The following is a 57,671-nucleotide window of genomic DNA, read 5'->3' as shown; positions in this document are numbered from 1 at the left end:
ACAATTGGGAATTCCGATGACAATAATCAAAGAAGGAACCAAGGCAGTTAGAACAGTAATTTCATAATTCAACAATCCCAAGAACCCAAAAGACCACATTACGCCAATAACCACAATGATTATCGAAATTAAAGTAGCTCTAAAACTTCTGAAAAAGAAAAAGAAAAGCAGCGAAGTTACCAATAAAGATGCACCAATAAAGATGCTGATTTCACCAATAATAGTCTGAGCGTTGAGCGTTCGGATGTAAGGCATTCCTGAAACACGAAGGTCAATTTTGGTTTCTTCTTCAAATGCTTGTAAAGCTGGAACTAATTTTTTTAGGATAAAATCTTTTCGGGCTGGAGTGTTTACAATTCTCTTATCTAAATAAACCGCAGAACGAATGGTTCCTGATTTTTTGTTAAAAAGTAAACCTTCGTAAAAAGGCAAATCATTGAAAAGTTCCTTTTTTATTTTCTCCAGATAAACTTGGTCGGAGGTTTTATCTTGATTGACAAAAGGAACCAATTCAAATTTTTCGAGCGCTTCGTTTTTTTGTAGTTTTTTTAAATCGTTTATTGAAATTACTAAATCAACGGCTTTGTCTTCTTTCAGACTATTCATTAATTTAGTCCAGGCTTTAAAAGCTTTTGGGGTGAAAAAGGTCTTGTCTTTGACACCAATAACAACTAGATTTCCTTCTTCGCCAAATTTGTTCAAAAAAGCATTGTACTCAATGTTGACGATATTGTCGTCGGGTAGCATGTTGGCTTCCGTTTGGGTAAAATGAATATTTTTCCATTGCAATGCCAATAAAACGGTTATCGCTACAATAATCGACAACATCAAAATTCTGTTTCTAAGGACTACGCGGGCAATTAATTCCCAAAATCCTAAACTAAACCACTTAATCATTCTCTACATTTAAACTGCGCAAAGGTAGGTAATCAGTGCTTTATATTATTCGTTTTAAAAGAACCTTTTTGTTAATTTAAGTGTTAATTTTTTATTTTTATTTTACAATAAAATAAATGTATGAGATGTAATTTATATATTTGGATTTTGCATCTTTGTTTGAAATTTATTGACCTCGTCACTTATGAAAAAGCACAAAAACACCATATTTTATTTAGTAATTACAGGAGGTTTTACGGCTTTGATTTATTGGATTTTATCGCTGGGAAAAGGTTTAGAAGTTCATAAAAAAACCTTACTTCCATTAGTAGAAAATGGGCATTGGAATGATTTTATCGATTCGATGTCGCTTAATCTGCATCACCCTTTAGCCATACTTTTGGCGCAAATTATCACCATAATAGTAGTCGCTCGATTTTTTGGCTGGGTTTTTAGAAAAATTGGTCAGCCATCGGTAATTGGAGAGATAATTGCAGGAATAGTTCTTGGACCTTCCTTGCTTGGCTTGTATTTTCCGGAATTTTCTTTGACTTTATTTCCAGTTGCGTCTTTAGGAAATTTGCAGTTTTTAAGCCAAATCGGGCTTATTCTTTTTATGTACGTCATTGGTATGGAACTCGATTTGAAAGTGCTACAAAATAGGGCTAAAGACGCCATTGTGATTAGTCATGCGAGTATTGTATTCCCTTTTGCATTGGGAATAGGTTTAGCTTATTTTGTTTATTTTAAATTTGCTCCAGTAGGAGTTGCTTTTTTGCCCTTTGCTCTTTTTATGGGAATTGCGATGAGCATCACCGCATTTCCTGTTTTGGCAAGAATTGTGCAAGAAAGAGGCATTCATAAAACCAAATTGGGAGCGATAGTAATTACTTGTGCTGCTGCCGATGATATTACCGCATGGTGCCTTCTTGCCGCAGTAATCGCCATTGTAAAAGCAGGAACTTTCGTGAGTTCTTTATACATTATTGGTATGGCAGTTGTTTATGTCCTTGCGATGCTTTTTGTAGTAAAACCATTTTTAAAGAAAATTGGGGAATTATACGCGACCAAAGATAGTTTGAACAAACCTGTTGTCGCCATTTTCTTTTTAATATTAATAATTTCCTCTTACGCTACCGAAATTATTGGAATTCACGCACTTTTTGGTGCTTTTATGACGGGTGTAATTATGCCTGACATCACTAAATTTAGAAATCTTTTTATAGAAAAAGTCGAAGATGTTTCGGTGATATTATTGCTTCCTTTGTTTTTTGTCTTTACAGGGTTGCGAACACAAATAGGACTGCTTAACGATCCCTATCTTTGGAAAGTTACCGGATTTATAATACTAGTTGCTGTTGTAGGCAAGTTTTTTGGAAGTGCTTTAGCGGCAAAGTTTGTGGGGCAAAGCTGGCGTGATAGCTTGACTATTGGCGCTTTGATGAACACAAGAGGCTTGATGGAATTGATAGTTTTGAATATTGGTCTAGACCTAAAAGTGCTTACTCCAGAAGTATTTACAATGATGGTTATTATGGCATTAGTCACCACCTTTATGACAGGTCCAACGTTGAATATTATAAATTATATTTTTAAGACTAAAGATGAGAATGTTTTAGAAGACGTTTTTAATGGTGAAAAATATAAAATTTTACTTTCATTTGGAAATAACGAAAAAGGGAAGTCGCTTTTGAGACTCGCTAATAGTTTAGTAAAAAAGAAGAAAGACAAATCAACAGTTACAGCTATGCATCTTACATTAAGCGACGAAGTGCATGCCTACAATTTAGAACAGTATGAAAAAGACAAATTTTTGCCATTAATTGTCGAATCCAAAATCTTGAATCAAGAAATTACGACTTTGTTTAAAGCTACAGTTGATATCGAATCTAATATTGCCGAGGTTGCTAATAATGGTGAATATGATTTGCTTTTGATTGGTCTGGGAAAATCTATTTTTGAAGGTTCATTGCTTGGAAAAGTGTTAGGATTTACCACTAGAATTATTAATCCCGACCGGTTGATTGATAAATTCACGGGAAAAGAAGGCTTGTTTGAAAATTCTCCTTTTGATGAAAGAACAAGACAGATTATTGCGAAAACTAAAACTCCGTTGGGAATTTTGATTGACAAAGATTTAAATCAAGTACATCAGGTTATTATTCCGATTTTTAGTTCAGAAGACACCTTTTTATTAGATTACGCTCAGAAATTGATTAACAACAATGAGTCCCAAATCATCATTTTAGATGTAAACGAAAGCATAAACACTAATTTTGTTCTCAAAAGTGCTTTAGATTCATTGCAAAAGACCTATCCAGAAAATGTCAATTTAATAAACAACAAAATCATTAAAAAAGATTTTTTAACAAAATTAGATCTAATGATTATAAGTGTCGAAAGCTGGAAAGTGCTTTTGGATAAATATAGTATTTGGCTAAGGAGAGTTCCTTCGGTATTGATATTAAAGCAGTAAACTATAAAAAATCCCGAAATTTCTAGCGGTTTTTTTATGGCTTTTTTGGAAGTTACACTTTCATAATTTCGGCTTCTTTATGAACAAGATGCTCGTCAATTTTTTTGATAAAATTATTGGTCAAGATTTGAACTTCTTCCTCGGCACTTTTACAAATGTCTTCTGAGGTCCCTTCTTTTTCTAGCTTCTTTATCTCGGTATTGGCCTCTTTACGGGCATTTCTAATTCCAATTTTTGCATCTTCGGCTTCTGACTTTGCTTGCTTTGCCAAATCTCGTCTTCTATCTTCGGTCAAAGGCGGAACACTGATGATGATTACATCTCCATTATTCATAGGATTGAAACCAAGATTGGCAATCATAATTGCTTTTTCAATAGTATGAAGCATGTTTTTTTCAAAAGGTTGCAATGTGATGGTTCTAGCATCGGGAACGCTAATCTTGGACACTTGGGAAAGCGGTGTTGCAGATCCATAATAATCAACAAAAACACTTCCTAGCATTGCTGGAGAAGCTTTTCCCGCACGGATATTTAAGAATGATTTTTCTAAATGTGCAATAGAACCCGCCATAGATTCTTGGGTGCTATCTAAAATAAATTCAATTTCTTCAGTCATAACTTTGTTGTTTGTGGTTTGTGATTTGTGGTTTGTAGTTAACTATAAACCACAAACCCAAAACTATAAACTTATATATTTACTTCAGTTCCTACGTTTTCTCCTTCGCAAATTTTCAATAAATTACCTTTTTTATTCATATCAAAAATTACAATAGGAAGTTTATTTTCTTGGCTTAACGTAAATGCAGTGGTGTCCATAACATTTAACCCTTTTTTTAATACATCATCAAACGAGATGTAGTTGAATTTTGTTGCTGTGGCATCTTTTTCAGGATCGGCGGTATAAACACCGTCTACGCGAGTTCCTTTAAGAATAACATCAGCGTTAATTTCTACGCCACGCAAAACGGCGGCAGTATCAGTCGTAAAGTATGGATTACCTGTACCAGCTCCAAAAATTACGATTCTTCCTTTCTCAAGATGACGATCGGCTCTTCTTTTTATATAAGGTTCTGCAATAGATTCCATTTTTAGCGCAGTCTGCAAACGCGTTTTCATTCCCTTGTCTTCTAGTGCGCCTTGCAGTGCCATTCCATTAATTACGGTGGCCAGCATTCCCATATAATCGCCTTGAACGCGATCCATACCATTGCTAGCGCCAGCAACTCCTCTAAAAATATTTCCGCCGCCTATTACAATTGCGATCTCAACTCCTTTGTCATGAACTTTTTTGATTTCTTCGGCATACTCTGCAAGTCTTGCAGGATCAATTCCATATTGTCTTTCGCCCATCAAGGCTTCACCACTTAATTTTAGAAGAATTCTTTTATATTTCATTTAATAGTTATTTAAAATTTGGTAAAATGCGGCTGCAAGATCAAATCCTAGTATTTTGAATCGTGCAAATATAGTTATAATCTGTTTTTTTAAAATTATGTTTTCTAAAAAAATAGTAGTTATTTTTAGTTCAGAAATTTGCACCTTTTGATGTTTGAGTTTCTATTGTTCTTTTTGGATGCAAAAGTACAAGTCATTTTATATCAGTAATAAAAACTCTTTAAAACCAAAAGCTAAATAGTTTTTAATTTTTAAAATTGGATTACAGATAATCCTAAACTAATATCCCCACTATTTTTTTGATCATTTATGCGAAAATCATATTGGCTAATTTCAATAAAAAACAGCGCATCGTCGTTTTGAAGCCCTAAACTTATTTTTTTATAATCTCCAGATAAACCACCTCTGCCTAAAGCAACGGCTTTTCCAATCCCTGTTTGAAGAACAATCCTTGTTTCGTCGCCTATTTTTGGACTTAATTTAAAATTAGCAAACACAGGAACAACTACCAGTTTATTAGTCCATTCCCAATTTATACCGGTGTGAATTCCTAAAGCAACCCATTTGTGATAATGTAAACCACAACCCATTTTAGCTCCTAGTCCATCCGGTAAAAACCAAGATTCTTTATCGTTTGTGTATTCATTTGTTTCGCCAGCATTTGGGTTTCCTTTAAATGCCAACGTGAAATCGTATTGAGCGTAAGTAGGTTTTGTTTTGGTTTTCTGAGCAGGATTCACAGTAGTGAAAACAGTTTGAGAGAACGTGTTTATAGCAAATAAAAACGATAACATTAAAATGAAATTATTTTTCAAAAGGTGTGGAGTTTAATGAAGCCTCAAACTTAATTACATCAATGCCATTAATCACATTATAATCGCCGATTTTTGTTCTTCGCAAAACCGTTAAATGCGAACCAGAATTCATGGCTTTTCCAAAATCATACCCTAAGGAGCGAATATAAGTTCCTTTGCTGCAAACCACTCTGAAGTCAATTTCAGGAAGCGCTATTCGGGTAATTTCAAATTCATGAATGGTCGTTTTACGGCTTTCAATTTCGATAGATTCTCCAATACGAGCATGCTCATAAAGACGGATTCCGTCTTTTTTTATAGCCGAAAAAATAGGTGGTTTTTGGTCGATTTCTCCCAAAAACTGTTTTACCGTTTCCGTAATCAAAGCTTCATCAATATGCGAAATATTGAAAGTTTGGTCTATTTCTGTTTCTAAATCGTAGGATGGTGTGGTGGCTCCAATGTAAAAAGTACCTGTATACTCTTTCACTTGACCTTGAAGTTCGGAAATTCTTTTGGTGAATTTGCCCGTGCAAACCAGTAATAATCCACTTGCCAATGGGTCTAAAGTTCCTGCATGACCAATTTTAAATTTTTTTGGAAGTCCCACTTTGTTGATTAATGCATATTTCATTTTATTGACTGCCTGAAACGAAGTCCAATGCAAAGGTTTGTCAATTAAGATGATTTGTCCGTTTAAATAATCTTCGGCAGACATTAAATTACAGTCAATGGATGAATGAAAAAGTGAATTGCCAATAAAATAATTCCAGCAGCAATGCGATAATAACCAAATACTTTGAAACCGTTTTTTGTCAAAAATCCAATAAAAGACTTAATGGCAATAAGCGCTACAATAAAAGCAACAACATTTCCAATGACCAAAAAATTGATTTGATCGTGAGATAAAACTAGTCCGTCTTTGTAATAATCGTAACATTTTTTTGCTGTTGCGCCGAGCATTGTTGGTACGGCTAGAAAAAAAGAGAATTCGGCGGCAGTGGTTCGAGATAATTTTTGTGACATTCCTCCAACAATCGAAGCACCACTTCTTGAAACTCCTGGAACCATCGCTAAACATTGAAACAAACCGATTTTAAAAGCTTGCAAATAACTGATTTCGTTCGATGTTTGCACTTCTTCTGGTTTACTGAACCAATCGTCTACTTTTAATAAAATAAGTCCACCAATCAAAAGTGAAACGGCAACCGTTAATGGACTTTCGAGTAAAGCATCAATTTTTTTACCTAAAAGTAATCCAAAAACTACTGCAGGAATAAAAGCTACCAGCAATTTGAAATAAAAATCAAAAGATTGGAAAAAGCGTTTAAAATACAAAACTACAACTGAAAGTATTGCTCCCAATTGAATGACAATCGTAAAAAGTTTGGTAAATTCATCGTGTTCAATGCCAAAATAGGAAGAGGCAAGTATCATATGACCGGTAGATGAAACGGGCAAAAATTCCGTAATTCCTTCGATTATGGCAATTATAATAGCTTGAAAAGTATTCATTTATACTTTTTTAGGATTTTTAAGAATAGCATAAATTGTGATTCCAAACCCTATTAAAACAGTAGTTGGAGCCAAACGGATTCTTCTAAAGCTGAAAACCTCTTCGTTAAATACATTTGGATCATCACTTCCTCCTCCAGACATTAAGATAAAGCCAAGTGTAATTACTGCAATACCAATAAGTAGGATTTTATAATTTATTTTTTCAAAAAGGAATTCATGAATATCTTCTTGTTTTTGGTCTAATTCTAGTTTTTGTTTTTTCATTTTGTCGTTGCGAGGCACGAAGCAATCTCACCCGCATATTTAAATTAATATAAATCGTCGGTTCTTAAATTCAAAAATCTTTGTGTGGCAAAATAAGTGCTTAACCAAGTAATCAAAACACCCATGCCAAAAACTAACAATAACACAAGGGCAACCAGTAATTGGTCGTCTAGAATTCCTAAATCTGGGAAGTTGGTTTGAAGGTAAATTAACACTCCAATAAGTGCTATAATCGCAAAACCAGCGCCAATCATTCCTAATTTGATACTTCGCATTACAAATGGTTTTCTGATAAATGCTTTTGTTGCGCCCACCATTTGCATTGTTTTAATAATAAATCGATGAGAATGTATCGACAAACGTAAGGAACTATTTATTAGTAAAACAGCGATAATGGTCAAGAATCCGCTGATTATTAAAATCCACATACTTACTTTTTGAATGTTGTCATTGACTAAATTTACCAGTTGTTTGTCATATACAATATCAGAAACCATATTATTTTTATTCAATTGCCTCTCAATTTTTGTAATACTATCTTTTTCTACATAATCCGCTTTCAGATTGATGTCATACGAATTTTGCAATGGATTGGTGCCTAGAAATGTCATAAAATCCTCGCCAATTATGTCGGTATGTTGCTTTGCGGCAGCTTCTTTGGAAACATAGACAAAAGATTTAGTGAACTTCGCGGTTTTTAAATCTCTTCCAAAAGCCTTTAAAATACTATCATTAGCATCGTTCTTGAAAAATACGGTCATCGCAATTTTTTCCCTAAAATTGTCTGCTAGTTTATGAGAATTTATAATAAAAAAGCCCAGTATTCCTAAAAGGAATAAGACCAAAAATACACTTAAAACTACTGAGAAATAAGAGGAAAGTAACCTGCGTTTTTGAAATTTATCAAATGAAGATGCCATAGTCTATTGGAATTATGGGGTAAAAATAACAAACAATTTCTTTATTTAAAGTTAATAACGCTCAAACTTTCAACTTTCGTGCAATAAATGTAAATTTGCCACTCATTTTTCGTTTGTTGTTTGTTGTTTTTGGTTTGTTGTTATTATCTTAAAAGCCAGAACCCTAAACCACAAACCCTAAACCATTAACAGAATAATGAAATACAATCCGAACGAAATCGAAGCCAAATGGCAAAACTATTGGGCCGAAAATCAAACTTTTGCAGCCGAAAACAACTCCGAAAAGCCAAAATATTATGTTTTGGATATGTTTCCTTATCCGTCTGGTGCAGGATTGCATGTAGGACATCCGCTGGGTTACATCGCGTCGGATGTGTACTCACGATACAAAAGACATCGTGGTTTTAATATTTTGCATCCAATGGGTTACGACAGTTTTGGATTACCTGCCGAACAATATGCAATACAAACGGGTCAACGTCCCGAAGACACTACTTCGGTAAATATTGACGGTGGTGTGGACAAAGAAGGAAATAAAATTGCCGGTTACCGTAAACAATTGGACAAAATTGGATTTTCATTCGATTGGAGTCGTGAAGTGCGCACTTCGAATCCGGATTATTACAAGCACACACAGTGGATTTTCATTCAATTATTCAATTCTTGGTACAATAAAAATACCGACAAAGCCGAAGATATTTCGATTTTGGTTTCCATTTTTGAAACAGATGGTAATGTCAATGTTAATGCAGTTTGCGATGATAATATTACAGTTTTTTCGTCAAGCGAATGGAACTCATTTTCGTCGGAAGACCAACAAAAAATACTATTACAATACCGTTTAACTTATTTGGCTGAAACCGAAGTCAACTGGTGTCCCGGATTAGGAACTGTTTTAGCCAATGACGAAATCGTAAACGGCGTTTCAGAACGTGGTGGATTTCCAGTGATTCGCAAGAAAATGACCCAATGGAGTATGAGAATTTCTGCTTATGCCGAACGTTTGCTTCAAGGTTTAAATGATATTGATTGGAGCGAAAGTATTAAAGAAAGTCAAAGAAACTGGATTGGAAGGAGTGTTGGGGCGATGGTGGAATTTAAAATCCTCACCCCAGCCCTCTCCAAAGGAGAGGGAGCCGATGCAGGATATATGACTGGAGATTCACAAACGGCATCGACATTATTAGGTCACGCCAAAGAAATGCGAAAGGAGCCAACACTGGAAGAAGCAATGTTGTGGGATGAAATTAGAAATAGAAAATTAAACGACAAATTCAGGAGACAGCATTTGATAGGTGTATATATTGTTGATTTTGTTTGTTTAGAAAAAAAGTTAATTATAGAAGTTGATGGTGGATATCACAATGCGACAGAACAAATTGAATCTGATGAAGAAAGAACTTTAGAATTAGAACAAAAGCATCTTTTCAAAGTTATTCGATTTACGAACGAAGAAGTTAAATTTGAAATTTGCAATGTTTTATCCAGAATAAAACAAGAATTAAGCAATAGAAAGGCGGATATAACGAATCTAGTTTCGGCTCCCTCTCCTTTGGAGAGGGCTGGGGTGAGGATTTTCACCACTCGTCCAGACACCATCTTCGGGGTTACCTTTATGACACTCGCTCCAGAACACGAATTGGTTTCACAAATTACCACTCCGGAACAAAAAGCTGCGGTAGATGCTTATATCGAAAAAACCGCAAAACGTTCTGAAAGAGAGCGTATGGCGGATGTAAAAACCATTTCGGGAGTTTTTACAGGAGCTTATGCGGAGCATCCGTTTACCAAAGAACCAATTCCAGTTTGGATTGGCGATTATGTACTTGCAGGTTATGGAACAGGTGCTGTAATGGCGGTTCCTTGCGGTGACGAAAGAGATTATGCTTTCGCCAATTTCTTCAAAGATCAAAACGGAATGCAAGAGATCAAAAATATTTTTGCCAATGTCGACATCTCTAAAGAAGCTTATGGTTCTAAAGACAATGTCGTTATTGCCAATTCAGATTTCTTAAATGGATTAAATTACAAAGAAGCGACCAAAAAAGTCATTGAAGAACTCGAAAAAATAAACCAAGGAAAAGGGAAAATCAACTACCGTTTGCGTGATGCAGTTTTCTCCCGCCAAAGATATTGGGGCGAACCCTTTCCGGTATATTATGTGAATGGCTTACCGCAAATGATTGATGCAAAATATTTGCCAATCGTATTGCCGGAAGTGGAGAAATATTTGCCAACTGAAGACGGATTGCCGCCTTTAGGAAATGCTTTGGTTTGGGCTTGGGATAGTGCTAAGTGTTCAGTGGTAAGTACTCAGTTGATTGACAATATAACAATATTTCCTCTTGAATTGAACACAATGCCAGGTTGGGCAGGAAGTTCTTGGTATTGGATGCGTTATATGGATGCGCACAATGAGAATGAATTTGCAAGCAAGGAAGCTTTGAAATATTGGGAAAGCGTAGATTTATACATTGGCGGAAGCGAACACGCTACAGGTCACTTATTGTATTCCCGTTTTTGGAACAAATTCCTGAAAGACAAAGGTTTTGCACCAACCGAAGAACCATTCAAAAAAACTGATTAATCAGGGAATGATTTTGGGAATGAGTGCGTTTGTATATCGATTAGATGGAACAAATACGTATGTTTCAAAAAATAAAATAGAAGGTCAAAAAGTACAATCAATTCACGTTCATGTTTCAATGGTAAACACTTCAGATGAACTAGATATTGAAAAATTCAAGTGTTGGAGAGAAGATTATGCAAAAGCACAATTCATAACCGAAGACAACGGAAAGTTCATGGTAGGTCGCGAAATCGAAAAAATGTCGAAATCCAAATACAATGTAGTTACTCCTGATGATATTTGTAACGAATACGGAGCCGATACTTTGCGTTTGTACGAAATGTTCTTAGGGCCATTGGAACAAGCGAAACCATGGAATACAGCAGGAATTTCGGGAGTTTTTGGTTTTCTTAAAAAATTATGGCGTTTGTATTTTGACGAAAATGGTTTAATCGTTGCTAACGACGAACCAACTAAAGACAACTTAAAATCATTACACAAAACCATCAAAAAAGTGGCGGAAGATATCGAAGGATTCTCTTTTAATACCTCGGTTTCACAGTTTATGATTTGTGTGAATGAATTGTCAGCTCAAAACTGTCATTCTCGAGCGATTTTAGAACCTTTGGCGATTTTGATTTCTTCTTATGCACCTCATATCGCTGAGGAATTATGGAACCAATTAGGAAATTCGGGCTCAATTTCGACGGTAGATTTTCCAATATTGGACGAAAAACATTTGGTTGAAAGCAGTAAGGAATATCCAGTTTCTTTCAACGGAAAAATGCGTTTCACTATCGAATTGTCTTTGGATTTATCTGTTCCTGAAATTCAGGAAATCATTATGAAAGACGAAAGAACTCTAAAACAATTGGACGGAAAAACGCCAAATAAAATAATCATTGTTCCCGGAAAAGTAATTAATTTGGTAGGATAAATAAAAACCCTATTTTTCAACCACAAATTACACAAATTTTCACAAATCAATTTGCGGAAATTTGTGTTATTTGTGGTTGTTTTTTTAATCAATAACAAGAATTAATTAGTATAATTCCGATTTGTGTAAATTAGTTCGATTGTAGTGGTCAACATATTCTACTCCAATTTGTCACCCTGAAAGGTTCTCAACATTCGAGGGCAATCTATTATAGACGCTTCCAGCGTGACAAATAACAAGAATAAATTTAGCATCAATTTAACGGATGTCAAATTGACATTTTCTAAATTTGGTTCATAATTTGATAATCTAGTTTCAAACAATTAAAAAAATAAAAATATGGGAATGGGATATATGCTTTTAGCAGGTTTAATTATGCTTGGGAGCTGGTTAGTAAGCTCAAGATTGAAAAGTAAATTTGAAGAATACTCCAAATTGCAGTTGCAAAACGGAATGTCAGGAAAAGAAATTGCCGAAAAAATGCTTGCCGATCACGGAATTCGTGATGTAAAAGTAATTTCGGTGGAAGGACAATTGACCGACCACTACAATCCTGCAGATAAAACAGTGAATTTGAGTGAGGCGGTTTACAATCAAAGAAATGCCGCTGCCGCTGCGGTTGCCGCTCACGAATGTGGTCACGCCGTGCAACACGCTACAGCTTATAGTTGGTTGACTTTGCGTTCTCAATTAGTTCCAGTAGTCAATGTAGCTTCGTCGTATATGCAATGGATTTTGCTGGCTGGAATCTTAATGATTAAAACGTTTCCATCACTATTGTTGATAGGAATTGTGATTTTTGCGGCTACAACTTTGTTTTCAATAGTTACCTTACCGGTAGAATATGATGCGAGTAATCGCGCCTTGGCTTGGTTAGAAAACAAAAGAATGTTGACACAACAAGAACAAGCTGGTGCAAAAGATGCTTTGAAATGGGCTGCGAGAACTTATGTTGTTGCCGCATTGGGTTCGATCGCTACTTTGTTGTACTACGTTTCTATTTATATGGGAGGAAGAAGGGAGTAAAGAAAATTCCAATTTTTTAAATTGCAAATTCCAACACAGAAGGGAATTCTAGTATTTTTAATTCCAAATTTCAATAACTTAGCAGTCATCGGAGTTTGGATTTTTTTTTGTTTTTGAAATTGCTTTTGATTTTTTTGGTATAAAAAAATTCCAAATAGCAACTTCATCAGTTGGAGTTTGGAATTTGTTAATTGTAATTTTTTAATATTTATTTTCCTTTATTAGCTTCTGAAATGTATTTTTCTAATGCCATTGTCATCGACGGAGTTTCCGGAGTTGGAGCAAGAATGTCAATTCTTAAGCCATTTTCTAAAGCCGCCTTTTGAGTGGTGCTTCCGAAAACTGCAATTCTAGTATTGTTTTGTTCAAAATCAGGAAAATTAGTAAATAATGATTTTATTCCAGTTGGACTAAAGAAAGCCAATACGTCATAGTAAACATCTGCTAAATCAGACAAATCGCTAACTACTGTTTTGTAAAACACAGCCTGAGTCCAATCGACTTTAAGATTGTTTAATGTTATTGGAGCATCAGCATTGAGTTGGTCTGAAGCTGGCAATAAGAATTTTTCATCTTTGTACTTTTTTATCAATGGAGATAAATCTGCAAAATCTTTTGGACCAACGTAAATTTTGCGTTTACGATACACCACATATTTTTGCAAATAAAATGCGATTGCTTCAGATTGACAAAAATATTTTAATCCTTCTGGAACTTTATAGCGCATTTCATCAGCAACTCTAAAGAAGTGATCTACAGCATTTTTACTAGTCAAAATGATAGCTGTAAAATGATTTAGATCGATTTTTTGAATTCTAATATCTTTAGCGCTAACTCCTTCAACATGTATAAAAGGTCTGAAGTCAACTTTTACTTTATGCTTATTTTGAATTTCAAAGTAAGGGGAATTTTCCACTTTAGGCTCGGGCTGTGACACCAAAATTGTTTTTACTTTCATATTTGACATTTTCTAAGCAATACCTTTCGTGAACCAAAAATACATAAAATAATAAGGCCCTATTTCGAGAGCGCAAAGATATAAAATAAAATAAAACAACTTACTAAATATTATATTTTGATGATTTTTTATCGACACTAAATAAGTTAATGCGCAAGATGCCAATACGATAAGAATAAATATGGTCATAAAATTGTTTGAAACACTGTCACAATAGAACAAAATAATATTAAAAGGCAATAAGAATATACCTATGTAAGTTCTGAAAATAACTTTCTGAAGGTTGAATTGTTCAATAACTTCTTCAATATCGAAAGCATTAGCGATAATTTTTTCAATCAAAAATTTTGACAAAACGAAGTAAACAATAAAAGTAATTATTTGAATGAACAAAAGCCAATCTGTTTTTGAAGCGTAGCCAAATTGAGAAAGTGAAATCTGAATAAAGAATGCAAATGAAATAATTTGCACCACAAATAAGGACAAAGTAAAACTACTATTAAGGTGACTTCCGTCTTTATAAATAGTAGTGTATTTATCGGAATAAATTAATTTAGCAAAATCGGCAAATCTATTTTCAAAAGCTGATTTTGTTATAGCAATGGTAGCAAAAGAAAACACAAACAAGACTGTAGCCCAATCTTTGTTCTCAATTATCCTCAAATGAAGTAAATTATCAATCATATTGCTGCAAAATTACTAATTTTTTATTTCATTATTTTCATTATAAAGTAAATATGAAATTGACATGAATCAAAAACTTAAATTCACAGTAGGAATGAAGTTATATATTCCTAAAAATTAACAAATAGTAGTAGCACATAGGAATCAAATCGTATAAAAGGTTTACTTTTGCGTTGAAATTAATCGAGATATGAATGATTGTATTGTTATAATTCCTACCTATAACGAAATTGAGAATATCGAAAGCATCATTAGAGCCGTGCTTTCTCAACATAAACCATTTCACGTCCTTGTCATTGATGACAATTCGCCGGATCATACTGCAGAAAAAGTAAGTTTGCTTCAATCTGAATTTGAGGGAAGATTGTTTTTAGAAAAAAGAATTGGAAAATTAGGTTTGGGAACAGCTTATGTGCACGGTTTTCGTTGGGCTTTGGAGCATAAATACAATTATGTTTTCGAAATGGATGCCGATTTTTCTCACAATCCAAATGATTTAGAAAAACTATATGATGCTTGCCATTTTGGAGGAGCAGATTTAGCCATTGGTTCTCGCTATGTGACTGGCGTAAATGTAGTAAACTGGCCTTTGAGTCGAGTTTTAATGTCTTATTTTGCATCTGTTTATGTTCGATTTATAACGGGAATGAAAATTCACGATGCCACTGCCGGATTTATTTGCTATAAAAGTGAGGTTTTAGTGGGAATCAATTTAGATAAAATAAAATTTGTGGGTTATGCGTTCCAAATAGAAATGAAATACAGAACTTTTTGCAAAAAATTTGAAATTGTAGAAGTCCCCATTATTTTTACTGATCGAACAAAAGGACAATCCAAAATGAGTAGCGCCATTTTTAAAGAAGCTGTTTTAGGAGTTATTGCTCTTCGCTTAAAAAAATTATTTAACACCTTATAAAAGCAGCCTTATTATGAATAAGATTTTAATCAAGAATGCTAAAATAGTAAACGAGGGAACTATTTTTGAAGGTGACGTTTTAATTGAAAATGACTTAATTGTTGAAATTGCGGAAAGTATCAGCGCAAAATCATCTGAATGTAAAATTATTGATGCTGAAGGAAATTATTTAATTCCAGGTGCAATAGACGATCAGGTGCATTTTAGAGAGCCAGGATTAACGCACAAAGCAGATATCGAATCAGAGTCTAAAGCTGCTGTTGCAGGAGGAATCACTTCGTTTATCGAGCAACCCAATACGGTTCCCAATGCGGTAACTCAAGAACTTTTAGAAGAAAAATACCAAATTGCTGCCCGAAACTCTTATGCGAATTATTCGTTTATGATGGGTGCAACCAATGACAATCTAGATGAGGTTCTAAAAACAAATCCTAGGAACGTTGCGGGTATAAAAATATTTTTAGGTTCGTCGACCGGGAATATGTTAGTAGATAATGATGAAGTTTTAGAAAAGATATTTTCGAGTACACCATTGATGATTGCAGTGCATTGTGAGGACGAAACCACCATAAAAAATAACTTAGAAAAATTCAAAGCGGAGTTTGGCGAAGACATTCCAGTGACGGCTCATCATCTCATTCGGAGCGAGGAAGCTTGCTATATTTCGTCTTCCAAAGCGATTGCTTTAGCAAAAAAAACGGGGGCAAGACTGCATGTTTTTCATCTTTCGACAGCAAAAGAAATGACTTTATTTACCAATAAAATTCCATTGGAAGATAAGAAAATTACTGCTGAAGTTTGCATTCATCATTTATGGTTTACCAATGATGATTATGCAACTAAAGGCAATTTAATCAAATGGAATCCAGCCGTAAAAACTGCAAATGACAGAATAGTGCTTTGGGAAGCCTTGAATGATGGTAGAATCGATGTCATTGCTACAGATCATGCACCGCATACTTTAGAAGAAAAAAAGCAACCTTATTTGAATGCGCCATCTGGCGGACCGCTAGTGCAACACGCTGTTGTAGCCATGTTTGAAGCCTATCATCAAGGAAAAATAAGCATTGAAAAAATTGTAGAAAAAATGTGCCACAATCCCGCCAAGATTTTCAAAATTGAAAAGCGTGGATTTATCAAAGAAGGCTATTATGCCGATTTGGTAATCGTAAATTCAGGTTTGCCTTGGAGTGTAAAAAAAGAAAATATTTTAGCAAAATGTGGATGGTCTCCTTTTGAAGGTTTTACTTTTAAATCCCGAATTACGCACACTTTTGTAAACGGACAATTAGTTTATTCTGCTTTTAAAGTGAAAGACATTAGAGCTGGAAAACGATTATTGTTTGATAGATGATTTGCATTATGAAATCGCCACTAAAAACTAGTTTGTTGCAAACAAACACCAATAAGTAAAAAGGCGATACAGTATATGACCTCTAAAAAATCTAAATTTACATATATGAAAAAAATAATTCTGTTTTTTATTGTTTTCATTTTTGTTATCAGCTGTACTAAAGAGCTGGTAAAGGAGCCAACGAGCTTAATCGAAAGAGAAAAAATGGTCGATATTATGTATGATTTGGCACTTTTGGAAGCCATGAAAGTGGAAAATCCTGCATTGATGGACTCCATTAAATACACATCGAACCAATACATTTATAAAAAATATAAAATTGATAGTGTTCAATTTGCACAAAGCAATATTTATTATGCTGCTGACTATGAGGAATATGAAAAAATGTACAATCAGATTAAAGCTCGATTAGATAACGAAAAAACTCAGGTTAATGTATTGATTAAAGCCGAAGCAAGGAAAGAAAAGTTGAAGGCAAAGATCAAGAAAAAGCAAAAAGAAAAGAAAGTAGCGGATTCTATAAAAAAATCAAAGCAAAATCTGATTTTAAAAAAGAAAACCGACTCTGTCAAAAAGACAAACCAACTCAAAGCTTCAAAATCATCAGATTTGTTGAAGAAAGAAAAAAAATAAGAATTTATAAACTTGAATTTTCTTTTATATATTGGTGGATATCCACAAAATCTAGTTGCAATGCATTTGTAATTTTTTCGTTTGAGTATAAATTTTTTGAATAAGAGGCAATAGCAGTTTCTTTATCTAGTATCCTTTTTGTTCGAAAAAAAGTGGAGAAAAACCAATCTATTCTCCATAAAACGCCAGTTACAAAAGGGGTAATATAAACAGAAGGTCTTTTAATTTTGAGGGCATCGGCCATTGAATTAAATAATTCTTGAAAGTTTATAGTATTGGCAACTAGCGCAAATCGGTCATTTTTTATTTCGCTTTTCATCAGCTGCACCATAATCTTTACTACATCGGTCACGGCGATGAATCCAGTGGTTCCTTTGGTATAAAAAGGAAATCCGTTTTCTATTTTTTTAAAAAGAATTCCGCTTCCTTGCTCCCAAATTCTGGGCCCAAGTATTACTCCAGGATTCACAATTACAGTATTTAAACCTTCTTGTTGCCCTCGCCAAATTTCCATTTCGGCGCCAAATTTAGAAATGGCATAATCACTATGTGATTTTTCTGGATTCCATTCGGTTTCTTCTGTGATAATTTTTTCATTCTCTTTCAAATCACCAAGAGCGGCTATTGAGCTTATAAAACAAAGTTTTTTTATGTTTTTAGCAAGACAAAAATTAACTATGTTGGCAGTTCCTTCAATATTGGTTTTCCGAATTACATCTTCATCTTTGGGGTCGAATGAAATAAATGCAGCACAATGATATACGTATTCTGCGTTTTCGAAAGCTGTTTCTAAAGACGGAACATCGAGGATATCAGCTTCTAGCCAATTTATTTTTTCGAATAAACTTTCTTTTTTGTAATAAGAAAAGAGGTTTTTGGTTTTTTGGATTGTTTCCAAATTTCGATAGATGGCACAAACGCTTTCTCCATTTTCAATTAAATGAAGTAGCAAATGTGAGCCAACTAATCCTGTTCCTCCCGTTACTAAAACCATTTTGCTAATTTACGAATTAGGAGTTATGATTCGTAATTTTTGTTGTACAAATTACTATCAAAATTGCCATTGCCATTGAAATTCATATCTTTGCCGAAATTGATTTTTAAGATGAAGAATTTTATTGAAGAAGTGACTTGGCGGGGAATGCTCCACGATGTTATGCCAGGCACCGAAGAACATTTGCTGGAACAAATGCGTGTGGCTTATGTGGGAATTGACCCAACTGCCGATTCATTGCACATTGGACATTTAGTTGGCGTGATGTTGTTGAGACATTTTCAATTATCAGGGCACAAACCATTAGCTTTAGTAGGTGGTGCGACAGGAATGATTGGCGATCCATCAGGAAAATCGAATGAAAGAAATTTATTGGACGAAGCTACTTTGCGACACAATCAGGAAGCCATAAAAGGACAACTATCCCGTTTTTTAGACTTTACTTCCGATGCACCAAACGCAGCAGAGTTGGTTAATAATTACGACTGGATGAAAAATTTTTCATTTCTGGATTTCATTCGTGATGTGGGTAAACACATTACCGTAAATTATATGATGGCAAAGGATTCTGTAAAGAAACGTTTGTCTTCAGAAGCTGCCGAAGGAATGTCATTCACGGAGTTTACCTATCAATTGGTTCAAGGATATGACTTTTTACATTTGTATAGAGATAAAAGTTGTACGCTACAAATGGGGGGAAGCGACCAATGGGGAAATATCACCACCGGAACCGAATTAGTGCGAAGAATCGCTAGCGGAAAAGCATATGCTTTGACTTGCCCATTGATTACAAAAGCGGATGGAACAAAATTTGGCAAATCCGAAGGCGGAAACATTTGGTTGGATTCAGCTAGAACTTCTCCATATAAATTTTACCAATATTGGTTGAATACTTCTGATGTTGACGCCGAGAAATACATCAAGATTTTTACTTTCATATCGAAAGAGGAAATACAGGATTTAACTGAAAAACATAGAGAAACTCCACACTTGCGTTTGTTGCAAAAACGTTTGGCCGAAGAAATTACGGTAATGGTGCATTCTGCAGAAGATTTGGAAAACGCGATTAAAGCTTCGGGAATTCTTTTTGGAAATGCCACCGCCGATGATTTAAAACAACTTGACGAAGCTACTTTTTTAGAGGTTTTTGACGGTGTTCCTCAAGCGGAAATTGCAAAAAATGAAATTGAAACCGGAATAAACATTATTGATGTTTTAAATGAAAAAACAGGATTTTTAAAATCAAACGGTGAAGCGAGACGTGCTTTGACTGCCAATTCTATTTCGGTAAATAGAGAAAAAGTTACTGAAGAATTCGTGCTTTCGACCAAAGATTTAATCAACAATCAATTCGTGTTATTGCAAAGCGGAAAGAAAAATTATTTTGTGATTCAGGTTAAATAACCATCAAATTACCACCGCGAATATCATCATTATCAAAACGTCCCAATACCTCAAAGGAGTTATTGGGATTTTTTTTAGTTTTCATACAAATTCCTAAAAACCAAATGATAAATAAGCAATTAAATAAATTTCTATTGTTTATATTTGTTGTTTAGGACAAATTTTTAATAGTTTATTTGTGCTAAAAAACAGTTCAATACTTTAGAATCGGAACCCTCTTAATTCGAATTTTGCTTTGAAAACAAAACAAATACAGTCTTATTTTACCTTATTTTTTCTTTTATTACGTTCTGTTTTTTCACCTTGTTTTAGCCAGTCTCAAGTTATTTTTAGTAAAATAAATCAAACTAATGGATTATCTAACGATAGAGTAAGCAGCATTGTTAAAGAGAAAAATGGTTTTGTTTGGATAGGAACTGACAATGGGCTAAATAGGTTTGATGGCAATAAAATAAAAATTTACAATAAGCAAAATAGTGCTTTAAGTTCCAATGACATTTCCGATTTATTAATAGATCGTAAACGCAAAATTTGGATTGGTACGTTCGGAGGTGGATTAAATTTCTACAATCCCTCGAACGATAGATTTGTTACCTATAAAAATAGCCCAAACGATAATACATCAATTCCGTCTAATGAATTGAATACTCTTTTTGAGGATTCTAAAGGTATAATTTGGTTGGGTACTAAAAATGGACTTTCCTCTTTTAATGAAAAAGAAAATACTTTTAAAACCTATAAATTTGATAGTAAAAATACGTTTTCAATTAGCAATAATGACGTCAGGAGTATTTATGAAGATGGAAATAAAAAGCTGTGGATAGGCACTTTTGGCGGAGGATTGAACAAATTTGATTCTGCAACAGGAAAGTTCTGCAGAATAAAGTCTTCAAGTACAATTTCACCTGATTATATTCATTCCTTATGTGGAATTAACAAGAATGAAATCTTAATTGGAACCAGTGGAAAAGGAATGCTGACTTTTGATGTGAACACGTTAAGTTTTCAAAAAAAATGGTATGGAATAGATAAAACAATCAATATAGTTCGCCGAATTAAAAGAGATCGGAATGGAATAATTTGGATAGGAACGGATGGTGTTGGACTTTTTAAAATAAAAAACATCAACAGCACAAATCCAATAGTTACTAATTATAGCAATGACTCCCAATCAGAGACTTATATTTCCAGTAATGCCATTTACGCTCTTATGGAAGACGAGGATTCCAATATTTGGTCGGGAACAGCTTGGAACGGAGTCGGCGTTTTGAGTCTTAACAAAGATTTTACCTTTATATCAAGTTCCAATAAGGGAGAATCTCCCATTTCGGTACTGTCAATCTATAAAAACAAGGATTCTTTTTTTATGGGATTGGACGGAAAAGGATTGACTGTTTTGCCCGAAAAAACTAAAGTGGCAAAGCATTATAATAGCAAAAACAAAAATACAATAGGGGACGATTATGTTCAATATATATACGAAGCTCAAAACGGTACACTTTTGATAGGAACTTTTGTAAATGGATTGATTAATTTCAATTACAAAACAGGGAGTTTTACCCAATTCAAACAAAAGATAGGCGACCCAAAATCCTTGAGTTTTAATGATGTTCGTTATATTGTGGAGGACGATAAAAATAATTTTTGGATAGCAACTTGGGGTGGTGGTCTAAATTACCTTGATATAAAAACAAAAGAATTTAAAAGTTTTAGTGAGAGAAAAGGAGATAAAAACGACATTAGTAGCGACAATGTGATATCGCTGCAAAAAGACGGACAGTCAATCTGGATGGCCACTTTTGGTGGTGGTGTTAATCTGTTGGATACGAAAACCAATCAATTTAAAGTCTATAAAAGTATAGACGGCAATCCAAATTCTATCAGCAGCGATTATTTGTATAGCATTTTAAAAGACTCCAAAGGCAATATTTGGATGGGAACTGCCGGGGAAGGAATCAATTTGTTGGACACAAAAACTCAAAAAATCAATCGTTTTGATAATTTCAAAAATATCCGGTATCAAACCGTGACAGCAATTCTAGAGGACAATAAGGGATTGATTTGGTTTAGTACAAAACAAGGAATTTTCAACTATGATTATGCCACAAAAGTTTTTAAAAGTTTTTCAAATCTTAAAGAAGACTATCATATAAATTCCGGTTTCAAAGACGAAAAAGGAATGCTGTATTTTGGTTGCTCCAAAGGGGTTATCAAATTTAATCCAGAAACCATCAAGGTCAAAAATGTAACGCCTGAAGTAAAATTCACCAGCTTTAAACTTTTCAACAAGGAAGTTCCAATTGGCGAAGACGAGATATTGAAAAATGATATTTCATTTTCAAAAAATATTACATTAAAACACGATCAGGACGTAATTACTTTTGAATTTGCTGCTATGCTGTTTCCGTCATCCTCCGGCTGTGAATACCAGATAAAAATGGATAATTTCGATAAAAATTGGAGATCAATAGGGAAAGAAGGTTCCGCTACCTATACCAATCTTTCTCCAGGACAATATGTTTTTAAAGTAAGGAGTAGAGAATTGGGCAGTGAGTGGGCGAACCAATATAGCTCATTGAATATTAAAATTCTTAAACCTTTTTGGACAGAATGGTGGGCTTTTTTAATTTATGCCCTTTTGGCAATTGCATCGTTTTATGTTTTTATAAAATATATCATTTCGTGGGAGAATATGAAAGCAGATTTGCGATTCGAGAAATTTTCGCACGAAAAAGATGTCGAACTCTACAATTTGAAACAAGATTTTTTCACTAATATTTCTCACGAAATAAGAACTCCAGTAACTCTTATTTTGAGCTCGATAAATAAACTGTTGAAAAGTGATGAACTTATTGAAAATCAGCAGCAAAATTCTTTCGGCACCATTAAAAAAAATGGAGAATATTTACTCAATTTGGTCAATGAGCTGCTAGATTATCGAAAGTTAGAACATCATCAAATCAAGCTCAAAGTTTTCAAAGGAAATTGGGTTAGCTTTTGCAAAGAAATACACTTGTCTTTTAAAGAATTTGCCTATCAAAAGGACATTACCTTTGAATTTGAATGTTCGAGTTCAAGCATCGAATTATGGTTCGACAAAAACCAAATGGAAAAAGTACTGTATAACTTATTTTCCAATGCGTTGAAATTTACCAGCGCTGGTGGCTCCATAAAACTCACCATTACAGAAACCGAAACTTCAGTACAATTAGAATTGGTCGATCATGGAATTGGAATTTCAAAAAAACATCTCTCTAAAATATTCAATCGCTTTTATCAGGCCAATGATGCCGATAGTGTCAATGGAGCAGGTTTCGGGTTAGGATTGACCATTTCGAATGAAATTATAAAGCTACATCAAGGAGAAATTAAAGTAAAAAGTAAAAAAGGTGCTGGAAGTACTTTCACAATTATTTTGAAAAAAGGAAATTCTTTTTTCAATGAGGCTGAAATTGGCGGAAGCGAGACCAATGAAGAACTCATTGAAAATTACTTCACCACTAAACAAAATAAGGTTGAGGTTCTTGCGCAAAGCACAGAAGGTCCTACAGTAAAGGAACAAACCTTACTTATTGTGGAAGACAATGTAGATATAGGCAATTATATAGCAGAACTTTTGTCGGATGAGTACGCGATTTTGCGGGCTTATAATGGTAAAGAAGGTTTGGAAATAGCGCTGGAAAAAATGCCAGATCTCATTATCAGTGATGTCATGATGCCAATTATGGACGGAATAGAACTGACCCATAATTTAAAAACAATTGTTACTACAAGCCACATTCCTGTGATTCTTTTGACAGCCAGAGCTTCTTTTATGAATAAAATGGAGGGTTTCGAAACAGGTGCCGATGATTATGTCACGAAGCCTTTCAACGAGTCGCTTCTTCGTGCCAGAATAAAAAACATTCTCAAAAACCGAAGTTTATTACACGAAAAATTTCATTCAGAAGACACGACCGATATTGGTGAATTTGTAAAAAACAAAAAAGATCAGGAATTTCTTCAAAATTTAGGGCTGTTTATTGAAAAAAATATTGATTCGGATAATCTTGCTGCCAATCTCGTAGCCAAAGAATTGGGGATGAGTCACTCCGTGCTGTATAAAAAACTGAAAACTTTAACTGGTTTGTCGCTTGTGGAATATATGCGCGATTATAGATTAAAGAAAGCCAAAGAACTTCTCAAAACAAAACAATTTACTCTAAATGAAGTTTGCTATCAAGTAGGCTATTCTGACCGAAAATATTTCAGTAAGTTATTCAAAGAACGTTTTGGCAATCCTCCCACTTTTTATATGAAGGAAAAAGAGAATCCTTCTTTTTGATTTTTAGATAATCGAATCATAATACTCTTCTTCATACTGTTTCCAAGGTTTTATGCTAATTATTCTACAATAAAAAACGATTTCGTACCCCTAAAAAAACGATTTCGTGCCCCTTTTGTTTATGACTCAAAGTATAATTTTACAATTCAATTAAAGCTTTTTTTATTTAATATCGGGATTGAAAAAAGCAAACAAACAATACTGACTAACAACTAAATCAAAATTGAATTATGAATAAACCAATCAAAAGTAACCCGTCTTAAAACCAAATTAAAATATCAAACTATTACAATCAAAACTAAATATGAATACAAAGCTAATGCGAAAAAGAAATTTTATAGTACAAAAGTTCTCTAGTTCATTGATTATTTTCTTGATACCTCTTCTGTTTTTTGGACAAAAAGTTGATGTTAAAGGAACTATCATTGATGAAGCTACTAAGACAACTCTTCCGGGCGTTACGGTAACATTAAAAAAAACTACTAATTCTGTTATTTCAGATGTAAATGGGAATTACCAAATAAAAGCAGATACAGGAGATATTATAACATTTTCATTTTTGGGATATGGAACAGTAGAAAAAAAAATTACTGGAAATATCTTGAATGTATCCCTTAAAGAAGAAACTAAAACACTTAATGAGGTAGTAGTTATTGGATACGGATCTACCAAGAAAAAAGATCTTACAGGTTCAGTAACACAAGTAAGTTCGAAGGATTTTCACAAAGCACCAGTCACTAACGTCGAAGGATTAATTGCCAATAAAGTTGCTGGTGTACAAATAACGCCTAGAAGCGGTAAACCAGGGGCTGGAAGTTCCATTATAATTCGAGGAGGTTCTTCATTAAATGCCAGTAATGATCCTTTATATGTTGTTGATGGTGTTCCTCTTGAAGGATCGAATGGTGGACCTGGAATCCTTAGCCAGTTAAATCCCAATGATATTGAAAGTTTTACAATCTTGAAAGATGCTTCTGCAGCAGCTATTTATGGGTCAAGAGCCTCTAATGGTGTTATTATTATAACCACCAAAAAAGGAAGTTTAAAAGAAACCCAAGTTGATTTTTCATCCTCAACAAGAGTGACTAGTATTATGGAGCAAGCTCCGGTATTGTCTGCGGACGACTATAGGAGTCTTGTGAATACATTAGTAACTAATGGAACCCCCGCAAAAACCCCACCTGGTACGGCGAACACAAATTGGCAAGATGAAATTTATCAAATGGCATTAGCATCAGAAAATAATTTGAGTATGAGTGGCGCTATAAAATCATTGCCATATAGAGTTTCCGTGGGTTATCTTAATCAAGATGGCGTTTTAAGAACGGGCAATTATGAAAGATTCACAGCTTTACTAAATTTAAGTCCAAAATTTTTTGACAACCATTTGAAAGTAAATTTAAATTTAAAGGGTTCGTTTGAAAAAGAACGCATTGCCAATGAAGGTGCGCTTTGGAATGCAAGAGCATTCGACCCTTCACAACCTGTTCGTGTTGAAGACCAAACTTATGGAGGGTATTTTCAGTACACACAGTTCGCCAGCAATCCGGCATTAGCCATAATTAATCCGGTCAGTATGTTAGAGCAAGTAAAAAGCAGAAACGAAATTGTTAGAAGCGTAGGGAATTTACAATTGGATTATTCGATGCATTTTTTACCAGACTTACACCTTAATGTTAATGCAGGTTACGATATTTCAAAAGGAAAATACTTGAGCTCAGCATCTGCGAGCTATTTTCCTGCAAACCTCTCAGAAGGCTATATTTATTATGCCGATCCTTCTAACGAAGTGCAGAATACCTTGTTCGAGTCTTATTTATTTTACAGTAAAGAAATTGCTGCTATAAAAAGTAGATTTGATATTACCGCGGGTTATTCTTATAATGATTTTTTGACAACCAACTATTTTTATCCAACTTTTAGTCCTGATGGTATTAAACAACCCAATAGTGATCCTGTTTTTCTGTTCGACAAGCCAAGTCATTCTATCATTTCTTTTTATGGCAGACTTAATTATGTATTTAACGAAAAATATTTGCTGACTGCCACTTTACGTCAGGATGGATCTTCCCGATTTTCAGAAGAAAACAGATGGGGTTTGTTTCCGTCTGCTGCTTTAGCTTGGAAAATAAAAGAGGAAAGTTTTCTTAAAAACAGCAAAACTTTTTCCGATTTGAAATTGCGATTGGGTTATGGTGTCACTGGGCAACAGGACGGTATTGCTAATTATTATTATAGACCAAGTTATTTTTCTGGGAATACAGACGAGCAGTACACTTTTGGGAACACGAGTTATTTAACCGTTAATCCAGGTGCGTATAATCTAAATCTTAAATGGGAAGAGACTGCCTCTTCGAATATTGGACTGGATTTTGGATTTTTAAAAAACAGAATTACAGCAAGCGTAGATGTTTATCTGAAAGAAACCAAAGATTTGTTAAATATTACAAGGGTTCCTTTAGGCTTTAATCAAGGTAGTGAATTACTGCTCAACATTGGTAAAATGGAAAATAGAGGAGTGGAATTTGCCCTGAAAGCAATTCCCGTACAAACCGACAATATGACTTGGGATGTAAATTTTAATTTCACCTATAACGAAAATAAAATTACGCACTTGAACGATGTTTCCGATGAAGGAATTGGACTCTTCAGCAATGCCATTTTAGTCAATACCGTAGGTTATCCGCGAAACACCTTTTATTTATATCATCAAGTTTATGGTGCAAACGGTATGCCGATCGAGGGACAAATGCTTGACGTAAATAGTGATGGATTGCTAAATGCTAGTGATAGATATATTTCGGATAAATCGACAGCTCCACGATACCTGATGGGGTTCAGTTCCAATTTTCAATACAAAAAATGGAATGTAAGTACGGCATTTCACGCTAATTTAGACCATTATTTGTTTTTCCATCCTTATGATAATACCATTTCTATTACTGAATGGCAGACTTCACAAAACCTTAGCACTTTGTATTACGACACACTTTTTAGTCATAATGATCCGGCACAAGGATACAGTGATTTCTATTTACAAAATGCTTCTTTCCTAAAAATGGATAATATCAGCATTGGTTATGATTTTGGTAAAGTATTGGCGAATTCTAAAGTGGGACTAAACGTTAATTGTTCGGTGCAGAATGTTTTTATCATCACCAACTATCAGGGTCTTGATCCTGAAGCTAATTTCGGTTCAGAAAATGCTTATCCGGTGCCCCGCATTTTTTCAATGGGATTAAACCTTAATTTTTAACTAAAAAACTAAAAAAATATGACAACTTCGAAAAAATTTAATAGTATTTGGTTTCTTTTAGGAACGTTACTTTTAGTAGTTACTTTTAGTCTGCATTCTTGTACTGATGATTTGGAGAAACTTCCTTTAAATGCGGATACAGATAATGTTCATTTTACTAGTGTTGATGCGTATAAGCAAAGTTTGGCTGGCGCTTATTCTAGAATGGCTTATAGTACTTTTTTGAGATTCTATTGGAGTATGCAAGAATATTCTACAGATATGGCGGTAAGCACTTGGAATGATGGCGGAGATGGTATTTATCACGAATTAGCTTGGAGTGCTGATTCACCGGCAATTGCAAATGTTTATACTTCGACACTTACGATGATAACATTGTGTAACGATTTTATCAATCAATCATCAGATGAGCTTCTTGCCAAGAGAGGATTCGCCGGAGCTGATGTGGCTCAAATAAAACAATTTCAGGCCGAAGCTCGATATTTAAGAGCGTATTGCTTTTGGATTTTGATGGATTGTTACGGAAATCCTCCATTCCCAACCGAAAAAACCTTGGCAAAATCGTATCCTAAGCAAATTCAGCGTGCCGATTTGTTTAAATATATTGAATCCGAGCTAAAAGCAATAGACCCTTTATTAGCCGATCCTAAAACGAATGAATTAGGAAGACCAGATAAAGCCGCCGCTTGGGCATTGATGTCCCGAATGTATTTGAATGCCAAAGTATATACTGGAGAAGAGCGTTATACCGATGCTATAACGTATTGCAATAAAATAATTAATTCAGCATATACATTAGAATCTAATTATGCTTGGTTAATGCTAGGTGATAATTATTTGAATACAAATGAATTTATTTTTACTATAAAATACGATAATACCAATAAAACTTGGAGCAGCACAAATTTTCTCGCTTTAGGTCCAGCAGGAGTTCCGGCCTCGATAAATGGGATGTCAGGAAGTTGGAGTGCCTTTAGATTTACACAACAAATCCCTGCGCTGTTTCCGTCAGTAACTCCCACTATTGATAAACGTGCTATGTTTTATACTACAGGACAAACTTTAGAGGTTAATAAAGTGACTACAAGTACAGATGGTTATTCTGCTTATAAATATAGAAACGTAAAGCGTGATGGAACACCGATTACCCAAAACAATACTTTTGGTAACCTATCCGATATTGATTTTCCGGTATTTCGTCTAGCTGAAATTTATTTGACCTATGCTGAATCCGTGCTGCGCGGCGGAACAGGTGGCAGTGATGCTACTGCCCTCAATTACATCAATAAAATACGAGGTCGTGCTTACACCAATGATCCTTCAAGCACCAGTGGCAATATTTCGGCTGCTGCGCTTACATTGGATTTTATTTTAGACGAAAGAGCCAGAGAATTGTATTGGGAAACCCATCGCAGAACCGATTTGGTTCGCTATAATAAACTAACAACAGCCACTTATCTATGGGCTTGGAAAGGTGGAGTGAAAGCAGGAACAGCAGTGGATGCCAAATACAACTTATTCCCGATTCCAACATCCGATTTATTAGTAAATCCTAATTTAAAACAAATAGATGGTTTCTAAAATAATTGAAAACCAAAATATAAAATATGTAGTTATGAAAAAGTTTTTTAAAATAGTATTCGCCATCTTGCTGATTGTGGCATCCGCTTATTCTTGCACCGATGATAGCTTGAAAGCAGTGGCAGAAACACCTGCTGAAGGCAAATTTTTATTAACCAATAGCGCAAGTGAAATTGTACTAGATAAAATGGATGCGAATGTAAATATTGCCGTTAAATTTAGCTGGGATAATACATCTTGGTACGGAATCGACACGCCATTGACTTACACTTTGCAAATGGACAAAAGCGATGGTGAATTTGTAAGTCCTCAGGAAATTGCTATAGCATCGGGTAATACTATATCCTTGACTCACGCCGACTTGAATGCTAAGGCTTTTGCATTAGAACTGGCTCCAGCTGTGGCCTCAAAAATAAAAGTTCGACTAAAAGCCAACCTGAAATATGGAGCTTTGCCTATTTATTCGAACGTAAGCACATTGACAATAACTCCTTACAACACGCTTATTCTTAAATATCCAATGCCTGCAGAACTCTATCTTCAAGGAGATGCTGTCCCATCCAATTGGGGAACTCCAGTAACCGACATACAAAAAATGACTCAGATAGATGACCATCGTTTTGGACTTATTGTAACCTTAACAGGAGGGAAAAATTTTGCTGTCATTAGTGCTGCTTCAACCTGGTCAGATCCAGCTTATGTAACAATGGAGGCCAATGCTAATCCTCAAAGTAACGGCACTTTTGAACCTAGAGGTTCGGCAACGAGCTGGGGTGGTAATCCTATAAAATCTCCTGCTGTTTCGGGAGTTTACCAAGTTATTCTTGACTTTACCACAGGTACTTATTCCATAACTCCTACAGTTTTAATGCCTTCGCCAGCTGAACTATACATTATTGGTGATGCTACTACCAATGGATGGAATGCTCCGGGTAATGCTCAAAAATTTACCAAAGTAGACAACAATACTTTCACGCTCACAACAACACTTAAAGCGGGTAAATTTGCTTTCCTCAATGCCAATGCTACTTGGTCAACCCCAGCTTATCTTGGAAGAACAGACGCTGAACCATCATTGGCTGGTAATCTAACTTTAAATCAAGCGCCTAATTGGGCAGGAAGTAGTATAACTGCTCCTAATCCTGGAAATTATACGATAACGGTCAATTTTAAATCAGGAACTTATGTTTTAAAACCTTAAAACCTTTTTATTCTTAATTTATATCCAAAGAGATTTAATAGACACAAAATCATCAATAGATGTTTGCATTTGAAAGAGAACAGAAACTCCGTTTAGGCTACTAAAATAATTAATTTAACACATATATAAAATGTTTGCAAAATACCGATTAATACAAATCATAGGGCTTCTCACTGTAGTTGCACAATTTGGTTGTTCTATGGAAAACCCTATTCCAACACCAACTACCTATATACCCAAACCCAGTGATGTGTTTTATAAAGGAACTTATATGGCTTATGTAGCCCCTCAGGAAACCTATGGCAACGTAGTATTCAAAGAAAATGGCGTGCCAAAAGATGCCTTTAAAAGCATAGCAGATCATGGTGGAAACATTGTTCGGCTACGAATTGATAATCCTCCCTATAAAAGTAGCTACACTAAAGGTTATGCAGATGTTGACTTTGGCTCCCCCGAAAAAGTAAAAACACAAATGCAAAGAGCCAAAAATGCGGGTCTAAAAACTTTGTTAACTTTTGGTTATCAATCTATGGCTTTAGAGGACAGCCAAAGATTAAACAGTTATGTTGCTCCATTAGCGTGGCAGGGTTTTGCAACTGATGTTGAAAAGTTAAAAGAAGCAGTTTATGTGCACACCACTACCGTATTAGAAGATTATATCAAAGCTGGTTTAGTTCCAGAAATTGTTGCTATTGGTAATGAAACTAACCAAAGATTTTTAGAACCAAATATGAAAGAAAGTGATTTGCCTGCTTATAGCGTTGTTCGTACAGTAAAATTGTTGAACGCAGGAACTAAAGCGGTTAGAGATTTAAATAAAAAATATGGATTAAATATCAAAATTGCCTGCCATATTTTTGATGCGGCCAGTCTAAAATTTTGGTTAAAATCTCACGTCAGCAATGGATTGGACTTTGATATTATGGCACTTTCTCATTATCACGCTTGGCATTCTTTAGGAGATTTCAAGAGTTGGACTGAAGTAGTTGGATTCGTAAAAACTACATACCAAAAGGATTTTCTAATTATGGAAACCGCACAATTATTCAGAACCGGTGGCAATGATGCACACGTTGATATTCTCGGTGTTGAAAATATACCTGCTGGTTACAATAATCCACCAACTACAAATACGCAAAAAAAATACATGAAGGATTTTGGGCAAGAATTATATGATGCAGGTGGCATAGGCATAATTTATTGGGGAGGTGAATGGGTTGGGTCAAAAACATTGATTTTTCCAGATCAATATGGAGCTGGTTCATCGTGGGAAAATAAAGCCTTTTGGGATTTTAATTACAACCTGCACGACGGAGTTAATTGGATGAATGAAATTATTCAAAAATAGACATTTTAGAGATTCTAAAAAAAATGATAAGCAGGAATACGTTCCTTTATTCCTGCTTATTAAATCAATAAACTAGAACAATTACAAACCTTTAACAATTAAAAACAAACAATCATGAAAAAACAATTACTCTTTTTACTACTATGTGCTTCTATTTCATTTAATGTAATAGCACAATCTGTTACAATTACATCAGTCATCTCCAATCCTGTAGCAGTAGGAACTGTTCTCAAAGTAGATTACAAATACACAGTTGCAGCAGACAGTTATATTTTTTGCGGGATAAATTTACAAAATGACTGGACTTACATTTCTTATGTTGCTGGCCAAGGGTTGGATTTAGCTGTAGCAGGTACTGATGTTACGGGTTCTTTTAATATCACAATACCAAGTGGCACGACGCCAACTGCTAATTTAACTGGACTTCAAAATTATAAAATAGCCATTGAGTTGAAATCGCTGCCTTCTTATACCTGGATAGCAGGCGATTATCCAGCAACACAATTAAACTTTACAGCGGCCGCAGCAGTCACTCCATCCATTACTGCTACTACAATCCCCACTAGTACACAAGTAGGAATGAATTTAGCTGTTAATTATAAATATACAGTAGCAGCAGCTGGAAAAGTTTCTGTAGCTGTTACTAAAAACGGAGGTGTTAATGCTTGGGATTATATTAGCACAGTGGGTTATGTAGAATTAGATCCAGCAGTTGCAGGGACTAATGTAACAGGAACGTTTACTGTTGCAATTCCAGCAGAAACAACTCCAACTTCGTCTTTGACAGGGAATCAAAATTATAGAGTAACTCTTGAATTAAAGGATGCCGGCGGAAATTGGTTGGCAGGCGATTATTCAACAGTAGGTTATAATTTTACAGCGGCTCCGTTGGGTATTGACAAAAAAAATTTAATTAAAGGATTGTCAGTATATCCAAATCCAGTTTCCGATGTTTTAAAAATTGCCAATGCCGATAGTTTAGATAGTGCTTCATTCAGTATTGTTGATATTTTAGGTAAAACTATTGTCAAACCCAAAACTTTGAATAATGATGCAATCGATGTTTCTAATTTAAGTTCAGGTTTTTATATTTTGTCTGTGAGTTCAGAAGGTGAAGCCAAACAATTTAAATTTCAAAAAAAATGAATTTCATGAAGCCTTATAAAAAATAATTAATAATTTTAGGAACTGAACTTTTTTTAATACAAAATGTATACACAAGTTTTACTCCGTTTTATAACTAAACATGAAGAAATCTAAAGTGCAATTTCAATTAGTTTTGATCACAATAATTACACTACTAATTAATTCCTGCAGTGGTGCGCAACCAACTGAGTCAACACCTGAACCACTTCCCGGACCTACAACTTTTGTTTTTTCAAAAGGAGCTGACGTCGGTTGGCTGCCTCAGATGGAAGCAACAGGATATAAATTTTATGATGCAGATGGCACGCCAAAAGACTGTTTGCAATTACTAAAAGACAGGGGAATGAATACAATTCGGCTTCGGGTTTGGGTAAATCCATCCAACGATAAAGCGAGTGGTCATTGCAGTCCATCCGAAACTGTCGTGATGGCGGTTCGCGCTCAAAAAATGGGAATGCGCATTATGATTGACTTTCATTATAGTGATACTTGGGCCGATCCCGGAAAACAAGCCAAACCTGCTGCTTGGGCAAACCACACTTTTGTCGAGTTGCAAAACGACGTTTACAAACACACTTTTGAAGTTTTAACAGCATTGAAATCTGCTGGAGTAACTCCCGAATGGGTTCAGGTTGGCAACGAAATTCCAGGAGGAATGTTGTGGCCTGAAGGCAAATCTTCTAATTTCAGTCAATTGGCACAATTATTAAATAAAGGGTACGAAGCCGCAAAAGCAGTAAATTCAAACATAAAAGTAATCGTGCATGTTGACGAAGGAAATAATAATACCAAGTTCAGATGGTTTTTTGATAATGCCAAAGCCAATAATGTAAAATATGACATCATTGGACTTTCTTATTATCCGTATTGGATAAAAAGCGATTACACGGCTACGATTCTTGATTTGGAAAACAATCTAAAAGATATGGTTTCTAGATATGGAAAAGAAGTTATGGTTGTGGAAGTTGGGGGCGATTACACCTTGGTTCAAAACACCAAAGATATGTTGGTTGCCGTTATAAAAGCAGTAAAAGCAGTGCCAAATAATAAGGGTCTTGGTGTCATTTATTGGGAACCAGAAGGCGAAAAAAGCTGGAGTGGTTATCAATTAAATGCTTGGCAAGCCGGCGGGAAACCTTCACTTGCTCTTGATGCTTTTAAAAATTAATTACAACTATAATGAAATTCATTTTAAGAAATATACTTTTTATAATGCTAATTTTTTCTATTGGAAAAGCATTAGCACAAACCAGAACAAAAATTAATTTTGTTTCAGATTGGGAATTTAAAAGAGAAGAACTAAATTCCAATTGGGAGAAAATTACAATTCCACATATCGCGAAAATTGAACCTTTGGTGGTCAATAACCAGTTTCAAGGAACCTGTTGGTATCAAAAAAAGTTTTCTGTTTGCAATTCTAAAAACAAGAAAGTCTTCTTATATTTTGAAGGTGTGATGCAAGAAGCCGATGTGTGGATCAACGACCAAAAGGTGACCAATCACAAAGGCGGATATTTACCTTTTACAGTTGATGTGACTCCTTTTTTGAAATCGAAAGGCAACACAATTAAAGTCAAAGTCAACAACGAAGACAATCCGGAATTTCTTCCCGGAAAGCCATTGAAGGATTTGGATTTTAATTACTATGGCGGCATTTACAGAAATGTATATCTCATTACTACCGATAAATTATACATTACCAATCCTATTCAGGCTAATAAAAAAGCCAGTGGCGGAATTTATGTAAATTTTGACAACATCAACAAAAGCAAAGTTTCAGGAACATTTCAGGTGCATTTAAAAAATGAATACACTTTCGAAAAGAAAGCAAACTTGAAATTTATTTTATCTGACAATGAAGGCAAAAAACTCGAATTTAATTCGGAAGCGATTACTTTTAATGCCAATTCAGATAAAGCCTTTACGCAAAAAATTGTAGTCGATAATCCAAAATTATGGTCAATTTCAAAACCTAATTTATACAATTTAGAAGTCCAAGTTATTACTGATAATACTGTTATTGATACTTATTCAGAAAAAATTGGAATCCGAAAATCTGAAATCAAAGAAGACGGCTATTATCTCAACGACGAGAAATTATATATTACTGGAACCAACCAACATCAGGAATATCCCTATTTGGGTTATGCTATTTCGGACGAAGCACAATATCGCGATGCGGTAAAAATTAAAAATGCCGGTTTTGATTTTGTGCGAATGTCACATTATCCGCACGCCGAAGCTTTCTTAAATGCTTGCGACGAATTGGGAATTTTGGTAATGAACAGCTTAACGGGTTGGCAGTTTTTTGGTAATGAGACTTTCCAGAAAAATGCCCTTCAAGACATTCGCGAAATGGCCAAAAGAGATCGAAATCATCCGAGTATTATTTTTTGGGAAGCTTCTCTAAACGAAACGCAAATGAGTGAAAGTTTTATGAAAGAAGCATCAAAAAACTTAAAAGAGGAAATACCATTTGCAAATAATTATACCGCTTGTTGGATTGACAACGAAAATTATGATATTTTTATTCCGGCTCGTCAACACGGCAAAGAACCTGATTATTGGAATAAGTATAATAAAGGGAAGAGAAAAATTTTCATTGCTGAATACGGCGATTGGGAATATTATGCACAAAATGCCGGATTCAATCAAAAGGAATTCTCTAATTTAAAGGAAGACGAAAGGACCTCTCGACAATTGCGTGGTTTTGGCGAAAAACGCTTATTACAGCAAGCTTATAATTTTCAGGAAGCAGCCAATTCGAACAGAAAAGGAGCCCAGACTATTGGAGAAGCCAATTGGGTAATGTTTGATTACAATCGCGGCTACAGCACAGATTTGGAGAGTTCAGGAATAAGTGATATTTTTAGAATTCCGAAGTTCGCTTACTCTTTTTACCAAAGTCAGCGTGATGCCAGTGTTGTTTTGGATAAAAAATTGACCTCAGGACAAATGGTGACTATTGCAAATAATTGGACGGAAACATCTCCTCTAAATGTGACCGTTTATAGCAACTGCTCTGAGGTTGCTTTGTATTTGAATGATATTTTGGTTGCCAAACAAAAACCATTAATCAATGAAAACAGTGATCAATTAAAACATCCTCCGTTTATTTTCAAGATGGGTAAATTTGTCCCGGGAATATTGCGAGCTGAGGGTTTTATCAACGACGCAAAAGTGGTTTCTAACGTTGTCAAAACTCCCGAAAAACCAACTAAAATTGAGTTGACTTATGACATTTCATCAAAACCAATCAATCCTGATTTTCCAGATATGGTTTTTGTTTATGCTAAAATTACGGATGCCAACGGAACAATAATCCCGGCTGCAACAAACGAAATTATTTTTTCTATAGCCGAAGGAAATGCCGAGTTAATTGGAGAAAATCCAGTAAAAGCCGAAGCGGGAATTGCGACTATTGTTCTTAAGACGAATCATTTCAAAAAATTGATAGTGATAAAAGCATCAGATAAAAATTTGCAAAACGGAACTTTAGAAATTAAACCGTCACTTAAAAATTAACCAAATGAAAATCATATTTATTGTAGCCATAACTTTGTTTAGTTTAACGTCCTGTTCATTACAAAAAGAAATCCCTAATAATCCCTCTGTAGACACTAATAGTCTATATCCTTCGCCAAGTATAGTGATTCCAAATCATTCAGAATGGACAAAAAAACATTATATAGAAAGAATTGCCGAATTTAAAGCCAATCCGCTTCAATTTGGGGATATTGTTTTTATAGGAAACAGTATTACAGAACAAGGCCGAAATTGGGGACAAAGATTCAATAATTCTACAGTAAAAAATAGAGGAATTGCAGGCGATGTAACCGCCGGAGTGATAAACAGATTAGCTGAAATTTATTATTTCAAACCAAAAAAGGTATTTATAAAAATCGGAATCAATGATTTATTTCGTGACGAGTTAACACCTGAATACGTGGCCAGCAATATTAAATCTATTGTAGACAAAATTCATTTGGAATCTCCAAAAACCAAAATATATGTCCAAACGATTTTGCCTACTTCCAAAGACACGCCTTTGAAACAAAAAATTCAAAAAACAAATGCAATCATAATGAGCGATATTCAAAGTAAATATTGTCAAATTATCGACCTTCATAGTTTATTTGCAGATGCAAATGATTTAATGATAAGTAGCTATTCTTTTGATGGAGTCCATTTAACAGAAGAAGGATATATTCTTTGGCAGAATTATGTCAAAGATTATGTCAATAAGTAATATGTTATTTTTGAACTACTAATGATATTTATTAAATATGACACGATTTTTACAGAGTATAATAATTCCTTATCTTTTACTTTTTTGTGTCTTGTTTATTAGTTGTAAAGGGACTAAGGATAAAATTAGTAGTAAAGCTATTACTGAAAAGCGAGATAGTTTGCAATTAATTCAAAGCCGTTCTTTAGAACAAGAAAAATTAAGTAATGAATATCGTTTGGATCGAGGAAAAAACGGAAGTAAAGTCGTAGCTTTCACATTTGATGATGGACCAACCAATTTGTCCAACGAAATTTTAGATGTTTTAAATAAAAATAATGTTAAAGCCACTTTTTTTTGGCTTGGAATCAATCTCGCAGCTAATAAGGAAATTATTATAAAAGCGAAGAAATCCGGACATCAAATTGCCAATCATAGTTGGGATCATACAAACGGTTATGAGCTAGACGAAAATTTGGTATGGGAACAGCAAGTTTTAAAAACTATTGCAGAATTAAAAACTGTTGCAGGGATTCAATCTAACTATTACAGACCTCCTTTTGGAGCGATTACTCAAAAACAAATTGATTTTCTTGGAAATAAAGGAATTACGACGGTACTTTGGTCTATTACAACGATGGACTGGGACATCACACAAAACGATGGCGATAGTATGCTAAATACGTTTACAGCCAAACTTCATCCTGGTGCAATTGTTTTGATGCATGATAAAGATTTCGGAAAATCAGATGAGAAGTTAGTTGCCTTAGAAAACATGATACTTTACGCCAAATCACAAGGATATACGTTTGTAACGATTGAGAAGATGAAATAGTTTATTGTTAGGTATATTTATTCTTTGTGAACTTTACTTCGTCTGTTCGCTGCGCTTGGCTACGTCTTCTTCGTGTCTTCGGGGTTAAACAACCATCAAATTACACCCGCGAATATCGGAATTATCAAAACGTCCCAAAACTTCAAAGGAATTATTTGGATTTTTTTTGCCCAAATCTTGAGTAGCAATAAAGGAACACGAATTAATGTTAGCCAAATCGATCACATTAATTCCACCCGTTTTTCCGTCTGAAACATAAGTCAATGCATCTTCCGTTTCGCGAATGAGAATTTGCATCCACGATGGACATTCAAATACGCCATTCCCTAATGAGTACGCTTGCGACAATAACTCTGTCATTCCATATTCAGAATGAATAGCCGTAACGCCAAAACCTTCGCAAAGTTGTTCGTGCAATTCTTCACGAATCATTTCTTTGCGCTTGCCTTTCATTCCGCCAGTCTCCATAATAAGGGTGTTGTGCAATTGAAAAAGATATTTCTCGATTAAATCCAACAATGCATAAGTAACGCCAATCAAAATCACGTTTTGACCAGAAGTATCTAATCGGAGCAATTTTTCGATGAGTTCTTCGTGGTTGTAAAGATAAAAGCCACTTTCGGGATTTTTGGTCATTTGTATTAAATCTTCGACCATATAAATTAGCGAAGAACCTTCTCGTTCTAAATAGGAGGGAAGCAAAGCCAAAATCACATAATCCTCAATATTTCCATAAAACTGAGAGAATCCTTTTCGGTAACTTTCTTCGTATAAAGAAACATTGGTAACGAAGTGTTTGCTAGTTACAGGAGATAATTTTTCATCCGATTCACCCCCTTTGGGGGCAAGGGGGCTGGTTGTTCCACTACTGCTAAAGGTTTCTTGAATAGGGTTTTCATTAGAAATAACTTTATGACTTTTGAAAAATTGGATAGGTAAAAACGGAATTTGATCTAATGATTTTACTTTTTGAACATCAGTTTTCAAAAATTCGCAAAATTCGCGATACACTAAGTTGTTTTCGTATTGAAAACGAAATGTTTTGAGCGCAATTTTTTCAAATTGCTTTCGACTTGAAATCGCAAATATGTCAGGAGTTGGAATCAAAGTATGGGTTTCAGTGGGCAAAGATATAGCTTGCTTTCAGGGTTTCAAAACCTACTGAGCTAAAAATAAAAAAACTCCAACTTTGAATTGGAGTTTTTTAAAATGAAATTTAATTAATTAATTTTTGATAATTTTTCTGCTAGTTTTAGCATAATCATTTTGAATAGTTACTAAATAAATACCTTTTGCTAGTGACTGAGTACTAATTGCTTCATTACTGTTTACTCTATTTGAACTAAATAATTTTCCGTCAACTGAATAAATATTTACTGTGGCTCTTGACGGCATTTGAATTCTTAAAACATCAGAAACAACAGTTGCCATTTTTATTTGATTATCGAAATCTTTGGCATCAACACGTAAAGTAGATTTGTCAAAAAACATAATATCGTCAAAATATATAACACCACCTGATGCAGTAGCTGTTTCAGCGTATATTCTAAGTCCTGGTCTTGCAACAGTTGAAGTTGGATTTGGAACTGCTTCGGCAGTGAAAAATTGCCAAGAAGGAGAATCTACAGAATACTCAGTTCCTTGTAATGGATTTCCACCCGTATCTGTACCAGTAGTTCCCGCAGCAGTTCTAAATTGATTCCAATATCTAAATCTTGCAGAAGTACTGTTATCTAAATACCAACCAGAAAAAACATAAGTCACACCAGCTGTTACTGGTGTATCTGTTGTTGGACTAATTGTTTTGTTGCTAGTTGCTGGCGATGTCAAGCCAATAGAACTTGCGCCACTGCGATAAACTGTAGTACTTTGTGCAACAGTTGATCCTGTTGTGAACCAAGAATCGGGAAGTCCTGCGGTCCAAGTCTCAAAACCAGCATTTGTAATCAAATTAGTTTGAGCATTTGCAGTTAGTGCAATTGCAAGGAAAAATAGTAAAGTGTAAAATTTTTTCATAACTTTTTTTTTAAATTAGTTAGGCAAATATAATAAAATATATAGCTAAAATAAAAAAACAGTGTAAAAAAATCATTAAATCAAGGAAAACTTTGAGATTTATCTATTTTATGATAAGTTTTCTTGTAGCTGTAGCTTGCTGCTCGTCTATTTTAATAATATAAACGCCTGGGGATAAATTAGAAATGTTAAGTTCCTTTGCAGTAATTGTAGTTTGTAATACTTTTTTCCCAAGAACATCAAAAATTAGGATACTTTTATCTAAATCATTTTTCGATGTAATGTAAACCTTGCCATTACTAACGGGGTTTGGATACAAGTTTAATCCTTCGATAACCGTAGTTTCTTGAGTTTTGGATTGTGGTTTTCCTTCTTGAGCAGAAACACTCGTTGTAAAGAAAAATCCCAATAGTATTATAATATAAAAGTAATTTTTGTTCATTAGTTCGATTTGGAGTTGTAAATGTATAAAAAACTTTTCAAAATCCATACCATAAACATTATTTTTATGTTAATTTTGATTGGTTACATTATAATTTGTAAATAAAGAACTTATTTATCTGTCATTTTAAATCATTTCAAAAGTTTTTTAACAAAATTAAGACGATAAATTTTGTTGCTATTTAAAATCTGATATGGTGTTTTCAGTATTCGATTATTTCATACTAATGTTAAAAACAAATTTTTTTAGTTTCCTTTGGTGGAAATTTAACTCAATATAATAGTTGTACTTGCGGGAATTTATGATTGTCGTTTTGCGTGTATTGTATTACCAAATTGTTAACTTATTTAAAACGTTTTATAACATACAAGGGTTTTGTTTTATATTTACCTTTATAAATCCCTAAGCACTACTTTTTACCTATGAAAAAACGAAATACCAAAATTTTATTAGTTGACGACGAACCGGATATTTTAGAAATCGTTGGGTATAATCTTGCTCAAGAAGGATATCAAATTTTCACCGCTTCTAACGGAAAAGAGGCTGTAGTAAAAGCTAAAAAAGAATTGCCTGACCTAATCATTATGGATGTAATGATGCCAGAAATGGATGGGATGGAAGCTTGTGAAATAATGCGAAAAATTCCTGAATTAAATAATGTGATTATTGCTTTTTTAACTGCCAGAAGTGAAGATTACAGTCAAGTCGCTGGTTTTGATGCTGGAGCCGACGATTATATAACGAAACCTATCAAGCCGAAAGTATTGGTAAGCAAAGTTAAGGCATTGTTAAGAAGGCTCAAAGAACAAGAAAAAAATAGCGAAACCCTTAATGTGGGTGGTATTGAAATCAATCGCGAAGAATATCAAATTATAAAAGACGGTCTTGTACTTGCATTACCTCGAAAAGAATTCGAATTATTTTATTTATTGGCATCAAAACCCGGAAAAGTTTTCAAAAGAGATGAAATTTTAGATAAGGTTTGGGGTAACGAAGTAGTAGTAGGAGGAAGAACAATAGATGTTCACATCAGAAAACTTCGAGAAAAAATTGGAGATGATTTCTTTAAAACTATAAAAGGTGTTGGCTATAAATTTGAAGTGTAATTTTTTGTTAAATTTGCGCAACACTTCAAATTAAAAAAAATGAAAATTAGTTTTCAAAAAACCTATAAGTTTGCTCTAGTCTCAGCATTATACATAAGTGTTTTTGCTTCATTTTTTGCAATGTTTTTGGTAAAAGCAATGTTTAAATACCCGTTTAAAAGTTTGCTTTCGTTTAGTGCAATATTCTTTTTAATCGTCTTTATCTTTTCATTTGTAGCCACACAATACAGAGTGGAAAGATTTATTTACCGCAGGGTAAAGAAAATCTATGACGACATTTCTTTATTAGAATCTAGTACTTTTTTAGACCAACCCATAACAACCGATATTGAGGCTTTGACTAGAGAAGTTAAAAAGTTTGCCTCCGACAAAAAGTTGGAAATCGAAATGCTAAAAGTTCGAGAAAAATACCGGAGGGAATTTTTAGGTAATGTTTCTCACGAACTCAAAACCCCCCTATTTACTGTCCAAGGTTATATTTCGACACTTCTAGACGGTGCAATGGATGATAAAATTATTCGGAAAAAATATTTGAAACGTGCCGAAAAAGGTGTAGAACGATTGATCTACATTGTCGAAGACTTAGATATGATTACCAAGCTCGAAGTAGGGGATTTGAATCTCGAATTTTCTGAATTTAATATTGTGGAGTTGATTCAAAATGTTTTCGATTTATTAGAAATGAAAGCCGATAAGAAAAAAATTACTTTGGCATTCGAAAATCATCAACTCAAATCCACTATAGTCAAAGGAGATAAAGACAAATTACAACAGCTTGTAGAGAATTTGATTGTCAATTCTATAAAATATGGCAAAGAAGGAGGCTTGACAGAGGTTAGCATCATTAATTTAACCAAGAAAAAAGTCTTAGTTCGAATTACCGATAATGGCGAAGGAATAGAAAGTCAAAACCTTCCCAGAATTTTCGAACGTTTCTACCGCGTTGATAAAAGTGGAGCGCGCAGTGAAGGTGGCTCCGGATTGGGACTCGCCATTGTAAAGCATATTGTAGAGGCTCACAAAGAAAAAATATATGTAGAAAGTGAATATGGCATTGGTTCAGAATTTTCTTTTACTTTGACCAAGGCTAATTGGAATAACACAAAGGATTAATTGATCATTATTTCATTTTTTTTAATACTACTAAACACAACTTTTGAGTCATTTTTCCAAGTAATGACTAGAATTACTTCGGCTATGGTTACCTTCTTCACTACTTATAGCAGTTTTAAAAGATTCCTACGGAAGGACAAAGTTGCTCAAACTGCCAGCTCCAATCTAAAATCTGCAATCTGCAATCTAAAATTTAATGCGCTTCCAGCCAATTTTTCCCCATTCCAATTTCAACATCCAACGGAACATCCATTATAAACGCATTTTCCATTTCGTGTTTACTCATCGGTTGGATTTCGAATAAAAAATAATTCAATTTGCAATACTGTTTTTCGATATTTCAATACTTTCTGTCCAAAGTGTATAAGGATCAAAATCTATGATTTCGTCTTTTCCCCAAACGACGGTATCGTATTTTACAAAAACTTGATTGAAAAACGATGTGTCCTTCAAAGGTTGAAATACTGGAAAATTAAGATAAGGCATAACAGAAAATTCCTTCCAGACTTTGTTTTCAAATTCTAGCTCTAGTTTATAACCAGGTTTTGGTATGGCAGTTATGATTTTTGGAAACATATCAATCATCTTAAAGGTTCAATTTTTGAATTTTGTCATTTCGACGAAGGAGAAATCACATCTGTTGCTCTAGTTTGTTACTCAACGAACACCTCGTTAAGCGATTTCTTCTTCGTAGAAATAATAAATTAAATCCAGAATGCTAAAAATCGAATATTATTCAAAGCAATGATTCAAGAATTCAAATTTAGAATTAAAGTTGCGAATAAGATCTAGCTTTTTTTCTCTTCTCCATTTTTTTAATTCTTTTTCTCTAGCAACAGCTTCTTCAACCCAAACAAATTTTTCATAATAAACTAAAAATTCTAGGTTATATTTTGAAGCAAAAGTTTTGTTTTTAGTTTCTAAATTTTCTTTATGTTGTTTTAGTCTTAATTTTAAATTATTAGTCATTCCAATGTAAAATGTAGATCTATACTTATTGGTAATGATGTAAACGTAATAGGAATGAAAACCTACTTGTGGATTAAATTCATTCATCTTCAAAATTTCAATTTAATTATAAAACAACTTTGTCATTTCGACCTTTTGTGAGAAATCAGATCATTTACTCAAGTTTGTTGCTCAAATTAGTATTCTCGTTATGTGATTTCTCCTTCGTCGAAATGACAAAATATGATAAAAACTTCTGCTTTCTACTTAACTTTCCTAATGTGCTTCCAGCCAATTTTTCCCCATTCCAATTTCAACTTCCAACGGAACATCCATTATAAAAGCATTTTCCATTTCGTGTTTAATCATCGGTTGGATTTTTTCTAGTTCGGAGTTGTGAACATCAAACACCAACTCATCGTGAACCTGCAACAACATTTTCGATTTCCATCCCGAGCCGTCGGGATTCGTTGAAGTTAGTTTCTTATGGATATTTATCATCGCAATCTTGATAATATCGGCGGCTGAACCTTGAATTGGTGCATTTACGGCATTTCGTTCCGCTCCACTTTTGACCATCATATTGGCAGAATTTATATCTTTCAAATACCGTCTTCTTCCTAAAACGGTTTGCACATAACCATTTTCTCTCGCAAAATCTACCTGATTCGACATATAGGATTTTAGTTTTGGATAAGTCGCATAATAGGCATCAATCAACTCGGCGCTTTCTTTTCTAGAAAGAGAAGTTTGATTAGAAAGTCCAAAAGCAGAAACACCGTAAATAATTCCGAAATTCACGGTTTTGGCATTGCTACGTTGCTCTTTTGTGACTTCTTCCAATGGCACGTTGAATACTTTTGCAGCCGTACTTCTGTGAATGTCTTCGTTATTTTGAAATGCGGCAATCATATTCTCTTCGCCGGATAAAGCGGCGATGATTCGCAATTCTATTTGGGAATAATCCGCAGAAACCAAGGTGTAATTTTCATCACGAGCAATAAATGCTTTACGGATTAATCTTCCTCTTTCGGTACGAATCGGGATGTTTTGCAAATTGGGATTATTGGAACTCAAACGTCCCGTTGCAGCAACAGTTTGCATATAATCGGTGTGAACGCGACCAGTTTTTTTATCCACTTGGTTCGGCAATGCATCAATATAAGTGCTTTGCAATTTTACCATTTGGCGCCATTCGAGAATGTCTTTTACGATTGGATTGTCTTTTTCAAGATAACTTAAAATCTCTTCGCCAGTCGCATATTGGCCAGTTTTGGTTTTCTTTTGTTTCGCTCCGCCAATTTTTAATTTATCAAATAAGATGTCGCCGAGTTGTTTTGGCGAAGCCAAATTGAATTTCTCCCCAGCCGTTTCGTAAATTTTTTGTTCCAAAGCGTTGCTTTCTTTTGCCATTTCAACCGACATTGATTTCAGAAATGGAACATCGAGATTAATACCTTCCAATTCCATTGCTGCCAAAACTGGGATTAATGGAATTTCTATTTCGTCAAACAATTTTTTGGTTTCGGCTTTATCGAGAATCGGACTGAAATTTTGTTTCAATTGAAAAGTAATATCAGCATCTTCGGCAGCGTATTCTTTGATTTCTTCCAAGGCTACGTCTCGCATCGATTTTTGATTTTTGCCTTTTTTACCAATTAAATCTTCTATGGATTTTGGTGAATATTTCAAATAGGTTTCACTTAAAACATCCATATTATGACGCATATCTGGATTGATCAAATAATGCGCAATCATCGTATCGAACAATTTTCCATTGATTTGAACGCCATAATGTGACAAGATTTTCAAATCGTATTTAATGTTTTGACCAATTTTTTCGATACTTTCACTTTCGAAAAAAGGTTTAAATTTATCCGCTAAAACTTGTGCATCGTCTTGATTTTCTGGAAACGGAACGTAAAATGCTTTTCCTTTTTCAAAGGAGAATGACATTCCAACGAGTTCGGCATTCAAGGCGTCAATTCCTGTAGTTTCGGTGTCAAAACAAACCGAAGTTTGATTCATCAAGTTTTGCATCAGCAATTTCACGGCAAAATCTCCTTGAATACTTTGGTAAAAATGCTCGGTGTTATCTAAAGTTGCATAATGGGAACTCGATTGTATTTCACCACTTTCTTCATCCGAAAAACCAAATAAATCAAACTGATCTTCATTGGATTTTTTCGTTGGAGCTTTTTTAACTATTTTTTCATTGTCATTGCTATTGTCATTGCCATTGGAATTTCCGTTGGTATCAATTTCGTCGTATTCTTTTCCAGTTCCAAAATATTTGTCAAACTGCGCTTTCATCTGGCGAAATTCCAATTCCTGAAATAATTCGTCTGTTTTTTCAACGTCAGGTTTTGATAATTCGTAGTCGCTTTCGTTAAATTGAACGGGACAATCTAAAAGTATTGTGGCTAATTTTTTAGACAAAATTCCTTTGTCTTTATTGGTTTCAATTTTGTCTTTTAGCGCCCCTTTCAGCTTGTCAGTATTGGCTAAAAGGTTTTCCATTGTACCGAATTCTTTCAAAAGTTTCTTAGCGGTTACTTCCCCAACGCCTGGAAGTCCTGGAATATTATCGGCCGCATCGCCCATCATACCCAGAAAATCAATCACTTGCTCTGGTCGTTCAATTTCAAATCGTTGCAAGACTTCGGGAATTCCCCAAATTTCAATGTCATTACCCATTCGCGCTGGTTTGTACATAAAAATATTTTCGGAAACCAATTGAGCAAAATCCTTGTCCGGAGTAACCATAAAAACTTGAAAGTTCTCTTTTTCGGCTTGTTTGGCTAAAGTACCTATCAAATCATCGGCTTCAAAACCAGCGACTTCAATAATAGGAATGTGCATTGCCTTCAATAATTCTTGAATATAAGGAACGGCAATTTTTATGGCTTCGGGAGTTTCGTCGCGATGCGCTTTGTATTCTTGGTACATTTCATAGCGGTAATCGCTTCCGCCTTTGTCGAAAGCCACTGCTAAATGATCTGGTTTTTCACGTTTGATCACATCCATCAAGGCATTCATAAAGCCCATAATTGCCGAAGTATCCATTCCTTTCGAATTGATTCTAGGGTTTTTTATAAAAGCAAAATAACCTCGAAAGATTAAAGCGTAAGCATCGAGCAGGAAAAGACGTTTTTGAGACATAAAAATATATTTTGAGGGTAAAAGTAACGAAAGTTTGAAACTTTTTGAGATGTTTTTCTACTAAGGTTTTAGTTAAATTTGAATTAATAAAAGTAATAAAACTATCGAGTTATTTACTTTTGTAAAAAAACAGATAATGATGCTTCGCTTAATACTATTTATAATAGTTGTTTTAATTATTGAATTTTATTCTTTTCAGGTTGTTAAAACATTGACTAATGTCAAATGGGTTTTACTATCTTATATCATATGTTCAGTTGCGGTAATTGTATTTATTGCCTATCAATTCCTTGTTTTTGATCGGAGTGTGGGTCAAACCAGAATGACTATGTTGACTTTAGCATTGCTATTAATTACTTTTTTACCAAAAATACTTTTGACTATTGTTTTGCTTTTTGAAGATATTTATAGACTTTTATCGGGTTCTGTTACTCATATTATAAGTGAGACTAAAAACAGTTCGTTTTTGCCTGAAAGAAGAAAATTTGTGAGTCAGATGGCATTAGCATTTGCAGCAATTCCTTTTGGCTCCTTAATTTACGGAATGACTTTTGGCAAATACAATTACAAAGTAATCAAACAGACTGTATTTTTTCCTGATTTACCAGATGAATTCGATGGTTTTACTATTACTCAAATTTCTGATGTGCACAGCGGAAGCTTTGACAATCCAGAAAAAATCAATTATGCAATAGACTTAATCAACGAGCAAAATTCGGATATGATATTGTTTACAGGCGATATTGTGAACACTGATGCAAAGGAAATGCATCCTTGGATAGATACTTTCAAAAGAATCCAAGATCACAAGTATGGAAAATATGCTGTTTTAGGGAATCACGATTATGGAGAATATGTGTCTTGGCCATCGGAAGCTGCTAAAGAAATAAATTTTCAAGCCATTAAGGATTTATATGGACAAATTGGTTTTCAGTTAATGTTAAATGAGCATACTTATATTGAAAGAGGAACGGATAAAATAGCCTTGATTGGGGTCGAGAACTGGGGAAGACATTTTAAAAAAGCAGGTGATTTGCTTAAAGCATCAGATGGATTATCTGAGAAAGATTTCAAAATAGTGATGAGTCATGATCCAAGTCACTGGGATGCGGAAATCAATACTCATCCAAAGGGCTTTCATTTAACATTTTCGGGTCATACGCATGGTTTACAATTTGGAATTGAAATACCCGGATTTTTCAAGTGGAGTCCAGCACAATATGTTTATGATCAATGGGCAGGTTTGTATGAAAAAGCGGGAAAATATATTTATGTAAATCGGGGTTTTGGATTCCATGCTTATCCAGGACGAGTGGGAATTATGCCAGAAATTACCGTTATTCAACTAAAAAAAGCTAAGAATGTGGCATAATTCGTTTAAAATGCTACATTTGTGAAATAATATCTCTTTTCAATAGATTTAGAAAATTAAATTCATTGGTTTTATGTCAAAATTTGGAGAACTTATAAGCACTCAGATTCCTGTGCTAATTGACTTTTACACAGATTGGAATGAATCATCTGTATCGATGCATCCAGTAATTAGGGATGTTGCGGCGGCTTTAGGCGATAAAGCAAAAGTAATTAAAATTGATGTGGATAAAAATCAAGAACTAGCTGAAGCATTGCGCATCAAGGGACTTCCTACGTTGATGATTTATAAAGGAGGTCAAATGATTTGGAGACAATCAGGAGAATTGGATGCTAATTCGATAATCAATCTTGTTCAAGAACATCTTTAGGAAAGCTTTTCAAAAACAAATCCTTTTTCTTTAAAATAATTCAGTGCTTTTGGTAAAGTATATTCCAAATGCGGAAATGCTTTTACACTGTCGTGAAAAACGATTATGCTTCCTGATGTGACATTTTTTGTTGCGTTTTCTAAACATTTTTCTGCCGAAATTTTGGCGTCATAATCTGCGCTCAATACATCCCACATAATTATTTTGTAACCTATTTGGCGCAGCTTTTTAGCTTGTGAGGATTTGATTTTTCCGTAAGGAGGACGAAAAATTTTAGATTTTAGATTGCAGATTTTAGATTTTGGATTTGAAATCAAAGATTCAAACAATTTAACATTATCTAAATATTCTTTAGTCGGAGTTTTCCAGCCATTCAAATGATTGAAAGTGTGATTCCCTAAAGAATGTCCTTTATCTATTAGTTTTTCGACGATTTCAGGATGCTTTTTAATATTGTCGCCAATGCAAAAAAAAGTGGCTTTGGCATTGTGTTTTTCTAACTCTTGTAAAACCCATTCGGTGATTTCAGGTGTTGGACCATCATCAAAAGTGAGGTAGATTTTGTTTCCACTATTAGGAATATCCCAAATATAATTGGAGAATATTTTTTTTATAAAACGGTTTGTTTTTATCCAATAAAACATGCAGATATCTGTAAAATACTTTAACGAGGAACTATTCTACCTCATTAAAATTTTTAGTAGGGAAAAATATAAAATATCAGCACTAGTCTACACAAAACAAAATTTATGTAAACAAAATACGATAATAAAAACAACAAAAAAAATTAATTGTTGTGTGAAAAAATTAGAATTAGTGTCGGCAACAAATATATTGTTTTAAAATAAAAAAATCCGCTTTTCAGCGGATTTTCAAATATTTTTAAACAGTTAAAACACCATTTTCTGTACCAGCAAATTCATTCCAAACAAAAGAATCTGCTTCGCTATCGTTAACATACGCACCATCTACTAAATACTTAAATTCATAAGATGCATCTTTTGCTAAATCAAAAACGCCTTTAAAAGTTCCGTTTTTTAATTTTGATAACTCACCTTCAGCTGGATTCCAATTGTTAAAATCTCCTATAACGGCTGCTGTATTTGCTTCTTTTGCTTCAACCGAAAATGTTACTTTACAAACCGGTTTAGTTTTTATTATTTGTTTTTTGATTGACATAACTATTTCATTTTTAGAATTATGGGGCAAATATATAGTAGATATTTGAGTTTTCAATGTTTAAGGTGAAGTTTTATGAGTATGGCAATAATTTTCACAAAAATAATATACATTCTTAATTTTAAGCGAAATTATTTTTCAAATCCAAAATCATAAAACGTTTTCTCTTTTAATATTCTTCATTGAAAAATAATGAAATTGCAAAATTATTTTTATCTTTATAATCTAAATCTTGCATTGTGGAAAAGGAACAGCACGAACAATACGAATACGCTAGAAAAAGGTTAAAGCAAAAGAAAGGACTTTATTTTCATTTTGTCTTATTAATTTTGGGAAGTATATTTATGTTTCTGGCCAATCATTTTGCAATTTTTGGACTAACTGTAAATTGGGCTATTTGGGTAATTACATTTTGGTTTTTCCTTTTTGTTTTACATTTTATAAAAGTGTATATTACAGATCGGTTTATGAACAAAAATTGGGAACGAGATCAAATAGATAGGCTAGTTGCTAAACAAGAGCAAAAAATTGCACAATTGCAAAATCAAATAGAAGAAGGTTCTTCTAAAAACCCTCAATAAAAAATGATTATTTTAATTGCGGCTGTTGCCGAAAATAATGCTCTTGGCAAAAACAATGATCTGCTTTGGCATTTGCCCAACGATTTTAGACGATTTAAAGAAATTACTTCGGGACATTATATAATTATGGGAAGAAAAACTTTCGAAAGTTTCCCTAAACCGCTGCCAAATCGAACTCACGTTATTATTACACGACAAAAAGATTATGTTCGTGAGGGATGCATTGTAGTTCAAGATTTAGAAGAAGCCATTGATATTTGTCCAAAAAACGAAGATGTATTTGTGATTGGTGGTGGTGAAATTTACTCACAATCCATTCATTTAGCCGACCAGCTCGATATTACAAAAGTGCATCATTCATTTGAAGCGGATGTTTATTTTCCGGAAATTGACCCTAAAATCTGGCAATTAACTGCGGAAATATTTAATTCGACAGACGAAAAACACCTTTATAATTATACTTTTCAAACTTTCGTCAGAAAAAAATAGTGTCTCTCGAACTCTTAAGTTTTTCGGAACGAAGAGATGAAGTAATTTACGGTTTACCATTTGTTTTCCAAAAATCTAGTTTACCTTTGCTTCAAATTTTAGAAAATGTCAAAAAACGTAACACCTTACAAAGATTCTACTTTAAGTAAAAAGGAGCAAGTTGCCTCCATGTTTGATACTATTTCAGGCAATTATGACAATCTTAATCGGGTTATTTCTTTCGGAATAGATATAAAATGGCGCAAAAAAGTTTTGAAAATGGTCGCTAACACTGATCCAAAAACTATTTTGGATATTGCAACAGGAACGGGAGATTTGGCTATTTTGATGGCTCAAACTAAAGCCGAACAAATTATAGGATTAGACATTTCGGCTGGAATGTTGGAAGTTGGGAAGCAAAAAATTCTGGAAAGAAACTTGTCCCAAAGAATAGAAATGGTATTGGCTGATTCTGAGAATATGCCATTTGAAGCTCATTATTTTGATGCTATCACGGTGGCTTTTGGCGTTAGGAATTTTGAAAACTTAGAAAAAGGTTTGGCTGAAATTTTAAGAGTTTTGAAACCAAATGGAATTTTTGTGATCCTCGAAACTTCAATTCCCGAAAAAACACCTTACAAACAAGGTTATACTTTTTACAGTAAAAATATACTTCCAATTATTGGAAAACTATTTTCAAAAGACGATGCTGCTTATGGATATTTGTCTGAATCTGCAGCGGCTTTTCCTTATGGAGAAGCTTTGAACAATATTTTGAAAAAAATTGGGTTTATAGATGTAGTTGCTTTGCCACAAACATTTGGCGTAGCTACAATTTATTCGGCTTCCAAAAAATAATATGAGAAAAATAGTAGTTATAATTTTATTAGTCATTTCTACAAGCGGTATTGCGCAGAAAGCGAACAATCTATTTGGTAAAGATCCGATAATAAATCTAGAAAATTTTCAACAACAAAAATTGTATTTTGGCTTCTATTTGGGGTTCAATTCGTACGATTTCAAAATAGATTATAAAAAAGTAGGCGAAGATATTGAAGTAAAAAAAAGTACGGGTTTCAATGTTGGTCTAGTCGCTGATTTGAGGCTACACGAATACGTCAGTTTGCGGTTTGAACCCGGTTTGTATTATACCAAACGAGATTTGCAATATCCTAACAGTTATTTTATAGAAACCCCTACGAATTCAGATAAGTTAAGAGAAGTTAATAGTACTTATATTCATTTTCCGCTGTTGCTAAAGTTTTCTTCATTAAGAACAGGAAATGTCAGACCTTATTTATTGGGAGGTGTTTCTGCAACCTTAAACCTTTCTAGTAATGCCAAATCCATAGACGATAATTATGAAGACCGTTTTAGGGTAAAAGCTTGGACAACCAATTATGAACTGGGTTTTGGAATTGATATTTTTTCAGAATATTTTATTTTTTCTCCATCAATTAGAGGTGTTTTTGGTCTGAGCAACGAATTAATCCCTGACAATAATGCGGATAGTCCTTGGACAAGTAATATTGAATCTATAAAATCGCGAGCAGTTTTTATTAATTTTACTTTTCACTAAAAAACAGTGGTCAGTGGTCAGAAATTTAGTATTCAGCTGTTAAAACGAAATACAAAATCATCCACGGCGAAATTCGCTTAAAACAATAGCAGTAGCAGTAGCCACATTCAAACTTTCGGTTTTTTGTAGTGTTCCAAATCGAGGAATGCTGAGTCGGTTTTTAATTAATTTTTCTATTTCAAGCGAAATTCCATTGGCTTCATTGCCCATAATGATGATTCCTTCTTGTGGTAAATCACTTTTATAAATGGTATCTCCATCCATAAAAGTGCCAAAAACAGGTAAATTGGTTTGGCTGATAAAAGTTTCCAAATCAATGTAATTCACATTAATCCTTGCCAATGAACCCATCGTTGCTTGAACCACTTTTGGATTATAAATATCAACAGTTTCTTTAGAACAAATAATTTGATGAACGCCAAACCAATCACACAATCTCAAAATAGTCCCTAAATTGCCGGGATCACGAATAGAATCGAGTGCAAGAATTAATCCAGATTCGGGTATTTTTTTTTCATCAGGGATTTTGAACACTGCCAAACACGTATTTGGAGTTGCTAATGCGCTGATTTTTTTTAATTCTTGTTCGTTTACAAATACTTTTTTTTCATTCAATACTTGGTCAAAATCATTTTGGCTGGTATATAAATTAACCAATTCGAAATTCGATTCCAGTAATTCTTGAATCCCCTTTATACCTTCGGCAAAAAACAATTGATGGGCAAACCTCTGTTTTTTTTGGTGCAAACTTGTAATTAGCTTGATTTGGTTTTTACTAAGCATAAAATAATGTACTTTTGAATTAAATATCTCTCAGCACTTGAAAAAGATTAATACAAAAATAGCAACATTTATTGTAATTGGAATAATTATCTCGGCTTGTGATGCCGAGAAACGAGTTCCGAACGGCAAGCAACGTCTGACTAAAAATGAAATTTTAGTAAATGGCAAAGTCTCAAAAAGCGAAGATATTAGCAATCAATTGTATCAAAAACCCAACTCCACGTTGTTGAGTTATAATTTACGGTTGCATTTATTTAATCTGGCGACTCCAAATCCCGATTCTGTATTTCAAGCTAAGTTCACGAATCATCCCGGTAAATACGAACGAATGTCAAAATTTTTATCGGCAAAACAAGTCGATCGTTTGGGGCAATCTTTTTGGTATCAGGGAATCGATAATTTCTTAAAAGAGACAGGCGAACCTCCTGTTATTGTTGATACAGTAAGAAGTGTCAAATCTATTTCAAAAATAGAATACTATTATTTCAATAAAGGTTTTTTTAATGTAAAAGCAAACTATAAATTGGATAGCATCAGTGCCAAAAAAGCCAAAATAAAATACACGATTACCACGAATACTCCTTTTTTTATAGACACAGTAACAACTAAAATCCAAACTCCTGCGCTTGATTCCTTATATAAAACAAGGATAGCTAATTCTTTGATAAAATCGGGTAAACAATACAATACGCAAGATTTTGAAGACGAAAAAGAACGAATTACCACACATTTCAGGAATGAGGGTGTGTATAATTTTCAACCTAATTATGTGACTTACAATTTAGATACTCTGAACAAGAATAAAAAAGTAAATGTTGATCTTATTATCAACGATTATTCTTATCAAGAAAAGGACAGCACAAAAACGGAGCCTTTCAAAATATTTAAAATAAGTGATGTAAACATTTACACGGATTATTCGGCTACCAATACTAACAGTGTTTTTTCGGACAGTACAACGTATCACGATGTCAATTTATACAGTCATTCCAAGCTAAAATACAAACCAAAAGCGATAACCGATGCAGTTTTTATAACTAAAGGAAGTCTATTTGCTGATTTCAGAACCGTTTTAACTACAAGATACTTGAACAATCTGAAAATTTTCAACTATCCAACCATATTGTATGAAATTGATAAAAGGGACACAACAGCACAATCTTTAATTGCAAAAGTGTATTTATCGCCTCGAAAAAAATACAGTTTAGGTGCTACATTTGATGTTACGCATTCGAATATTCAAGACATAGGTATTGGTGGAAGCATTTCAGAAACAATAAGGAACGTGTTTAACGGTGCCGAAACATTAGAACTTTCGGCCAGAGGAAATATTGGTTCATCCAAAGATTTGGCTAATCCTGACAGCAATTTTTTCAATGTATCTGAATACGGAATGGATTTGAAATTGAACATTCCTCGAATTTGGTTTCCATTTCGAACCGAAAAAATAATTCCTAAAAGTATGATTCCCTCGACGCTAGTTTCTACAGGTTTATCTAATCAAAAAAACATTGGTCTTGACAAACAAAATGTGACCGCAATACTAGCTTATAATTGGAATCCAAAAAGGAATAATACCGCTCGATTTGATATTTTCAACGTCCAATACGTTCGAAATCTAAATCCTGAAAATTATTTTAACGTCTATGAGTCTTCTTATAATGAGTTAAATAACTTAGCCAAAATTTATAATTCAAATATTAATTACGTCGATCCAGACACGAGTAATTTGATTATAGAAAGCGGAACCAAAGGTTTTACAAATGATGTTCTGAATGGTAAAACACTTGTTCCAGCGTCGGAATATGCTACAATAAGCAGTATAGAAGAACGAAGAATGCGACTTACCGAAAACGACTTTATTCTATCAACTAGCTACTCTTTTTCAAAAACGACCAAAACAAATCTAAAAGACAATTCGTTTTATCAATTTAGAACTAAATTAGAATCGGCTGGTTCAATCTTGTCGTTGATTTCAAATGCAGCAAATTTAGCCAAAAACCAAAACGGTTATTATGAAGTTTTCAACTTAGAATATTCAGAATATGTGAAAACAGAATTCGATTATGTAAAATATTGGGATTTATCCAAAGAAAAAGTTTTGGCATTTCGGAGCTTTTTTGGAATTGCTATTCCATACGGTAATTCAAATTACATTCCGTTTTCAAGAAGTTATTTTGCTGGCGGTTCAAATGACAATAGAGCTTGGGAACCCTATCGTTTAGGACCAGGAAGTACAGGAGCTGTGAATGATTACAACGAAGCGAATATGAAAATTGCGTTGAGTGCAGAGTTCCGATTTAAAATAGCAGGAAGTGTAAAAGGAGCTCTTTTTGCCGATGCAGGCAACATTTGGAATGTACTTGATAATGTCGAAAAAGAAACCGCCACATTTGATACTCTAGCAGATTTAAAAGAAATCGCATTAGGTACTGGTTTTGGTCTTCGTTACGACTTAGATTTTTTCGTAGTACGATTCGATTTAGGATTTAAAACCTTCAATCCTGCTAATGAAATGGGGAAACGATGGTTTTACGATTATGATTTTGCACATTCTGTGTTTAATTTTGGAATAAATTATCCTTTCTAATGCTAATTAATTCTTATTTTTGCAAACTATAACACAACTGTTAATAACAATCTAAACAATTTACAATGGCACACAATATTAAACCCGGCGTTGCGACAGGCGATCAAGTACAAGAAATTTTCAACTATGCAAAAGAAAAAGGATTTGCACTTCCTGCTGTAAACGTGATAGGTTCAAGCACAATTAACGGAGTTTTAGAAACTGCTGCAAAACTAAAAGCACCAGTTATTATTCAATTCTCAAATGGTGGAGCACAGTTTAATGCTGGAAAAGGACTTTCAAATGCAGGAGAAAAGGCAGCAATTGCAGGAGGAATAGCTGGAGCAAAACACATTCACACTTTAGCGGAAGCTTATGGAGCAACTGTAATTTTACATACAGACCATTGCGCAAAAAAATTATTGCCTTGGATTGATGGATTGTTAGATGCATCTGAAGCAAATTTTGCAGCGACAGGAAAGCCATTGTTCTCCTCCCACATGATTGATTTATCGGAAGAGCCTATTGAAGAAAATATCGAAATATGTAAAAAATATTTGGAAAGAATGAGCAAAATGGGAATGACATTAGAAATCGAACTTGGAATCACTGGTGGTGAAGAAGATGGCGTTGACAACTCTGATGTTGATAGTTCAAAATTATACACTCAACCTTCGGAAGTATCATATGCTTACGAAGAATTATTAAAAGTAAGCCCACGTTTTACCATCGCAGCTTCTTTTGGAAACGTTCACGGAGTTTACAAACCAGGAAACGTAAAATTGACTCCAAAAATCTTGAAAAACTCACAAGATTATGTTCAAAATAAATTCAATACCGGTCACAATCCAGTTGATTTCGTTTTCCACGGAGGTTCAGGTTCTACATTAGAAGAAATCAGAGAAGGAATTAGCTACGGTGTTGTAAAAATGAATATTGATACTGACTTGCAATTCGCATTTGCGGAAGGTATTCGCGACTTTATGGTAGACAACATAGATTACCTAAAAACTCAAATTGGAAATCCAACTGGTTCTGATGCTCCAAACAAAAAATATTACGACCCAAGAAAATGGTTGCGTGAAGGTGAAGTTACTTTCAATGCAAGACTAGAACAAGCATTTGCTGACTTGAATAACGTGAATACTTTATAAAGTACGAAGTACGATATACGAAGTACGAAGTGAATTAAACATTAATTAAGAATTTAGAAAAGGATTTTACTTCCAACTTCTAACTTCTAACTTCCAACTTAATTATGGCTTGGTTTAAAAGAACAGAAAAAGGAATTACTACGGCTACTGAAGACAAAATGGATGTTCCAAAAGGTCTTTGGTACAAATCACCTACAGGAAAAGTAATTGATGCCGATGAATTAGCTCGCAATTTATATGTTAGTCCAGAAGATGGTTTTCATGTTAGAATTGGAAGCAAAGAATATTTCGAAATATTGTTTGATAACAATGAATTCGTAGAATTAGATGCAAAAATGACCTCTAAAGATACGTTGCATTTTGTTGATACCAAAAAGTATTCCGATCGTTTGAAAGACACTATTGCCAAGACCAAATTGAATGATGCGGTTCGCACAGGAGTGGGAAAATCAAAAGGAAAAGATTTAGTAGTTTGCTGTATGGATTTTGCTTTCATTGGTGGCTCGATTGGTGGAGTTGTAGGCGAAAAAATTGCTCGTGGAATAGATTATTCTATCAAAAATAGCATTCCTTTTGTAATGATTTCAAAATCAGGTGGAGCTAGGATGATGGAAGCGGCTTATTCGTTGATGCAATTAGCCAAAACCTCTGCGAAACTAGCGCAATTGGCCGAAGCAAAAATTCCCTATATTTCTTTGTGTACGGATCCAACAACGGGAGGAACAACTGCTTCTTATGCTATGCTTGGTGACATCAACATTTCTGAACCTGGAGCTTTGATAGGCTTTGCTGGTCCTAGAGTTGTAAAAGATACGACAGGAAAAGATTTGCCAGAAGGCTTTCAAACGGCTGAATTTGTTTTAGAACACGGATTTTTGGACTTTATAACACCAAGAAAAGAATTGAAAGATTCGATTAATTTGTATATCGACTTAATTCAGAATATTGAGGTTAGATAGTTTTTTACAAACATAAATACCAAAAAACACAAAGTGATCGCTTTGTGTTTTTTTTTATCTTTATTTTAAATTTTGGAAGATGAAAAAAGTAGTTAGTCATTCCTTAAAAATGAATTAACAATTTGATTGTTAATAACTTGTGATTAAATTCAGTTGAAAACAGTACTTTTAAATCGCCAAAAAGTGTATATTTCGGTATAAAAAAGTGGCAATATGTTAGGCAAAATAAAACC

At 34.2% G+C, this 57,671-nt stretch carries 49 protein-coding genes and 1 pseudogene (1 of these 50 running past the window's edge); 29 read left to right on the top strand and 21 right to left on the bottom strand.

Going from position 1 to position 57,671, the window contains the following annotated elements:
• Positions 1 to 897, bottom strand: partial view of an MMPL family transporter gene (locus RMO83_RS14205; RefSeq protein ID WP_310560360.1) — the beginning only. Its footprint begins 1,521 nt before the window's first position; the window shows 897 of its 2,418 coding nt (coding positions 1-897); the start codon lies at positions 895 to 897; its stop codon lies beyond the left edge, outside the window.
• 184 nt (positions 898 to 1,081) lie between these two features.
• Here RMO83_RS14205 and RMO83_RS14200 point away from each other — a divergent pair, with 184 nt between their 5' ends.
• Positions 1,082 to 3,352: a cation:proton antiporter gene (locus RMO83_RS14200; RefSeq protein ID WP_310560359.1), complete on the top strand. Its 2,271-nt coding sequence runs from the start codon at positions 1,082 to 1,084 to the stop codon at positions 3,350 to 3,352.
• A 52-nt stretch (positions 3,353 to 3,404) separates the two neighbouring features.
• Here the strand turns inward: RMO83_RS14200 and frr are convergent, their stop codons facing one another.
• From frr to RMO83_RS14165, 7 genes are all read right to left on the bottom strand, one after another.
• A complete protein-coding gene (gene frr, locus RMO83_RS14195) occupies positions 3,405 to 3,968 on the bottom strand; it encodes a ribosome recycling factor (RefSeq protein ID WP_310560358.1) in 564 nt (187 codons plus the stop codon).
• A gap of 71 nt (positions 3,969 to 4,039) precedes the next feature.
• Positions 4,040 to 4,747 (bottom strand): UMP kinase, encoded by a 708-nt coding sequence (pyrH, locus tag RMO83_RS14190; RefSeq protein ID WP_310560357.1) that lies wholly within the window; start codon positions 4,745 to 4,747, stop codon positions 4,040 to 4,042.
• A 251-nt stretch (positions 4,748 to 4,998) separates the two neighbouring features.
• The gene (locus RMO83_RS14185) at positions 4,999 to 5,562 is read right to left on the bottom strand and encodes a hypothetical protein (protein ID WP_310560356.1); all 564 of its coding nucleotides are present in this window, start codon (positions 5,560 to 5,562) and stop codon (positions 4,999 to 5,001) included.
• On the bottom strand, positions 5,552 to 6,259 hold the full coding sequence (gene truB, locus RMO83_RS14180; protein ID WP_310560355.1) for a tRNA pseudouridine(55) synthase TruB: 708 nt from the start codon (positions 6,257 to 6,259) through the stop codon (positions 5,552 to 5,554). The genes RMO83_RS14185 and truB overlap by 11 nt, the downstream gene beginning before the upstream one ends.
• Positions 6,259 to 7,056 carry an undecaprenyl-diphosphate phosphatase gene (locus RMO83_RS14175; RefSeq protein ID WP_310560354.1) on the bottom strand — a complete coding sequence of 266 codons (798 nt, stop codon included), beginning with the start codon at positions 7,054 to 7,056 and terminating at the stop codon, positions 6,259 to 6,261. The genes truB and RMO83_RS14175 overlap by 1 nt, the downstream gene beginning before the upstream one ends.
• Positions 7,057 to 7,323: a DUF3098 domain-containing protein gene (locus tag RMO83_RS14170; RefSeq protein WP_310560353.1), complete on the bottom strand. Its 267-nt coding sequence runs from the start codon at positions 7,321 to 7,323 to the stop codon at positions 7,057 to 7,059.
• 44 nt (positions 7,324 to 7,367) lie between these two features.
• A complete protein-coding gene (locus RMO83_RS14165) occupies positions 7,368 to 8,243 on the bottom strand; it encodes a permease-like cell division protein FtsX (protein WP_310560352.1) in 876 nt (291 codons plus the stop codon).
• 196 nt (positions 8,244 to 8,439) lie between these two features.
• On the opposite strand from RMO83_RS14165, the gene RMO83_RS14160 reads away from it, so the two are divergent.
• From RMO83_RS14160 to RMO83_RS14150, 3 genes are all read left to right on the top strand, one after another.
• Positions 8,440 to 10,830, top strand: coding sequence for a DUF559 domain-containing protein (locus RMO83_RS14160; RefSeq protein WP_310560351.1), 2,391 nt, complete (start codon positions 8,440 to 8,442; stop codon positions 10,828 to 10,830).
• Between the two features lie 7 nt (positions 10,831 to 10,837).
• Positions 10,838 to 11,749: a class I tRNA ligase family protein gene (locus tag RMO83_RS14155; RefSeq protein WP_310560350.1), complete on the top strand. Its 912-nt coding sequence runs from the start codon at positions 10,838 to 10,840 to the stop codon at positions 11,747 to 11,749.
• Between the two features lie 339 nt (positions 11,750 to 12,088).
• A complete protein-coding gene (locus RMO83_RS14150; RefSeq protein ID WP_310560349.1) occupies positions 12,089 to 12,775 on the top strand; it encodes a zinc metallopeptidase in 687 nt (228 codons plus the stop codon).
• 208 nt (positions 12,776 to 12,983) lie between these two features.
• Here the strand turns inward: RMO83_RS14150 and RMO83_RS14145 are convergent, their stop codons facing one another.
• Together RMO83_RS14145 and RMO83_RS14140 are read right to left on the bottom strand one after the other, a co-directional pair.
• Positions 12,984 to 13,733 (bottom strand): uroporphyrinogen-III synthase, encoded by a 750-nt coding sequence (locus tag RMO83_RS14145; protein WP_310560348.1) that lies wholly within the window; start codon positions 13,731 to 13,733, stop codon positions 12,984 to 12,986.
• A 12-nt stretch (positions 13,734 to 13,745) separates the two neighbouring features.
• A complete protein-coding gene (locus RMO83_RS14140; protein ID WP_310560347.1) occupies positions 13,746 to 14,417 on the bottom strand; it encodes a DUF4271 domain-containing protein in 672 nt (223 codons plus the stop codon).
• Positions 14,418 to 14,607: 190 nt separating this feature from the next.
• Here RMO83_RS14140 and RMO83_RS14135 point away from each other — a divergent pair, with 190 nt between their 5' ends.
• The 3 genes from RMO83_RS14135 (at position 14,608) to RMO83_RS14125 (ending at position 17,320) form a co-directional block, all read left to right on the top strand.
• A complete protein-coding gene (locus RMO83_RS14135; protein WP_310560346.1) occupies positions 14,608 to 15,333 on the top strand; it encodes a polyprenol monophosphomannose synthase in 726 nt (241 codons plus the stop codon).
• A 13-nt stretch (positions 15,334 to 15,346) separates the two neighbouring features.
• Positions 15,347 to 16,687, top strand: coding sequence for a dihydroorotase (locus tag RMO83_RS14130; RefSeq protein WP_310560345.1), 1,341 nt, complete (start codon positions 15,347 to 15,349; stop codon positions 16,685 to 16,687).
• A gap of 105 nt (positions 16,688 to 16,792) precedes the next feature.
• Positions 16,793 to 17,320 (top strand): DUF4296 domain-containing protein, encoded by a 528-nt coding sequence (locus RMO83_RS14125; protein WP_310560344.1) that lies wholly within the window; start codon positions 16,793 to 16,795, stop codon positions 17,318 to 17,320.
• A gap of 4 nt (positions 17,321 to 17,324) precedes the next feature.
• Here the strand turns inward: RMO83_RS14125 and RMO83_RS14120 are convergent, their stop codons facing one another.
• Complete coding sequence (locus RMO83_RS14120; RefSeq protein WP_310560343.1) at positions 17,325 to 18,314, bottom strand: NAD-dependent epimerase/dehydratase family protein; 990 nt, start codon at positions 18,312 to 18,314, stop codon at positions 17,325 to 17,327.
• A gap of 111 nt (positions 18,315 to 18,425) precedes the next feature.
• On the opposite strand from RMO83_RS14120, the gene tyrS reads away from it, so the two are divergent.
• From tyrS to RMO83_RS14065, 11 genes are all read left to right on the top strand, one after another.
• The gene (gene tyrS / locus RMO83_RS14115; protein WP_310560342.1) at positions 18,426 to 19,718 is read left to right on the top strand and encodes a tyrosine--tRNA ligase; all 1,293 of its coding nucleotides are present in this window, start codon (positions 18,426 to 18,428) and stop codon (positions 19,716 to 19,718) included.
• Positions 19,719 to 19,953: 235 nt separating this feature from the next.
• Positions 19,954 to 24,042, top strand: a complete 4,089-nt coding sequence (locus RMO83_RS14110; RefSeq protein WP_310560341.1) for a two-component regulator propeller domain-containing protein — start codon at positions 19,954 to 19,956, stop codon at positions 24,040 to 24,042.
• A gap of 304 nt (positions 24,043 to 24,346) precedes the next feature.
• A complete protein-coding gene (locus tag RMO83_RS14105) occupies positions 24,347 to 27,298 on the top strand; it encodes a TonB-dependent receptor (RefSeq protein WP_310560340.1) in 2,952 nt (983 codons plus the stop codon).
• An 18-nt stretch (positions 27,299 to 27,316) separates the two neighbouring features.
• Positions 27,317 to 28,879, top strand: a complete 1,563-nt coding sequence (locus RMO83_RS14100) for a RagB/SusD family nutrient uptake outer membrane protein (protein ID WP_310560339.1) — start codon at positions 27,317 to 27,319, stop codon at positions 28,877 to 28,879.
• A 34-nt stretch (positions 28,880 to 28,913) separates the two neighbouring features.
• Positions 28,914 to 30,080, top strand: a complete 1,167-nt coding sequence (locus RMO83_RS14095; RefSeq protein ID WP_310560338.1) for a SusE domain-containing protein — start codon at positions 28,914 to 28,916, stop codon at positions 30,078 to 30,080.
• Between the two features lie 130 nt (positions 30,081 to 30,210).
• Entirely contained in the window at positions 30,211 to 31,428 is a 1,218-nt protein-coding gene (locus tag RMO83_RS14090) for a glycosyl hydrolase 53 family protein (protein WP_310560337.1), read from the top strand.
• 114 nt (positions 31,429 to 31,542) lie between these two features.
• Positions 31,543 to 32,574: a T9SS type A sorting domain-containing protein gene (locus RMO83_RS14085; RefSeq protein ID WP_310560336.1), complete on the top strand. Its 1,032-nt coding sequence runs from the start codon at positions 31,543 to 31,545 to the stop codon at positions 32,572 to 32,574.
• 100 nt (positions 32,575 to 32,674) lie between these two features.
• A complete protein-coding gene (locus RMO83_RS14080; RefSeq protein WP_310560335.1) occupies positions 32,675 to 33,742 on the top strand; it encodes a glycosyl hydrolase 53 family protein in 1,068 nt (355 codons plus the stop codon).
• Between the two features lie 11 nt (positions 33,743 to 33,753).
• Positions 33,754 to 36,099, top strand: a complete 2,346-nt coding sequence (locus RMO83_RS14075; protein WP_310560334.1) for a glycoside hydrolase family 2 TIM barrel-domain containing protein — start codon at positions 33,754 to 33,756, stop codon at positions 36,097 to 36,099.
• 4 nt (positions 36,100 to 36,103) lie between these two features.
• Positions 36,104 to 36,823: a GDSL-type esterase/lipase family protein gene (locus tag RMO83_RS14070; RefSeq protein ID WP_310560333.1), complete on the top strand. Its 720-nt coding sequence runs from the start codon at positions 36,104 to 36,106 to the stop codon at positions 36,821 to 36,823.
• A gap of 37 nt (positions 36,824 to 36,860) precedes the next feature.
• On the top strand, positions 36,861 to 37,637 hold the full coding sequence (locus tag RMO83_RS14065; protein ID WP_310560332.1) for a polysaccharide deacetylase family protein: 777 nt from the start codon (positions 36,861 to 36,863) through the stop codon (positions 37,635 to 37,637).
• An 84-nt stretch (positions 37,638 to 37,721) separates the two neighbouring features.
• Here RMO83_RS14065 and RMO83_RS14060 read toward each other — a convergent pair whose 3' ends face one another.
• From RMO83_RS14060 to RMO83_RS14050, 3 genes are all read right to left on the bottom strand, one after another.
• Positions 37,722 to 38,744, bottom strand: a complete 1,023-nt coding sequence (locus tag RMO83_RS14060) for an acyl transferase (protein ID WP_310560331.1) — start codon at positions 38,742 to 38,744, stop codon at positions 37,722 to 37,724.
• 117 nt (positions 38,745 to 38,861) lie between these two features.
• Positions 38,862 to 39,653, bottom strand: coding sequence for a T9SS type A sorting domain-containing protein (locus RMO83_RS14055; RefSeq protein ID WP_310560330.1), 792 nt, complete (start codon positions 39,651 to 39,653; stop codon positions 38,862 to 38,864).
• Between the two features lie 103 nt (positions 39,654 to 39,756).
• The gene (locus RMO83_RS14050; RefSeq protein ID WP_310560329.1) at positions 39,757 to 40,095 is read right to left on the bottom strand and encodes a T9SS type A sorting domain-containing protein; all 339 of its coding nucleotides are present in this window, start codon (positions 40,093 to 40,095) and stop codon (positions 39,757 to 39,759) included.
• 422 nt (positions 40,096 to 40,517) lie between these two features.
• On the opposite strand from RMO83_RS14050, the gene RMO83_RS14045 reads away from it, so the two are divergent.
• Positions 40,518 to 41,201 (top strand): response regulator transcription factor, encoded by a 684-nt coding sequence (locus RMO83_RS14045; protein WP_310560328.1) that lies wholly within the window; start codon positions 40,518 to 40,520, stop codon positions 41,199 to 41,201.
• A gap of 39 nt (positions 41,202 to 41,240) precedes the next feature.
• Positions 41,241 to 42,314: an ATP-binding protein gene (locus tag RMO83_RS14040; protein WP_310560327.1), complete on the top strand. Its 1,074-nt coding sequence runs from the start codon at positions 41,241 to 41,243 to the stop codon at positions 42,312 to 42,314.
• Positions 42,315 to 42,507: 193 nt separating this feature from the next.
• Here the strand turns inward: RMO83_RS14040 and RMO83_RS17020 are convergent.
• The 4 genes and pseudogenes from RMO83_RS17020 to polA form a co-directional block, all read right to left on the bottom strand.
• Positions 42,508 to 42,618: pseudogene (locus RMO83_RS17020) on the bottom strand (DNA-directed DNA polymerase, family A domain protein); the annotation flags it as partial.
• An 8-nt stretch (positions 42,619 to 42,626) separates the two neighbouring features.
• The gene (locus RMO83_RS14035; RefSeq protein ID WP_310560326.1) at positions 42,627 to 42,899 is read right to left on the bottom strand and encodes a DUF2442 domain-containing protein; all 273 of its coding nucleotides are present in this window, start codon (positions 42,897 to 42,899) and stop codon (positions 42,627 to 42,629) included.
• A 147-nt stretch (positions 42,900 to 43,046) separates the two neighbouring features.
• Positions 43,047 to 43,370 (bottom strand): GIY-YIG nuclease family protein, encoded by a 324-nt coding sequence (locus tag RMO83_RS14030; RefSeq protein WP_310560325.1) that lies wholly within the window; start codon positions 43,368 to 43,370, stop codon positions 43,047 to 43,049.
• Positions 43,371 to 43,538: 168 nt separating this feature from the next.
• Positions 43,539 to 46,424 carry a DNA polymerase I gene (polA, locus tag RMO83_RS14025; RefSeq protein ID WP_310560324.1) on the bottom strand — a complete coding sequence of 962 codons (2,886 nt, stop codon included), beginning with the start codon at positions 46,422 to 46,424 and terminating at the stop codon, positions 43,539 to 43,541.
• A 136-nt stretch (positions 46,425 to 46,560) separates the two neighbouring features.
• On the opposite strand from polA, the gene RMO83_RS14020 reads away from it, so the two are divergent.
• Complete coding sequence (locus RMO83_RS14020; protein ID WP_310560323.1) at positions 46,561 to 47,796, top strand: metallophosphoesterase; 1,236 nt, start codon at positions 46,561 to 46,563, stop codon at positions 47,794 to 47,796.
• Positions 47,797 to 47,869: 73 nt separating this feature from the next.
• Positions 47,870 to 48,166, top strand: coding sequence for a thioredoxin family protein (locus RMO83_RS14015; protein WP_310560322.1), 297 nt, complete (start codon positions 47,870 to 47,872; stop codon positions 48,164 to 48,166).
• Here RMO83_RS14015 and RMO83_RS14010 read toward each other — a convergent pair.
• Positions 48,163 to 48,810, bottom strand: a complete 648-nt coding sequence (locus RMO83_RS14010) for a polysaccharide deacetylase family protein (RefSeq protein WP_310560321.1) — start codon at positions 48,808 to 48,810, stop codon at positions 48,163 to 48,165. The genes RMO83_RS14015 and RMO83_RS14010 overlap by 4 nt on opposite strands.
• Before the next feature lie 238 nt (positions 48,811 to 49,048).
• Positions 49,049 to 49,345 (bottom strand): isoamylase early set domain-containing protein, encoded by a 297-nt coding sequence (locus RMO83_RS14005; RefSeq protein WP_310560374.1) that lies wholly within the window; start codon positions 49,343 to 49,345, stop codon positions 49,049 to 49,051.
• 239 nt (positions 49,346 to 49,584) lie between these two features.
• On the opposite strand from RMO83_RS14005, the gene RMO83_RS14000 reads away from it, so the two are divergent.
• The 4 genes from RMO83_RS14000 (at position 49,585) to RMO83_RS13985 (ending at position 51,973) form a co-directional block, all read left to right on the top strand.
• Positions 49,585 to 49,926, top strand: a complete 342-nt coding sequence (locus RMO83_RS14000; RefSeq protein ID WP_310560320.1) for a 2TM domain-containing protein — start codon at positions 49,585 to 49,587, stop codon at positions 49,924 to 49,926.
• Positions 49,927 to 49,929: 3 nt separating this feature from the next.
• Complete coding sequence (locus RMO83_RS13995; RefSeq protein WP_310560319.1) at positions 49,930 to 50,415, top strand: dihydrofolate reductase; 486 nt, start codon at positions 49,930 to 49,932, stop codon at positions 50,413 to 50,415.
• Positions 50,416 to 50,520: 105 nt separating this feature from the next.
• The gene (ubiE, locus tag RMO83_RS13990) at positions 50,521 to 51,252 is read left to right on the top strand and encodes a bifunctional demethylmenaquinone methyltransferase/2-methoxy-6-polyprenyl-1,4-benzoquinol methylase UbiE (protein WP_310560318.1); all 732 of its coding nucleotides are present in this window, start codon (positions 50,521 to 50,523) and stop codon (positions 51,250 to 51,252) included.
• Position 51,253: 1 nt separating this feature from the next.
• Positions 51,254 to 51,973, top strand: a complete 720-nt coding sequence (locus RMO83_RS13985) for a porin family protein (protein WP_310560317.1) — start codon at positions 51,254 to 51,256, stop codon at positions 51,971 to 51,973.
• 57 nt (positions 51,974 to 52,030) lie between these two features.
• On the opposite strand, the gene RMO83_RS13980 is transcribed toward RMO83_RS13985, so the two are convergent.
• The gene (locus RMO83_RS13980; protein ID WP_310560316.1) at positions 52,031 to 52,756 is read right to left on the bottom strand and encodes an RNA methyltransferase; all 726 of its coding nucleotides are present in this window, start codon (positions 52,754 to 52,756) and stop codon (positions 52,031 to 52,033) included.
• 37 nt (positions 52,757 to 52,793) lie between these two features.
• On the opposite strand from RMO83_RS13980, the gene RMO83_RS13975 reads away from it, so the two are divergent.
• The 3 genes from RMO83_RS13975 (at position 52,794) to accD (ending at position 57,438) form a co-directional block, all read left to right on the top strand.
• Positions 52,794 to 55,346, top strand: a complete 2,553-nt coding sequence (locus RMO83_RS13975) for a BamA/TamA family outer membrane protein (protein ID WP_310560315.1) — start codon at positions 52,794 to 52,796, stop codon at positions 55,344 to 55,346.
• Positions 55,347 to 55,411: 65 nt separating this feature from the next.
• Positions 55,412 to 56,479 (top strand): class II fructose-bisphosphate aldolase, encoded by a 1,068-nt coding sequence (fbaA, locus tag RMO83_RS13970; RefSeq protein ID WP_310560314.1) that lies wholly within the window; start codon positions 55,412 to 55,414, stop codon positions 56,477 to 56,479.
• A gap of 104 nt (positions 56,480 to 56,583) precedes the next feature.
• Positions 56,584 to 57,438: an acetyl-CoA carboxylase, carboxyltransferase subunit beta gene (accD, locus tag RMO83_RS13965; protein ID WP_310560313.1), complete on the top strand. Its 855-nt coding sequence runs from the start codon at positions 56,584 to 56,586 to the stop codon at positions 57,436 to 57,438.
• The last annotated feature ends 233 nt before the right edge of the window (positions 57,439 to 57,671 follow it).

It is taken from the genome of Flavobacterium sp. (genome assembly GCF_031423415.1).
GTDB lineage: Bacteria > Bacteroidota > Bacteroidia > Flavobacteriales > Flavobacteriaceae > Flavobacterium.
This window is presented reverse-complemented; position numbering and strand designations above follow the sequence as displayed.

Bases quoted from the DNA above. Each gene is read 5' to 3' on its own strand.
- pyrH (WP_310560357.1), bottom strand. From the start codon at position 4,747: ATGAAATATAAAAGAATTCTTCTAAAATTAAGTGGTGAAGCCTTGATG.
- RMO83_RS14030 (WP_310560325.1), bottom strand. From the start codon at position 43,370: ATGAATGAATTTAATCCACAAGTAGGTTTTCATTCCTATTACGTTTAC.
- RMO83_RS14050 (WP_310560329.1), bottom strand. From the start codon at position 40,095: ATGAACAAAAATTACTTTTATATTATAATACTATTGGGATTTTTCTTT.
- RMO83_RS14055 (WP_310560330.1), bottom strand. From the start codon at position 39,653: ATGAAAAAATTTTACACTTTACTATTTTTCCTTGCAATTGCACTAACT.
- RMO83_RS14020 (WP_310560323.1), top strand. From the start codon at position 46,561: ATGATGCTTCGCTTAATACTATTTATAATAGTTGTTTTAATTATTGAA.
- RMO83_RS13995 (WP_310560319.1), top strand. From the start codon at position 49,930: ATGATTATTTTAATTGCGGCTGTTGCCGAAAATAATGCTCTTGGCAAA.
- RMO83_RS14150 (WP_310560349.1), top strand. From the start codon at position 12,089: ATGGGAATGGGATATATGCTTTTAGCAGGTTTAATTATGCTTGGGAGC.
- truB (WP_310560355.1), bottom strand. From the start codon at position 6,259: ATGTCTGCCGAAGATTATTTAAACGGACAAATCATCTTAATTGACAAA.
- RMO83_RS14135 (WP_310560346.1), top strand. From the start codon at position 14,608: ATGAATGATTGTATTGTTATAATTCCTACCTATAACGAAATTGAGAAT.
- RMO83_RS14200 (WP_310560359.1), top strand. From the start codon at position 1,082: ATGAAAAAGCACAAAAACACCATATTTTATTTAGTAATTACAGGAGGT.
- RMO83_RS14005 (WP_310560374.1), bottom strand. From the start codon at position 49,345: ATGTCAATCAAAAAACAAATAATAAAAACTAAACCGGTTTGTAAAGTA.
- RMO83_RS13985 (WP_310560317.1), top strand. From the start codon at position 51,254: ATGAGAAAAATAGTAGTTATAATTTTATTAGTCATTTCTACAAGCGGT.
- RMO83_RS14155 (WP_310560350.1), top strand. From the start codon at position 10,838: ATGATTTTGGGAATGAGTGCGTTTGTATATCGATTAGATGGAACAAAT.
- RMO83_RS14160 (WP_310560351.1), top strand. From the start codon at position 8,440: ATGAAATACAATCCGAACGAAATCGAAGCCAAATGGCAAAACTATTGG.
- RMO83_RS14070 (WP_310560333.1), top strand. From the start codon at position 36,104: ATGAAAATCATATTTATTGTAGCCATAACTTTGTTTAGTTTAACGTCC.
- RMO83_RS14170 (WP_310560353.1), bottom strand. From the start codon at position 7,323: ATGAAAAAACAAAAACTAGAATTAGACCAAAAACAAGAAGATATTCAT.
- tyrS (WP_310560342.1), top strand. From the start codon at position 18,426: ATGAAGAATTTTATTGAAGAAGTGACTTGGCGGGGAATGCTCCACGAT.
- RMO83_RS14075 (WP_310560334.1), top strand. From the start codon at position 33,754: ATGAAATTCATTTTAAGAAATATACTTTTTATAATGCTAATTTTTTCT.
- RMO83_RS14095 (WP_310560338.1), top strand. From the start codon at position 28,914: ATGAAAAAGTTTTTTAAAATAGTATTCGCCATCTTGCTGATTGTGGCA.
- RMO83_RS14085 (WP_310560336.1), top strand. From the start codon at position 31,543: ATGAAAAAACAATTACTCTTTTTACTACTATGTGCTTCTATTTCATTT.
- RMO83_RS14045 (WP_310560328.1), top strand. From the start codon at position 40,518: ATGAAAAAACGAAATACCAAAATTTTATTAGTTGACGACGAACCGGAT.
- polA (WP_310560324.1), bottom strand. From the start codon at position 46,424: ATGTCTCAAAAACGTCTTTTCCTGCTCGATGCTTACGCTTTAATCTTT.
- RMO83_RS14100 (WP_310560339.1), top strand. From the start codon at position 27,317: ATGACAACTTCGAAAAAATTTAATAGTATTTGGTTTCTTTTAGGAACG.
- accD (WP_310560313.1), top strand. From the start codon at position 56,584: ATGGCTTGGTTTAAAAGAACAGAAAAAGGAATTACTACGGCTACTGAA.
- RMO83_RS14125 (WP_310560344.1), top strand. From the start codon at position 16,793: ATGAAAAAAATAATTCTGTTTTTTATTGTTTTCATTTTTGTTATCAGC.
- RMO83_RS14090 (WP_310560337.1), top strand. From the start codon at position 30,211: ATGTTTGCAAAATACCGATTAATACAAATCATAGGGCTTCTCACTGTA.
- RMO83_RS14120 (WP_310560343.1), bottom strand. From the start codon at position 18,314: ATGGTTTTAGTAACGGGAGGAACAGGATTAGTTGGCTCACATTTGCTA.
- frr (WP_310560358.1), bottom strand. From the start codon at position 3,968: ATGACTGAAGAAATTGAATTTATTTTAGATAGCACCCAAGAATCTATG.
- RMO83_RS13980 (WP_310560316.1), bottom strand. From the start codon at position 52,756: ATGCTTAGTAAAAACCAAATCAAGCTAATTACAAGTTTGCACCAAAAA.
- RMO83_RS14040 (WP_310560327.1), top strand. From the start codon at position 41,241: ATGAAAATTAGTTTTCAAAAAACCTATAAGTTTGCTCTAGTCTCAGCA.
- RMO83_RS14035 (WP_310560326.1), bottom strand. From the start codon at position 42,899: ATGATTGATATGTTTCCAAAAATCATAACTGCCATACCAAAACCTGGT.
- RMO83_RS14130 (WP_310560345.1), top strand. From the start codon at position 15,347: ATGAATAAGATTTTAATCAAGAATGCTAAAATAGTAAACGAGGGAACT.
- RMO83_RS14080 (WP_310560335.1), top strand. From the start codon at position 32,675: ATGAAGAAATCTAAAGTGCAATTTCAATTAGTTTTGATCACAATAATT.
- RMO83_RS14165 (WP_310560352.1), bottom strand. From the start codon at position 8,243: ATGGCATCTTCATTTGATAAATTTCAAAAACGCAGGTTACTTTCCTCT.
- RMO83_RS14145 (WP_310560348.1), bottom strand. From the start codon at position 13,733: ATGAAAGTAAAAACAATTTTGGTGTCACAGCCCGAGCCTAAAGTGGAA.
- RMO83_RS14105 (WP_310560340.1), top strand. From the start codon at position 24,347: ATGAATACAAAGCTAATGCGAAAAAGAAATTTTATAGTACAAAAGTTC.
- RMO83_RS14015 (WP_310560322.1), top strand. From the start codon at position 47,870: ATGTCAAAATTTGGAGAACTTATAAGCACTCAGATTCCTGTGCTAATT.
- RMO83_RS14140 (WP_310560347.1), bottom strand. From the start codon at position 14,417: ATGATTGATAATTTACTTCATTTGAGGATAATTGAGAACAAAGATTGG.
- RMO83_RS14065 (WP_310560332.1), top strand. From the start codon at position 36,861: ATGACACGATTTTTACAGAGTATAATAATTCCTTATCTTTTACTTTTT.
- RMO83_RS14010 (WP_310560321.1), bottom strand. From the start codon at position 48,810: ATGTTTTATTGGATAAAAACAAACCGTTTTATAAAAAAAATATTCTCC.
- fbaA (WP_310560314.1), top strand. From the start codon at position 55,412: ATGGCACACAATATTAAACCCGGCGTTGCGACAGGCGATCAAGTACAA.
- RMO83_RS14175 (WP_310560354.1), bottom strand. From the start codon at position 7,056: ATGAATACTTTTCAAGCTATTATAATTGCCATAATCGAAGGAATTACG.
- ubiE (WP_310560318.1), top strand. From the start codon at position 50,521: ATGTCAAAAAACGTAACACCTTACAAAGATTCTACTTTAAGTAAAAAG.